Annotated in this window: 26 protein-coding genes; 15 read left to right on the top strand and 11 right to left on the bottom strand. The window is 63.2% G+C overall.

Annotation, left to right across the window (positions count from 1 at the left end; genetic code table 11):
- Positions 1 to 2,028 precede the first annotated feature (2,028 nt).
- The gene (locus K2R93_06535; GenBank protein ID MBY0489481.1) at positions 2,029 to 2,277 is read left to right on the top strand and encodes a hypothetical protein; all 249 of its coding nucleotides are present in this window, start codon (positions 2,029 to 2,031) and stop codon (positions 2,275 to 2,277) included.
- Positions 2,278 to 2,407: 130 nt separating this feature from the next.
- Here the strand turns inward: K2R93_06535 and K2R93_06530 are convergent, their stop codons facing one another.
- Complete coding sequence (locus tag K2R93_06530; protein ID MBY0489480.1) at positions 2,408 to 2,908, bottom strand: hypothetical protein; 501 nt, start codon at positions 2,906 to 2,908, stop codon at positions 2,408 to 2,410.
- A gap of 1,009 nt (positions 2,909 to 3,917) precedes the next feature.
- Between K2R93_06530 and K2R93_06525 the strand changes: the two genes are divergently transcribed.
- The 3 genes from K2R93_06525 to K2R93_06515 all read left to right on the top strand — a co-directional run bounded on the left by K2R93_06525 (position 3,918) and on the right by K2R93_06515 (position 8,333).
- Entirely contained in the window at positions 3,918 to 4,730 is an 813-nt protein-coding gene (locus tag K2R93_06525) for an AraC family transcriptional regulator (GenBank protein MBY0489479.1), read from the top strand.
- 451 nt (positions 4,731 to 5,181) lie between these two features.
- Positions 5,182 to 6,558, top strand: a complete 1,377-nt coding sequence (locus tag K2R93_06520) for a hypothetical protein (GenBank protein ID MBY0489478.1) — start codon at positions 5,182 to 5,184, stop codon at positions 6,556 to 6,558.
- Between the two features lie 551 nt (positions 6,559 to 7,109).
- Positions 7,110 to 8,333 (top strand): alpha/beta fold hydrolase, encoded by a 1,224-nt coding sequence (locus K2R93_06515; protein ID MBY0489477.1) that lies wholly within the window; start codon positions 7,110 to 7,112, stop codon positions 8,331 to 8,333.
- 136 nt (positions 8,334 to 8,469) lie between these two features.
- Here the strand turns inward: K2R93_06515 and K2R93_06510 are convergent, their stop codons facing one another.
- Together K2R93_06510 and K2R93_06505 are read right to left on the bottom strand one after the other, a co-directional pair.
- Positions 8,470 to 8,697 carry a hypothetical protein gene (locus K2R93_06510; GenBank protein MBY0489476.1) on the bottom strand — a complete coding sequence of 76 codons (228 nt, stop codon included), beginning with the start codon at positions 8,695 to 8,697 and terminating at the stop codon, positions 8,470 to 8,472.
- A 48-nt stretch (positions 8,698 to 8,745) separates the two neighbouring features.
- Positions 8,746 to 9,714, bottom strand: a complete 969-nt coding sequence (locus K2R93_06505) for a S8 family serine peptidase (GenBank protein MBY0489475.1) — start codon at positions 9,712 to 9,714, stop codon at positions 8,746 to 8,748.
- Positions 9,715 to 11,127: 1,413 nt separating this feature from the next.
- Between K2R93_06505 and K2R93_06500 the strand changes: the two genes are divergently transcribed.
- Positions 11,128 to 13,329 carry a hypothetical protein gene (locus K2R93_06500; GenBank protein ID MBY0489474.1) on the top strand — a complete coding sequence of 734 codons (2,202 nt, stop codon included), beginning with the start codon at positions 11,128 to 11,130 and terminating at the stop codon, positions 13,327 to 13,329.
- Positions 13,330 to 13,641: 312 nt separating this feature from the next.
- Here K2R93_06500 and K2R93_06495 read toward each other — a convergent pair whose 3' ends face one another.
- Entirely contained in the window at positions 13,642 to 14,295 is a 654-nt protein-coding gene (locus tag K2R93_06495) for a helix-turn-helix domain-containing protein (GenBank protein ID MBY0489473.1), read from the bottom strand.
- 228 nt (positions 14,296 to 14,523) lie between these two features.
- On the bottom strand, positions 14,524 to 15,762 hold the full coding sequence (locus K2R93_06490; GenBank protein MBY0489472.1) for a hypothetical protein: 1,239 nt from the start codon (positions 15,760 to 15,762) through the stop codon (positions 14,524 to 14,526).
- A gap of 338 nt (positions 15,763 to 16,100) precedes the next feature.
- Here K2R93_06490 and K2R93_06485 point away from each other — a divergent pair, with 338 nt between their 5' ends.
- From K2R93_06485 to K2R93_06465, 5 genes are all read left to right on the top strand, one after another.
- Entirely contained in the window at positions 16,101 to 16,352 is a 252-nt protein-coding gene (locus tag K2R93_06485; protein MBY0489471.1) for a hypothetical protein, read from the top strand.
- A 1,028-nt stretch (positions 16,353 to 17,380) separates the two neighbouring features.
- Complete coding sequence (locus tag K2R93_06480; GenBank protein MBY0489470.1) at positions 17,381 to 19,477, top strand: transposase family protein; 2,097 nt, start codon at positions 17,381 to 17,383, stop codon at positions 19,475 to 19,477.
- Between the two features lie 43 nt (positions 19,478 to 19,520).
- Positions 19,521 to 20,432: an AAA family ATPase gene (locus K2R93_06475; protein MBY0489469.1), complete on the top strand. Its 912-nt coding sequence runs from the start codon at positions 19,521 to 19,523 to the stop codon at positions 20,430 to 20,432.
- A gap of 646 nt (positions 20,433 to 21,078) precedes the next feature.
- The gene (locus K2R93_06470; GenBank protein MBY0489468.1) at positions 21,079 to 21,912 is read left to right on the top strand and encodes a hypothetical protein; all 834 of its coding nucleotides are present in this window, start codon (positions 21,079 to 21,081) and stop codon (positions 21,910 to 21,912) included.
- Between the two features lie 321 nt (positions 21,913 to 22,233).
- Complete coding sequence (locus K2R93_06465; GenBank protein ID MBY0489467.1) at positions 22,234 to 24,072, top strand: hypothetical protein; 1,839 nt, start codon at positions 22,234 to 22,236, stop codon at positions 24,070 to 24,072.
- A gap of 164 nt (positions 24,073 to 24,236) precedes the next feature.
- Here the strand turns inward: K2R93_06465 and K2R93_06460 are convergent, their stop codons facing one another.
- Both K2R93_06460 and K2R93_06455 read right to left on the bottom strand, forming a co-directional pair.
- Positions 24,237 to 25,292, bottom strand: coding sequence for a hypothetical protein (locus tag K2R93_06460; protein MBY0489466.1), 1,056 nt, complete (start codon positions 25,290 to 25,292; stop codon positions 24,237 to 24,239).
- A 245-nt stretch (positions 25,293 to 25,537) separates the two neighbouring features.
- Entirely contained in the window at positions 25,538 to 26,020 is a 483-nt protein-coding gene (locus tag K2R93_06455; GenBank protein ID MBY0489465.1) for a hypothetical protein, read from the bottom strand.
- A 340-nt stretch (positions 26,021 to 26,360) separates the two neighbouring features.
- On the opposite strand from K2R93_06455, the gene K2R93_06450 reads away from it, so the two are divergent.
- The 5 genes from K2R93_06450 (at position 26,361) to K2R93_06430 (ending at position 35,554) form a co-directional block, all read left to right on the top strand.
- The gene (locus K2R93_06450; GenBank protein MBY0489464.1) at positions 26,361 to 27,185 is read left to right on the top strand and encodes a hypothetical protein; all 825 of its coding nucleotides are present in this window, start codon (positions 26,361 to 26,363) and stop codon (positions 27,183 to 27,185) included.
- Between the two features lie 56 nt (positions 27,186 to 27,241).
- Complete coding sequence (locus tag K2R93_06445; GenBank protein ID MBY0489463.1) at positions 27,242 to 28,273, top strand: hypothetical protein; 1,032 nt, start codon at positions 27,242 to 27,244, stop codon at positions 28,271 to 28,273.
- A 152-nt stretch (positions 28,274 to 28,425) separates the two neighbouring features.
- The gene (locus tag K2R93_06440; GenBank protein ID MBY0489462.1) at positions 28,426 to 29,415 is read left to right on the top strand and encodes an efflux RND transporter periplasmic adaptor subunit; all 990 of its coding nucleotides are present in this window, start codon (positions 28,426 to 28,428) and stop codon (positions 29,413 to 29,415) included.
- Positions 29,412 to 32,525 (top strand): efflux RND transporter permease subunit, encoded by a 3,114-nt coding sequence (locus K2R93_06435; GenBank protein MBY0489461.1) that lies wholly within the window; start codon positions 29,412 to 29,414, stop codon positions 32,523 to 32,525. Before K2R93_06440 ends, K2R93_06435 begins: the two co-directional genes overlap by 4 nt.
- Entirely contained in the window at positions 32,522 to 35,554 is a 3,033-nt protein-coding gene (locus K2R93_06430; protein ID MBY0489460.1) for an efflux RND transporter permease subunit, read from the top strand. Before K2R93_06435 ends, K2R93_06430 begins: the two co-directional genes overlap by 4 nt.
- Positions 35,555 to 35,809: 255 nt before the next feature.
- Here the strand turns inward: K2R93_06430 and K2R93_06425 are convergent, their stop codons facing one another.
- The 4 genes from K2R93_06425 to K2R93_06410 form a co-directional block, all read right to left on the bottom strand.
- Positions 35,810 to 36,940, bottom strand: coding sequence for a hypothetical protein (locus K2R93_06425; protein ID MBY0489459.1), 1,131 nt, complete (start codon positions 36,938 to 36,940; stop codon positions 35,810 to 35,812).
- Positions 36,941 to 36,983: 43 nt separating this feature from the next.
- Entirely contained in the window at positions 36,984 to 37,673 is a 690-nt protein-coding gene (locus K2R93_06420; GenBank protein ID MBY0489458.1) for a DsbA family protein, read from the bottom strand.
- A 1,013-nt stretch (positions 37,674 to 38,686) separates the two neighbouring features.
- Positions 38,687 to 39,445 carry an AraC family transcriptional regulator gene (locus tag K2R93_06415; GenBank protein ID MBY0489457.1) on the bottom strand — a complete coding sequence of 253 codons (759 nt, stop codon included), beginning with the start codon at positions 39,443 to 39,445 and terminating at the stop codon, positions 38,687 to 38,689.
- Positions 39,446 to 40,364: 919 nt separating this feature from the next.
- A partial coding sequence (locus tag K2R93_06410; protein ID MBY0489456.1) for a septal ring lytic transglycosylase RlpA family protein occupies positions 40,365 to 40,852 on the bottom strand: 488 nt, incomplete at its 5' end.

Raw genomic sequence — 40,852 nt, 5'->3', positions numbered from 1 at the left:
CGACCAATCCCTTTGTCTCGTGCCATGCTCCCAATCTCTCAAAGCGGGGAGCCTCCATCAAACCCGGGGCGCTTCACGTTGTCGGATTTGGTCCCGCAGTGACAACAAGCGTGAGCGGGAGCAGGGTCGACTCTGTACTTGCCTGTTCTATGTACGGATTTGACCCAACGCGTGCTCGAACAGTCATCCGCCCTGGCCCTTGCGGCAGAATCTTGCAAACGCTCTGTGATGTGGCGCACGGTGGAGTACTCAGGTTTCCTACTGAGTCACGCCAGATCCACGAACGAACAGAGACGGCTCTTCCATCTGTGGATGTCGCCGTAAACGTCACAGAGTCCCCTTCGTAAGCCGGCGTTGGTGCGGAGCTAACCGCGAGCGTGACCGCCGCCGGTTTCACTGTGAGCACCTGCGACCCGTTCACGCGGTACTTGTTAATCGGCCCACACATGCGCGCCGCGCCGTTTGCGCAACCGGGCGGGTACGGCGCCAGCGGGCCATTGCACGAGACCGTATCGAGATTGCCAGAGCGCAACACTTTGAGCAGTGTCGAGCCTTTGCCAATGAAGAAACCGTCACCGTAGGCCACGGCTTCAGCGGATGATCCGAATGAGAGCGAGGAGCCAGTCGCAGTGTCGCGAGCAGGGATAGAAAAGGTCCCCGCCGTGCTGGAGAATCCCCTGACCGTCACTAACAGGCGCATCCAATCGTCGCTCCCACCACCGCCCATCGGTCCGTACGGGCCGACCGCAGGTGTTGGTGCAAACGGGACGCACCAAATTGCATCTGGATTCACGCTCGAAAGCAACTTGCCCCGCACACGTATGGCAACAAAGGCTGAATCGCTTACTGTGCAGTTTGTACTGGTTTCGGCTAGCGATCCATCACCGTCCGGTACGACCGGTACCGTAAAGCTGCACTCGCCTGGGGAACCATCGAGCGAGCCATTTACTAGTCGCCGTGCCGATCCCACCGATGATGTGCCGATCTCAGGTTGGGTGATCGCACGTTCCTCTGGCTGGCAGCTCGCGAGCAACCACATCGAAAATAGACTGGTTATCGAGAACCATCTTGAGCGACGCGTTGGATGCTTCCGCTTTTGAGTAGTCATTGGCTGAGTGAACTGGTTTGAGCGCACGTATTTAGGATTGCGATTCGACCGCACAACCGCCGAGCGACGCCTGGTTGATGTCGCGACACCGAAGGCACGTGCGGCATCTAGTTTGCGAGCAGTGTGATTCAGGTCGTGAATCGAATAGGTGTGCGTACCAGCACCCCAGATGTTCTTCGGGCGCGTAGCATCACAGCGGGACGGTCAGGAGTCGACGTGCCGGCATGCGCGGTTTTGAGGAAAACATATCGCATCGTTACCTGTCGATTCGGCTCCACGAGGTCAGGGATGTGCATGAATGTTCGCTCGTTCTCACTGCCCGTTGAGCTCTGAAGTATTGCTTTTCGCAAGGCTTGGGAAGTCGGTGAGCGTACCGACAGATCGCTAATGTGTCTCGTCGAAATTGCACCATGACGCGCGTGCCGCAAACGATTCCCTCACAATGTCCGCACAATGAATGAAGCGAGTGCGAGATGCGGTCAAGTACGATTCAGGCACGCCGGCGCGATGACGGCCGTGACAGGGTTTCATAATCGGACCGAAGCCCTGCTCGTGGCGCTGTCGCGTCGACTCTGCAGAGCGGATGCGCCGTATCGCGCGTGTCCGCAGCGGGATGATCCGCTCACATCAGTATCGCGAATTGACGCATTCGCACTTGCAAATCGTGACTTCAAGTATCTGTCAATGATTGCACACAGTCCGCGATCATTCGGTCGTGGATTGATACCTTCAACTACCCCGTAGTTGGCTCGGCACCCAGGCGTCGGGTGTCGGCGTCTCGGAGAAGGGATCGCGCTGTTCGCACTCGGCTCATGCGAACGACGCGGTGATATTCATTGTCATCGACGCTACCGGATACGCTGCTCGCCATTCAGGGAATTCGAGGTCTGCCACTGCTGGCCGTATTTGAACCGACTCGCGTGCGAAGTTACCGCCTCCCGGCGCACGATCCAGACCCCGTCAACGTCCGTGACCGGCGCGTCGATACGTTGACGATCACGATGTGGGTGCAGCGCGCCGGACAGCCCGACGGCCTGTTCCCCTGCGCGGGCAAGGTGACCCTGCGCAGCAGCGCTTTGGTGCGCAGCCCCCAGATGCGATGGCGCCCCGATCATCGCGGGGTCGCGTGGTACGCGACGGGATTGAACCCGCGCGAGGCGTGTCCCTGACGGCCGAGGTGCTGCGAGCGCAGCGCGCCGGGTTGGACTCGTTGGCCGCGACTTGTCGCCAACCGCACGGACCGACGTCCCCACGCGCGCGCTCGCCGCGCCCGCTCGCGTGGGGACATGCGCTGCGCGGCTACACCTGCGGAAGATAGGTCGCGAAAGTCGCCCCGACCTGCGCCGCTCCGGCGAGCCAGGCGTGCTGAAAGTGCTCGAGCGGCACGCCCTGCGCGGCGAGGACCTCCCCGACCGCGTCCTCGGTCCACGCGGCGGTCGGGTGTTCCGCGTCGAGCGTCACCGTGAAAATATCTGACGGCCATTCCTCGCCGCCGAGCAGGGTCTGCTCGCTCGTACTGTGGGCATGGACCCACGCCATCTCCGACACCACGGCCGCCAAGGTGCGGAGATACCCGTCGCGCGCCGGGTCGTCCGAGGACGGCATCCAGCCTGGGAGACGACGCGCGAGGTCGGCGAAGAGGACCGGGGCCCCGAAGGCGGTGGCTCGGGGACGGTCGCGGCGGGCACAGGCCACGCCGTGGTGCAGGGCGCAGCCAATCAGCTCCGCGAGCTGGGCCACATCCGTGGCGGAGAAAGCGGTCGGAACCGCGACCTGCGTATCCAAGAGCGTCATGCGCATATGACAGGGGTCTGAGGAGCAGCGACGGGGATGTCGCCGGGCCCCACCCGCCGGGTGCGGAGGGGGCTGACCCACCCTACTGGCCGCCCGGCGTCGCGCCCAAGCCCCGCCGGGGCGGCCCCCGGGACGGTCGTCCCTGCAGGCTGGCGCCATGCCCAAGTACGCAATTCTTCCCGGTGAAAGTGCGCAATTCTTGTTGGTGTTGACAGGGATCGGCCGGTTAGCTGCGGCCACTCGAGATAACGCACCGTGAGCTTCGCTGGACGTGCGCGTTTCTGGGAATCCTGGAGATCCGCGCAAGTCGCCAGCTGAGTGGGAAGTCGGTAGAACTCGCGCGCTCGTTGCGGAGTCTCGCTCGGAGAGGCGGGCGAGACCGATGGAGCGACGCTCGCTGCGACGGCGGGTTTGTCCTCGGTCCTGCGGCGCGGAAGGCGGGGTGAATGACGAGCGACCCGAGCGGAGTCTCGCGTCTCAGAGGACGCCACCCAAGCGCGGACACGCCCGAGACGCCGCTTTCGGCAGGGTGTACCATACAATTACACCTCCCGAACCTCGCCTCAGTGAACGCCGACGTGCCCGCACGTGGCTTCTGACTCTCTCGGGCAGACCGGACTGGTCTCCTAGCAGGGCCGAAATGAGAAAGGGAGGGCCGAGGCGCTGCTCACTATAGGAAGTGCGGCAGCAAAGATTCGCCTGCACTAGAGTACCGCAGGCGCACCCTGCGCAGACTCCGACCCGACGGATCCCATGACCCTGGATCAATAAGGTCGAAAGGGCGACGATCAAGGGACGATTGTCCGAAGGGATTCACCGAGAAGAGTGTCATGACGAACGAGCGGGGGGAGGCAGCGCACGCGGCTTCCACGAAGCGAGCCGCGCGTTAAGGTGCTTCGCCGCAGCAAATGTCATAGATCACCAACATGGGGCTGGTCGGACGGGCAGATCGCATCGCCGTGCGTGCGGTAGCTGGTGCAGGCGACACCCACTGCTGGCGACGCGATACGCCTCGATGCTAGCCGAGCTGCGCGCGGCGAGATCTCATGCCGTCGGGGTCTACGCGCTTCGTCGTGCCGACTGGATGATCATGGCGCGAGTCCTTAGCGACGAATGCCGTCTAGTTGAGCTTGCGACCCAGCAAGAGGTACGCGCTGCGGTCCGCGTAGGCGCAATCCTAACTCTGATGGTTGGAGCCGTAGACTCGAAAGGGTATTCCCTTGCACCGCTTGTAGTCGACATTCGCGCAGACGGCAGCCGTATACCCATCGCCGCGGTCTGTCGGCTCGACTCCAAGGACGCCAATAATCTGGTCGGCCTTATCCACGCCGGCGTGGATGGTATCCTCCTCAGCGGTAGCGACGACTTTGCCAGTAGTCTGCGCCGACGCGTCCGTGAGTGCGAGCGCAACTCAGTAGCGAAAGTCGTTTACCGCCGTGTGGAATCCGAGCTTCCCACGAACTTACGAGCGCTCGCGCGCTTCGCCGCCGACGCTGGCGGCGAGGACTTCAGCGTAGAGCGCGCCGCCCAAGTCATCGGCATCGACCGAAAGACACTGCTTAATCGCATGCGGACGATTGGTCGACTTGAGCCACGAGTGTTCATTAACCGTGTGAGATTGACGGTGGCTGTCGGACTGATTGAGCGAACCGCACGGCCCACGGAGACCATCGCCCACGAACTTGGCTTCGCCTCCGCAGCTGCGTTTCGCAATATGCTTGCTCGTTACAGCGGACGGAAAACTGGAGACATTCGGGGCGGACGGATGTTTGAGGAAATGCTCGATGAACTCGTTCTCGAGATACGCACATCACGCCATACGCAATAGAACTGCACGGCCGATGATCTTCCCGCGTCACCCGGGACGCGCCGGCGCGGGTATCCTGCCTACTAGTCGCCTATCTGAAGCCCATTAAGCCAACGTCAGGCAACGCCACTCCCCATCCTGTGCTGTCGCTCCCCGAAACGAATCGATTGGAGCGCCGCAGCGGTGCCATAGATCTCGGCACGAGAAGCCCGACAGGCGGTCTATCTCGCCAGACCACGTTTGCCACGGAGATCTCATGGCGCTGTACAGAGTAAACATTAGCCGGCCGAGCACCGCTGCTCCCCTGGTCGATTGGGCTCAGACGGTCGCAGCACAAACTCAAGATATCGCGATTGGTCGGGCGTACCAGTCTTGGGTTGAGAGCAAGCCTGGTTATTCGATTCCTCAGCTAAGCCAGTGTCGAGTCAGCGCTAAGATCGCTGGGCAAGTGATGCTTGCAACCGCGGGAGGTATGCTGCCCGCCCAGGCAGCGTATCTCGAGGCGCTCCAAGCACAGGTCGCAAAGCTGCTCGCGAGCCAGCTCGACGGCGCGTTTAGCGTGGTCACCTATCCCGCTGGCTTCAACTATGGGATTACGTACGGCCCGAACTCCTACTGGAATTCGGCGACGCTGCACGACCTGGATACGATGCTGTCCATAAACAGCAAAGGACAACTCGATTTGAGCGGCAATACTACGTTCTCGGCGTTCTACACGGCGCTGTTGCACGCCACTACGTTCACGTTCTCCCAGGCAGATGTGAAGAAGATGAACGATCAGGATGCTGCCGTCGATGGGCAAATTGCCAGCATTCTCACAGCATTCACGAACGCCGGAGGGACCTACTCTAATCCTCTACCGCTCGGTGGGAAGCTGCAGGACGTGTTCAATCAGCTTACCAAGCAATACGGCGGGGTTGATCACCTGCCCGATTCTCTTAGTGCGCTACGCAATGCGATCATGCAGTACAAAGTGATGGCGGCGGACAGCTACGCGTTGAAGAACCGTGCAAACATCGCAGCGGCAAGACTTCAAGCAGCGATTGCAAACGCATCTGCACCAAACGGGGCAAACGGTGGCATGCAGATCGATGACAACACGTTTCTGCCCGGCTATACACCCAGCAAGTTGCCGACGGCTGGTCAGCTCATGGGAGGGTTGAATACGGCCACAAACGCCATCACGATCAGTGTTCAGATGAACAACTTTAGCTCAACCGCCAGCAGCTTACATGTGGAAGGCGGAGCTTCCTTGACGATTCCAATCGCGGAGATTCTCGACTTCTCCATCGGCGCGTCAGCGTCATACGACATGTCAAAGTACGTCTCGTCGCAGACGGCAGTGAATATGAGCATCACGTATCCCGGCGTGACACTGGTCGCTGCCATTCCCTCCGCACTTTCTGGCGACAATAAGACCGGCTGGTATGCGAACGATATCCTTTCGGAGATCGCCGCCAAGACGGGGCAGGACGCCACGGGGTTCAAGATCCAAGGCTCTGAGTTTCAGGTGGCCGATCTCTTCGGTCCTGGCAAGGTCTTCTCGCGGCTAAAGACGTTCGTCATCAGTCAGCAGCCCACAATCAGTATCACGTTTACCAACGCCGAAATCAGCAAACTGAAAACGGATCTGACGGTGAACGCATCTGCGAGCCTGAACCTCCTCGGGTTGTTCTCCATCGGTGGCGCAAACGCTAACTACCAAGTGCATACCGTCGATGAGGATGAGAAGGCTGGCTCGGTCACCATCACCTTTGGGCCGCCCGAGGTGAGTGGCTCGGTACCGCTGCAAAATCAGATCGCGTATGTGCTTGGCGGTGTTGCCTCGTACCCACCGGATCACGCGTAACGTGTGACGGTTCATTAGCCGGAGCGGTACCGTGACGGTGCCGCTCCGGTGATGGTGCTGCGCTGCAAAGGCCGAATGCGAGCAGCGTTTGCCGTCGATATCGACAAAAGCACGCGCCGACTTGGGCCAGCTTCCGAGTGCTTAAAGGCTGACGTGCCATCGCGCTGCCACAAACTATGTCTGCCGCTGCTCGCGTATGGAGAGCTCAGCCGGCGATGCGGTCGACCTCGCGATTGCGCGTCCCCGAGCAGCGATGGCCGATTAGTGAAAAGACGGTCGCCGCGCTGCAGCCGACGCGAGATGTCCGCAGGACTGGGACTCGACAGTGGGATGATCTGTGCGCCATGTTAGAGCGTCATCGCCTCTCAGCCGAAGCTGAGATCACCCTTCTGCTTGAGTGAACAATGCGGAACGCGAACGTTGCGGTGCTCATACCAGGAACAATGGGATCGGAGCTCCACTTCGGGGACGCACGCGTATGGCCCGGCCCGGCTAGCGGACTCTTTCGACGGTATGCGCAGATCGAGCAGCTTCTGCGGGACGACCTAACCGTGGGCGATGTAATTCGTCGCTACGGGCCGTTTACGGAGCAGTACGCGGGACTCATCAATGATCTAGAGCGATGTGGCTTCTCCGAAGCGGGCGCGGATACTGACCCACTCGACGGGTCGATGATTAGTTTCCCATACGATTGGCGCCGCGATAACGCCGAGAGCGCAACGAATTTGGTCGACCTGCTGGATCGCATCGTCGGGCACCGAGGACAGAACGTTCGAATTGTTCTGGTAGCGCATAGCATGGGCGGACTGATCGCGCGATTCGCGCTTGAGTGTGGGCGCTTCACTGAGCGTCCGGGTATCGCCGCTGTCGTTGGGCTAATTACGCTGGGGACCCCGCATCGTGGGGCGCCAGAGGCGCTGTTGGTCGCACTCGGCCAGCGAAGAAAGCTGTTTCTGAGCCAAGATCAGGCGACGCTGCTCGCCCGAGATCCGCGTTTTCCCTCACTCTATCAGCTGTTTCCCCCGCGTGGTGAGCCGTTCGCATGGCAGCGAGAGCTGCAGCAGCGGCGCGAGGCCCTAGACGTGTATGATACGTCCACTGCTCGTGCGCTCAACCTTGTTCCGGAAAATCTGGCCGCTGCCGAGCAATTTCACGCTGGGCTCGACCACACGCGGCGGCCGTCGCACGTGCGTTATTTCTGCTTCGTGGGAACGCGACAGCCGACTACAACGGCGGTGGAGCTGCGTACGCAGCACACCGCCATGGTGGCAACTGCGCTCGAAGTCGCTGACGCCGGTGACGGGACTGTTCCGTCCTGGAGTGCGAGTTTATCCGGCGAGCAGGGGTTACCGGTAGGCGGTGAGCACGGGACACTCTATCGAGACTCGCGTGTGCGTGAGGGCTTGTTCTCACTCTTTGGCCGTGTGGGAGTGAGTCGCGCCTCGCACACTGTGAACGTCCAGCTGGCGCTCCGCGACCGCGTCGCTGACCCAGGCACGTCAGTGCCGCTCACTCTCAGCTTCCATGGCCGTGGCGTCCGGTTGATTACGGGCACGATAGAGGTTCACCAGCTTCCCGAGCCAGATGCTGCTGCCGAGAGTCTTCAGGTTGTCGGAGGGGAGCCTGTCTCCTACCAAGGTGCCGCTCTCGAGAGCTTGTCGCTGCGAATCCGCATGCCGGATCTCGCCGGGATGTATCGGCTGCACTTCCAATCAACGGGTCCCGAAGACGTTGCCAGCATCGACGATGAGTTCTTGGTCCAGTCGAGCAACTGAGGCGGAGCCGTCGGCATAAGGCGGAAGGCGAGCTCGCTTTGACAGCGCCGTTCAGCGCATTCCGTTTGGTCATTCCAGACGCCCAAACAAGCGCCGGCCACGACCGCGGGCGGCCGGCACGGCGTGCGTTCGCTGCCTAGGCGACGACGAACTGAAACGAGGAGAGAACCTTGCCCAGTGTCTCGTGCGCAGCGGTGCGAATCAGTGCGACCTCCTGTTCCGAAAGTCCTTGGAAGGTCACCACATGCCGCGGGCCCGACGAACAGATGAGACTATCTGTTCGTCGGGCAAGGTCACGAATTTCTGGACGTTTCATGAAGCGCTTGCGGTCCGCGCGTTCGGGAAACACGACAAATCCGTTCACTAGGCGATCCGGTTGGCCCTGGTTTAGACTGACCGTCTCTACAGCATACTACAGTGGCGACGCCGCACGCAAAGCCGCCGCACAATCGATACATCCTGCGCCGCACTGCGTCGGAGCAAGGTTCAGGCCCCGACAACTACCGCGGATTGCTCTGGCGACCTCTGCGGGCGACAGCGTAGGATACTGCGCGCGAATCAATGCCGCCAACCCTGCGGCCTGTGCGGCTGCCCCGCTGCTGCCCCACCAGAGGCGCGCTCGATAGCCATCACGCCAAATCACCTCGCCGTACGTCGGCGCGACGCAGTCCGGCTTGGGATAGGATTGGGCGAATTCGCCGGGGCCGTGACTACTACGGTGATGCCCCTCCGCGTCGTGTCCACCAGGCGGCGCCGCCATGTCCTCAGCTTCGGACACGGAACCCACGCACAGCACCTCGTCCAGAGAGCCGGGCCCCCAGATGGAGTTACCCGACATGTGGCCGACCGATCCCGTCCACCCCACCGGTGGATGGTTGTTGCCGGCCGCGAACACAACAACGGCGCCGCGTGCGATGATGTCTCGCACCACCTCAATCAACAGGTCAACGCGCTCGTCATCCGGCGAGGAGGCTTCCTGAAACGCAAAAGCGCAAAGCACCACCAGATTCTTCAGCTGTCCCCGCCGAAGGAGTGCCCGTAGGCGGTCGAACGCCAGAAAGATGTCGACCGCGTCCGTGCGCGTCTTACAAGAAATCACTTCGGCGTCCGGAGCGACACCATCGTATCGTCCCTGGTCAGCCCGGGTCGCGGCGGCAATGCCGGCAATCATCGAGCCGTGCCCGTCGGGATCGAACCACGGATCTCGAACAAGCGGATCTTGAGAACGTATAAAACAGCGAGACTCGGCCGACCGCTTCGCCACGGGAAACTCCCGCAGCTGCCCCGAGATCCCTGAGTCAATGACCGCGATTCGCGCGCCGGCTCCCCTCGACGACGCCCACGCCATTGGCGCGCGAATCTGCTGCAGCACGTCGTGCATGGTCCGAGGAACCGACGACGCACCGGAGGCGGGCGTCGCCGTCGCCGGTACCGAGGCGCGCACCACACTGCCCCCCGAGAACACATGGAACCCGCGCTTGGGATCCGATTGATGCTGTCGCTTTAGTCGACGCGCGGTCTCCACAGGGACGTCGACGACTAAGACATCGGGGTGCATTCGCGCGCGATATACATACTTGGCTCCACGCAGGCGCGGAAACACGAACCGGCCGGACGGCCGGCGACGCATGCGGAGGAACAGCCGAACGTATTCCCTCCGACCATCGGTCGGGAAGGCTGCTGCCTCTCGGCGCGCACGATTAATCGGGATAGACTGAAATGAAGGACTCATGCGAACAAGGGGGATGAAAGCATGTACCACAGCGACGGTCTGAGGTCGGACCCGCGCGTGCTACGATCTGCGACGACGCTAGAACCTGTACCGCGCGGCTGCCGCGCCCGCGCCCCCGGCGGCACTGCAAGACTGCCCGCAGCCACCGCTGAAGCGAACCCCGCCATGCGATGACGAGACGCACTGACCGAGCAACCGAAACGATTGGAGGAAGTGCGACCCGCCCGTCGTACCCAGGGCTCCACGCGGCCGACGACCGAACGTACGGCTGACTCATCATTTTGTCACTAGGCAAGCAGCGTATCGCGCCGCGCAGTGATCGGGGCCGAATAGGCAATATTGCTGAGCGCCACCATGTGCGCGACCGCGCCCTCTCCCACGGCATGAGTGTCGAACGTGCGTCGGCGGTGTGGCTGCCGCAGAAGTCGCGCAGGCGCAGATCCACCTGAGATGCAAGCGTCGTGCATGAATCCTGGTCAGAGCGGCGAGCTTCACATGTTCGCGGTGTTGAAACTGTTCTCATCGCGGAACGTCATGCGGCACGGGCGGGATTACGCCAGTGCCGTGACGAGTCGCGATGGGAACTGACGCCAGCGATACGCTCTAACACTAGCCGGAGATTCAACGCCAGTCAGTAGTCGGCAACTACCCAAGTGGAGACTGCGGAGGCCACAATCCCCCTCGCCGACACAGATGCGGCGTACGAGAATTCGACGGCTCAACAATGACGAAGTTCCGATTACGTAAAGTAGTGCACATGTCGAATGTTGACTTTCAGATACCGCGGCGGAATGATCGGCTCAAAGCGCGTGGCACTCGCTGCCGATCCGACGCGTGAACGCAAGCGTAGAGATGGGGCACCCTGGTCGCGATCTCGGGCACCCTCTACGGTACTCGATGCTCCCGTACGACATCACGAGCATGCACAAAGCGGCGCGTCCACTCATCGCCTGCGCGGTGTTGCCAGACGCCCACCGTACTCACCGATTGGTATTCCATATGATAGAGCCCATGGTTCGTGTGTTGTTGGATCGCCCGCGAGTAATGTGCACCCTCGGACTTATGGTGATTCTCGGCGTGCCGCTCGCCGCGCATGGGCAGTGCAGAACAAAGGCCGGTCTCGACTTGACGATCACCGCGCAACGCGCGGACGAGAGGAGCTATAACTCAAGGCAAGAGGGGTGCACCATCTATTTACCTGGAGCGTCTGAGGGACGACGCATTCCGATCAGAATTGAGGGTGCCGGACCCGCTCTGGACTCGCTCCAACTCTCGCCGCTTTCTCCCACCTATGCGCTCTCCGCGATAGGCCGTACGAAGGATTCAGCGATGGAGTTCGATCTGATTCCGGCCATCGCGGTACCGGGTATGAGTACTGCCCTAATCGCACTCGGACGAGCGCCCGTTGACACACTCCGTGTGGTCTTCTCGCCCATGCCAGAGCTGTCTATTCTGGCATCGGCGACCCCGAATTGTGCGGCTACCATCTGCGTCGATCAATCGAGCGGCACTATCGTCCTAGTCGGAGATGTGAACGTTCTGGACGCCGCGGGCGATGCGCTGCTTGATGCTGCCCCAGTCGTAGTGAGTGTGCGCGGGGGAGCCGCGACGATTCCCATACCGAAAGGACTTCCTGCCGGCGAGCATGTCCTGGAGCTGAGTCTCAATCGCAAGATCATCACGACAGAATTGACAAATCGCTTTCGCATGAAGTTTTCTCTTGCAACGCAAAAGGCGGCTGGCTCCCCGCGCATGCTTGAGTTCTTCGCGGATGAGCAGCGAGCAAGTCCAATCATTGGCTTGCGAGAAGGAACGGGGGCTGTTGCCGTGTTCACAAGCGAGGCTGTTCGCCTCCGAGAGGGTCGGCGTTACCTTGTTCGCGAAATGTCGGCGCAGGCGACTGGCGTCGGCGCCGTCATCGCGGCCTTTAAGGTGATAACGCAGGCCGCGGGCGGCGCGTTTGTCCTGTTGGAGCCGCTCCGACATCGCGGAGGCTATGCAAGCGTTCCGACCATGCCGCCACTTGAGGTTGTTGATGCCGATTCTCTCGCGCCACTTCAGCTCGCGCGGCTGGTTGTCACGCCGACGCCCAAAGTGACTGCGTGGACAGTCTCCGGTCGGACCGACGGATCGTCCAGTCGGAGCGATCTTGTCGTGTCGGCGGACGAGGCTATCACGCTGCGACTGCGCGGCGATGCGTTGCTCGATATCCGAGAGGTCGCCGCTGAAGACGTCCCGTGCCAATGGGTTGATCCGGAGCGGCATACTACGGCTCAGTGTCATATCCCGGGTTACGTTGACAAGAGCGTTCAGTTCGCCGCTGTCGATGCGGGAGGGCGAACGGTCGGGACGGCGGTGGCGAAGGTGGTTGAGAGTTCGTCGCCAGAGGTCACGTGGTCATTTATGCGACTGACGACGTTAGACACGGACAGTTCGCGCCGCGGAGTGGCGCGCATTGACGTGGCCCCCGACTCGCTCTTGCCGCTTGAACGCATAAACGATCTACAGCTTGAGTTTACCGGGGCGAAGATCGACCAGAACGGCGCGAATGGGGTGCAGTATGTACGCGTGCTCGTGACCGCGCGGGAGCCAGACGGTACGGTTGCAAAGGTCAAGTCCATTTGCCTGGCTATTGTCCCGCCCCCGAGAAATGGCCGACCGTACTCGGTCAACGAACAGTGCCCCGCGTTCTCAAATGTAGTCGTGCGCATCGACACGTTAGTCGATAAGGCGCTCACATACGGCACTAAGCGCTCTAGCGTGCAAATCGATGTCGCATTTGACCCCACCGGGTATCGGACGTCCACCCGAGGTCTCCCCGGGCGCACCTATCAGGTTTCTCGAAGAGGCTGGTTGTCCACCGTACCGCGGCTCGCGCTTCCGTCGGCGATGATCTCGGTACGCAAGGGCAAGGCAATCGCGGCGGCTCAGTATGCTGGCGCGCTATTCACGCTGTCTGCATACAGCACGCGCAAATGCACCATCAAAGACTACTTGCTTGGGTGTCTGGGACGCGGCGAGCTTCCGATCAGCTTGACAGTGGGCACCGTGCTCGCTGGACAGACGGACCCGAAGCGCGAGAACGCGTTTCGCTCAGACCTTAGTACGGTTGCTGGCCTTAACTACTTCACTCGCAGCATGAGTGGGGCGGTGGCATTTGAGTTCTTCGTTGGTGGGCTCTTCCCGATGGCGGAGGGCCGGGCCTTCTTTCCTGACGCGTCATGGCTCGTTCGACCAGGGTTCTCGGTACAGCTTGGCAAGTAAGGCGCCCGGGCCCGCAGCAATACCGCATCGTTAGTTCGTGAGCACTGAAGTAGAGGTCCGAGCTCAATCCAGCCAACAGCCTGCGGCGCGTCGGCTCTGTGTTCAGTGGTCGTTGGTCAGAATTTCTGGACCGGTGCTCCGGCCACATCAAATGAGCCGGTGGGATCCAGCGTTACGGCATCAGCAACTGTTGGCGCGACCGCAGTATCACCAGAAACTCGAGAGGAGGAGGAGGAGCCACCGGGCGCTCGGGGGCAGTGGCGCACCTCTGCATGTTTGGCGTCCACGCTCCGGATGATCTCGACAGCGATGCTAGCTCTCGCGATGTGGCGAGCCAGGCGGCGGCGCGAGCGCGGACTCGAGCAAGCGGCCGACGGTCCTGAGCGGGCTCTCCTCGCGGAGTACACTCGCAGTCTTTCCCGTGTAGCGCTTAAGATGATTGGCTAAGAGTGACGAAGACTTGTAGCCCAGCAGTGTTGCAATGCTCTGAATGCTGCGTCCACTCTCTTCTAGATAGTAGGCGACCAAGAGGGAGCGAGCCCAGCCAATGATCCACTGCGGTGAGGGTAGGGCATTCGCGTGGCAGTACTTCCGAACCGACCGCTCATGCATGCGCACTGCATTCGCCAAGACGGGCAGGGAAATTGGCGAATGCGCGAGGCGCAATGCCGGTCGAAGTAGCGACGCCGCAGAATCGGTAACGTTGACCGCAGCCAAGCGCCAAACGCGACTGCTCAAGGACTCGGCTTGGGCGCGCGACAGCGTGCTGCGAACATGATGCGCGATGCTCGGCTGTTCCACGGGAAGCACGTCGGCAACGCCCGCTGCCGCAAGACGGGCCAATGCAGCAAGGTCCGACTCCTTCGCGATAAAGAGGCCGATCATCGCGACCAACGGAAATTCTGCTCTGAGGTCGAGCAGTTCCTGGAAGTCAGGCGCACTTACCGAACGTGGGATGGAGACCACGAGAGCAGGCGAGCGTCGCTCTTGTAGCCATAGTCGACACTCCAATACATCCGCAGTGAAGCGAAGGGGTGCATATCCCGACAGCGCGTCAACAATGACGCGCTGCCCGCTCGTGGGGAGCCGAAATGCCACAACGCCGTCGGGAAACGGAATTGATGCCGCGCCTCCCAAAGGAGTTACGAATTTGCCCCGCGCGATTGATTTGACCATTAATTCGACGGGCGTGTACTAAGCGAATACTGCGCGCTCGTCGATTTGGCAAGTAAAGATGGCACCACGGAGTCGCTCAATGGCCAATGACTCGGTCATGCGTAGGCTACCGGAGTTGCGAGGATCTCTCCGTGCGACTTCGGAGAACCCAGCGCCATCTTGCGTTACCTCAGACTGCGCCGCCGTCATCTGCGCGTTGACGAGACGCTCATGAAGCGCCTCCACCTCGAATTGGCGCTCATGAAAGGCATGCACATTCGAAAGGGTTCGCGCTTTTTCGATATACGAGACCGTCCACGGCTCCGGGGCGAGCCCGATTCGAATCGCAAGCCTCACACTACCGATCAGCAAGAGCACCTGATCGTGTGGCGTGAGCCCGAGCGCCTGCGCGGCATCGATCCATCGCCGCGACTGATGTGCTAGACGCCGAAGGGTGTCGTCGGCACCGGTGTTCCACTCGCCAAAGAGATAGCGACCCCACGTGCTCTGATGGAAAAGCATGACGGCAGCCGAGCGCTCCTCCTCTGGCAAATCCGCCAAGAGCGAGAGTAATCCGCCCAGTGCCGCCGACGCAACGCGGGGGGTTCGCGCGACGGCAAGTGCAGCAAGGCGCGCCTTGACTGCCCCTGCGACAATACCGAGCTCACCTGCCAGCTCTGCCATGGTGACCAGCACCTCCGGCCACCGCGGGTCCTCGGGCGAGATCTGATCGAGCACATCCCACGAGAGCGTAAGCGCATCCCCGAAGCGCGCGCGCTTGCGGTGTACTAGGCAAAGAGCCATCTGCGCATGAACAAGGTACATCGGCGCCAGCAACGGCTTCTCGCGAAGTACGGCCGTGAACTGCCGCTCGGCGCGCGGATAGTTTCCGCGTCCGACGCTGACCATCCCGAGCCCCAATAGCGCGCTCGGTGCCGCGTCAAGCCAGCGCGACTCCTCAGGCAACTGCCATGCGCATCGCCGCGCCTCCTCATACCACTCCGACGCCTCAACGAGGTCGCCAGCAACGCGAGCGGCTCGACCGATGCGCGCACTGATGAGCGCGCGTGCGGCCACGGTTGCTGCGTCCGACGTATAGCCCGTCAGGCGGAGCAATGCAAACAGCAGTTGTTTAGTCGCGGTGAGTAAGCCGCGTGCCTCGAACACGGCAGCCGTGTCGAGCCATTGCCCAAGGCGCGATGCTCGTGACACTCCCGCAAACTGAGGCGCCAACAGTTGAAGATCTGATTCGATAGCCTCACGAACGGCGTCGGGCATCGGCGGAAGTGCGTCTGCGCTCTCAATGAATGAGGTCGCCAGCACTGCGGCACCGTAAATCGCGTCTCCCTCGTGTTGCAACAGCGGAGAGAGTTCAGGAGCGGACATAACGAGACCCAAGAATGCACACTGTTGATGCGCTGTTACAGCGGGCGAGCGCGTTGAAGCTCAGTTACAAGATGTCGAGTAGGAGAGGAAAAGACGAGCGCGCCAATATCAAAGTTGCATAATCGGCCCTCTTTCGGGCCGAATAAACCAAAAAGTGGCCGATTCTGTTCTCACGCGGCTGAGCGGTACTCACTCAGACTGTGGCTCCCTTCTTACGCGGAGTCACTCTCGTGTCTGCAATCAGTCAACAGCCCGTCCGTCGCATCAGTGTGAACGTCGTACGCAAGGTGCTCGCGCTCGCGAGCCTGGTTTCACTCGCCGCGTGCCACGACAGCACAACCGCTCCGGAGCTCACGCAGGTCCGCCCTCGCCGCGATATGGTGTGCGTGCAGTTCAATGCGGCTGGTGAAATCGTTTCTATCCAGTCCGTGAACGCCAGCGGCGGGTGCGCTGATGGCTTCGACCTACACATTTGGATCTGAGTAGCCTCAGGGCGTGCTGAGGAGGCACGTTGCCGTAGTCCTCGTCGCCTAGACCCTGCGACATCGCCGAGTGCCACTGCTCGTGAAACACGCTATGCGCTAAGGCGCGTACGATGAATGCGTTTATCGCGCGGTCACGGCGTTGGGGTCATGAGGTCTGCGGCATGAGCGTCGATTCTGAAGGACGGAAACCGGTCACCTCGGAACGTTGTACCTCCGAGGTGACCGACGCTCGCGGCTCGCCGGTGCGACGGCATATTGGCGCATCGGCGAGTCAACGTATATTGCTGGTGTCGCGAGGTGCGGCACATTCTGCACACCGCGCGTCTGCAATGCGATTCGTAGATCTCGTCGTTCCTCTTCTGTTGGAGCTGCTGCGCGCGTTGTGCTCCGTGGCATGCGCAGGCCGGCGGTCCTCACGCGGTCGCCCCTTCGGTCCTGGTGGTGCAGGCTTGTCGCGAGGGTCGGCATTTCTGGGCTTGTTCGATGATTGCAGAGCGCACGCTGAGAGTCGCGAGATCGAGACTATCGCGGACCATCAGAACTCGCGGTTTGAGTTCCTCAGCCTGAGCTGAAGCAGGCGCCACCACGGGAGACGAATTCTGCCGCGGCCGGCGGACGGGCGCGCGCCCGCTGCGGTAGCCCCACCACGACCGCCACGCATGCCGCTACGGCGCGGGCTGACACGGAAGCTCTGCCGCTCCCTGCGGCGCGGTTGTGAGCACGCCCGTGCCTCAGGAGGTGACTGGGGCTTGCTCACACTCACGTCTAGCGCAGTAAGAAGTGTTTATAGACACTATAATCGCGAGCAGGTGAACCAGGATGGGCGAGCCAGGGAAATGCGCTAGGCTGCGGAACGAGCCGAGCTTCCCTCGCTTCTACCGCATCGCGCTGAGAGTCTGACCGTGTCTTCTCCCGTATCGCTCGTTATCCAGTCGCCAACTCCACCAACTCCGATCTCGAGTGACACGCGTACGCGATCACGTGCGCCCGCCTCCGTCGACACGACGGTCGCTCGGCCGCGCGCCTTGTCGAAGGCGCATCGCCGTGATCTCAGTACGCAGCTCAAGGCCGTGGTTTCCGACATCTTTACCGCCGGCGCGCGACTGAACCAAGCGGGGGTGCTCACTGACGAGCAAACGCGCGAGCTCCGCCGAATCCAAAAGTGGCCTGGGCGCCTGCAACTCGATACCGCCGAGGACATCGCCCAGAAACTCGAAACGGCACGCTCGTTTCGTGACCAGATGCAAGCAGCGCTGACGTCGTTGTTTCCCGATGAAGTCAGCGCCGCGACGTCGCACGGCTGGCCCGCGCCGCCACGCAGAGATCCAGCGAAGCGCACGCCCAAACCGCTTCCCCTCAGTGTGAGCGACCTCCCGCCGGCCTCGTTTCTCGATGACCTGATTGCCGGGAAGATTACTTGGGAGGCGGCACTCCAGGCGCCGGCGCGCACGCAAGAGGTGAGTCTCGCGCGCCTGATCAATGATCCGGACATGCATGCGGAGTTCCTGTATCGTTCTGCGCTCCTAAAACTTCGGGGAACGCATAGCGCTGCGGCAGCTGCAGCCCAAGTACGGAATCGGGAGATCACCCCGGCGGAGAAGCGCTTTGCCGAACGGCTTTTCCAGCGGGCTGAGCGTGGCGAATCAGAAGACGAGCTGTTGGTCGACCGCCGGCATCGTCGGGTGTGCCGCCCCACCGTGATGGTTCCACTCGTCCAGCCGCTCGTGCTGCTGTTCTACAACGGACGCCGAAAGATCAAAGTTTGGCAGCTCGCGCAGCTGGTCAATGCAGAGCTGGTGGTTTTTCAAGGGCGAGCTGAGGCGGAGGGCGTCCGGCTCCCATTTCCGACCGCGTCCGAAGAAACGATCCAAAAGTTTCTGGCTCGACTGCCTGACGCCGTCAAGACCGTGCGCGCGAACGGGCTTACTGCTTATGCCAAGCAGCATCGCGTCGTCTTCGCAGTGCCAGAAGCCCTCTTTGCAAATCAGATCTGGGAGATCGACAATAGTCCGCTCGACATCGCCGCAATCGCTGATGCGGAAAGCGAGCTTGAAGTCGAGCGCCTGTGGATCACTGCTGTGATCGACGCCTATTCGGGTTACCCATTGGCGGTGTTCGTCGACTCCCGATGCCCGACTGCCTATACCACCTCCATCGTCCTCCGTGCGGCATTAACGCCAACGGAGCTTGCGGGCGTGCAAGTGGGCGGCCTGCCGGAGCAGTTGATTTGCGACCGGGGCGCTGACTTCGCATCGTGTCACGTCGAGACCGTTACGGCGGCGCTCGGCATCGAGCTACGTGAAGCGCCGCCCCGGAGCCCCGATGAGAAGCCGCACATCGAGCGGTTCTTTCGCACGCTGAACGAAAGTCTCGCGATGTTCCCGGGCTACAAACCGGCGGACGGCACGTCCAAGGGCGCGCAGCGCAAGAATACCGGACGGTTACTTACCGTGCAACGCATCAAGGCCGAAGTTGAACGATTCCGGGTGGCGTACTGCCAGCGTGAGTCCGAGAAGCGGAACGGCTCGCCACTCGCCCGGTTCGCCGAGACCGTGCAGTGGAAGCCGTTGCTTCACCCGGACGTGGTCGATCTGCTACTACTCAAATCGGACGAAGAGCGCGTGCTCACGCGAAACGGCGTACGGTTTGGCAACCATGTCTATTTCGGGGACATTCAATTGGACGGCGGACACTCGTTCACCGAGTTGCAAAAGCGAAAGGTCATTGTTCGCTATCACCCGGACATCAGCGACTACATCATCGTTTACGACGCCGAAACGAATGTGCTCCTCGGCGAGATGATTCGCAGCGATCTGTACGGCGAGCAATCTGCAGTGTCCCAGATCAATCAGCGCGAGCGACTTCGTCTCGTGGCCGTCACGCAACAGTACTCCAAGGCACTCGTGCGGCTCGACCATCAGCGCGCCGCTGAGGAGCGAGCGCGGGAACGCGACCGCGAACGACAGAAGCAGAGGAATGCGGGCGGCCCGATGGGCGGTGAGGCCGAGGGCGTCATAGCTGAGGATTCGGATCCCGCCACGCGCGACATGCACGTAGTAGACACCGGGCCGACCGCAAAGACGACGAACGTCGCGCGAGATTTTCTCGCGGGTCTCGTGTGACTACTGCGGCCTCGCGCGATACTAACCCTACCAGCCGCGATCTATGAGCACACTTCTCGCTGCCCCTCCAAAAATTCTGCGTCGCGATCCGATTCTCGGGAATATCATCGAACATGCACAGCTTCGGCCCTACATCACGCTGGCGCGCATGCAGCTGAAGACGCCTGGCCTGCAAGAGTGGACTGGTCCGCCCGGGCTCGGGAAGAGCATTGCTGCCCAGCAACTCGCGTTAGAATGCAATCAAGAGGCAGACGCAAACCTGCCAGGTGCGTTTCGTGCCGTCTACTTTGCGACCGCAGGCGACGCGGATCACGAGACTACGCGCGGGATGAAACGTGGCGTGTATACCGTCTTTCAAGGGGTCCTTGAGGAGTCGCTCAGCGCAGGTGAGTACAAGCATATGACCGAGAACGAGCTCGCCGAGATGGTGGTGGAGCATTGTCGGCTGATGAACATTCAGCTCATCGTGGTCGACGAGGCGGGTACGAAGACCGAAGCGGAAATGCGGGGGATGGCGCATATCACCAATCTTGCCTTGGAGGAGCATTGGCGGCTCAGTATACTCCTCGTGGGCATGGACGACCTCGCCAACAAGATGGACGAGCAGAAGTCGCTGAGCTCGCGGACCCGTCGCGTGCTGGTCTTTCAGCACTGGTCCACGGAGGATTTCCAGACCTTTCTCGAGACCCGCGACGGCATCATCGGGGAGATCTTCGCCAAGCCGACGAAGGACACGCGACGTGTGATTGAGATCCTTCACGGTGCCTGCCGGGGAGAGCCGCGCGAACTCGATACATTGGTCTGCGAGGTCGAGATCCGTATCAAGAACGGAGCGAGTTTGCGCCACGCGGTGGAGACCGCGATAGCGTTCCGCGCCACGCAGGTGGCCGCCTCTGTTGCGTTCGCCCGTGAGTACCAGACCCGAAAGCGCAATCGTCGTCGTCGAACCTCGTAAGCAGGGCGACCGGGTGCGGAGCCGACGAGCGCTCGAGAACGGCTGGATCTGGTCAGTCTTCCATGCCGAAGCCTGTCGCACCGGATATCCACAGCGCCTTGGAGACGTGCGCGCGGCGTGCGCCCGTGTCGACGCGGTTCGAGCGGCCGCACTAGGACCGCGCGACGTGGAGCGGGTACTCGATGAACGGGCGCGGACGGGGCAGGCTCGCATCGTCGGCCTCGTGGCGGGTATACGCTCTGGCGGTCGACGGCTGTACTGGCCGCACGATGCGGGTTCCCCCACGCTCGACCAGCGCGCGCCGACGATAATCGAAGGGGTGCAGCGCGCCATCTGCGCAGTTCCTCCGTACTCGACAGGCGCGGCGTTTAGCACCAGTGAGCTCCTCTGCACGCTACGCGAGCGGGCGGATCCGCGTTGGCAGGCGCGGCTGACGTGGCACGCCGTGTATGCGGCGTTGCGCAACCTCGCTCGGCGACGCACACCCTTGGTGGAGGCACGGCATCCACCGCGTGGTGGCATGCACTGGGTGTCCGTTGCGAGTCGTGGGGTCGGGGGCGTTCCGGAGGCGCCGATAGAAGCGGTCGCCGAGCGAGTCGGAACGGAGGTCCGCAGGACCGGTCGGCGCGCGGTCGTGTTTCGCGAGATGCTTCGGTCCCTCTCCGCGGAAGAGGCCGGCCTCGTGCGCCGCCAGTTGCACGAGTGTGGTCGGCGTGTGCGCGGCGTGTCCGAGACCGCGACCGATAATGACGGGGTGCGCTCTATTGGGTGGTTCGACGGCAGCGTCGTCCTCGCCCTCAAGAGTGACGCGGTTCGCGGTGTGCTGGATCTCGCCGCGCTCCAGGAAGCCCAATGGCTTCGAGGTTTGCGATTTCGTATGGTTCGGGATCGCGCGATAGCGCACATGTCCAATATCGGGCGAATCGCCACTGCCGAACGACTGCTGCGGACGGTGCAAATCACCGTGCCGGTACTTCGTGAGGCGGCGCTGGCGGCCGGTGCGCCGTGGCGAGAGGAGTTGCAACGAGCGGAACGTTACGCCACGGCGCTGCTTGAGACCCTCTCCACGTTCCTCTCAGTGGCCACGGAGCGCCCCCGGTGCTTGGATGAGTCCGCAGGATGCTGGCTGACGTCGCACGAGGCGATGGAGGTACTTCGACGGCAAGCCGGTGCGCCTCAAAGTCGCTGGGCATTGCGCGCACGGATTCGGGCTGCCGCTCCATTCTTCCGACCGATTGCCGTGGAGCACGTCGCCCGTGTGGCGCGGGACGAAAGGCGATGGGACGCGCTCGACCTCGAGTGGAGGGCGTTGCGCACGTTCGGGTCTGGAGCGGATCGCCGCCGCGCGCTGGAGTTGCTCTGGTGTGTGGGCCTCGGGCGGCCCGATCCCGCCGATACACGATGGCAGCAGCTGTTGGAGTCACCACGCGCAGCCTCAGCGTTCGAGGAATACGCCCGCCGTTTGGGTCAAGGCCCGTAACACGCAGCGTTCGCGGCGCGGCATACCTGCGGGAGGTGCCCACGCCGACTCCTTATGCTGCCGATGCTCCTCGCGATAGGTGGCACTCATCGCCGGCGGGCACGTGGTGCCAGCGAAGCGGTCGGCCAGCTGCGTGGTGTCGTTGGCATCGGACCATGGGGCCACGAAGGTCACGAGCCCGCCGACAGGACGTGACTCCGCTGTCCGGCCGACCTCGTGCCCGCCTGGGGCAGTCCGTAACGCGCGGGCTCTGACTCAGCTGAGCTAGCGAAGAGAACTGCGATTCGGGCGACTTGCCGCCGGCCGCTCTAGGCTGCGGCCATGACTCGCTCGCCCCGATCTCAAGACCCCGGTCTGCTGCGGCGGACCGCCATCGCCCAGCCGCTCACGATCCCCTTTGACCTCGATCCAACCGCCGGAGAAGCATGGATTGGCGGGTGTATTGCTGAGCGTGTTCGCCAAGCGTGGCTCGGACGGCCGTTGGAGCGAGACAGCTGGATCTCTCCCACCTGCGTCACGACTTGGCCGGAACTGGACGATCTCTTTGCGCACAGCGCGCGGACTAAAGTCCATCAAGTATTCACCAAGTTCTTCTCCCGACGTATCGTGGAGCGTCGCGTCGCGCGTCTGGACGGTCGAAAGCATGAATATCGTCTGCTCGCCCATGAAGACAGCGTGGTCGCGAGAACCAACTGCGCCACGTCACGCGGGCTGGTGCTCACGGCGATGCTGGAGGAAATGCGCGCCGCCGAACGTGAGGGGCGCGCCGTCCGACCAATCGGCACCGGCGCAATCATCGTGCGCGCGCGAAGCCTTGGCCACGAGGTCGATCACGCGGATCTCACGCGAGCGGTTCAGTACCTCGCGCTCGTCCATCCCATGCGGTGGCGGACAATTCGGGAGGGGCGGCCGGAGCAGGTCCTCTTCGCCCCGGCGTCGACGACCGGACGCTCTGTCCCCGTGGGCGCACCAACGCGTGTGCGACACACGAAGAGTCTCGGAGGCACACTCGCGGAGCTCTTCGTCGGCGCGATCAACGCGTCGCCCGTCGGTGCCGCGTGCCTCCGCGACATCGCCGAAAGCGTCCGGGCGACGTGGCACGAGCGAGACAATCCCATTGCGACCGCACGACAGGTAATGGGGAATCGCCCGCTAGAGATGACCGAACAGCTGATTGAGCTGGGGACCGTCGATGGGGCTCGATGGTTCACGACCGTTGAGCATCATGCCCGGGGGCGCATCTTTGTGCGAGCCCTACTGGTCACGCGCGATGCAAGGCGGGCGTTAGAACGGACTCGGCTGCTCGGTCGGGCGCGGGTGGCGGTCGCAGAGGTGTTGGACCGTCGACGCGACGAACTGAACGCGGTCCTGGCGGATGTTCGGGAGAGTCTCCAGTCGCTGCTAGCACTCGGAGCGACCGCCCGTACCACGAAAACACGTCGTGAGCTCGGTGCCATCGAGCGCGCGGTGCAGCGGCACGTTCGGGCGTTGGCACCGAAGTCGAACGCCACCGGCGAACTTTCCGAGCGTGAGGCCTCCGAGTGGACCGCCGGGGCGTATCTCGATGTTCCGACGATACGACATTGGGCGTCGCAACTCTTGCGTCTGGAACGCGTGCGGATCACCGTTCGCGCGGTGACCCAGTACACCACCCGTCGCGCCCGCTCCAAGCGCGTACCGGTCGACGCGCCAGCCGGCGAGCGTGAGTCGGGATGGGGCCGGGTGTACGACATGAGCGACGTGCGCCAGATTCTCTGCGAACGACTGGGACCGCGACGCCTGCGCCACCTGGCTGCGCGAGTCCGGCGAACGTTTGGGGCGACCCCGCGGCCGTCGTCTTTCCGTGCGCTCTTGCGGGAAACCTCAACACCGGCAGACGTGCGCTTGATGGCGCTGGCGGGACTCGGAATCCACGGAGTGCAATACGATTGTGAGTTACTCCGCGAACTCAGCCTTCGGGACGCGGAGTCGGGGTGCCGCGAGTTAGCATGTTGGGCGCTCGCCATGATTGAGCCGGCTGACGCGCTGCAGTTGCTTGAGCAGGTCGACCTCTACTCTCCCCCCGTGCGAATCGCGCTGGCGTCATGGGCGCAACTCCTCACGAAGCACCCACTCCCGTGGTCAGGGCCCTCCGCCGTTCGGCATGGGCTGAAGGACTAGCGGTCACCCTGCCGGAGGCATGTCATACGCTTCCTTGGGTATCGCTTGCGCAGTGCAACGGTCGGCGCGTGAATCTGCTCGGAGCGCCGGTCGTTCGGGGCGCTGCGATAGTAGGGCGTTCTCATTGCGGCGTCGCTTCGGAACGCACCCCTTGCTGCCACTCACTACCTCCGCTGGCGGGGGCCGGGCTTCCGTAGCAGTGGCAGCCCACATCCATTCGTTGCGGTGCCTACCCGAAGCTGTAGGAGCCCGTCTTCGTCTTCCTCGCCAACTATGGTGATGCGCTCGCCGACGCCGAGGACGCGCTGCTTTCGCGCGAGATGGAAGCAGGCGAGCGGTGCGAGCGTGTCGCTATACTTGGTCATGAGTTGCATCGATTGGGTCGATAGCGCCACCCTCGTTCGCAACCAGAACCCCCCACCTTCGACGGGATAGAGGCGCTCAGTCAAAGGGATCGCACGAGGAAAGTGGATCTGGGCCGGAAGGGCCCGCTCGACGTTCGCCGAGAGTCGCATTCCACGCGCCCGCTTCGCGAGCATCTCGCGAGCGGTGCCCGGCAGCAGTTCGGCGGTCGGCAACGTTACCTCGAATGTCGTACGTCGCGCATTCGATCCCAACGAGATGTTGAGCGAATCGCCATTGCCGGAGAAAAAGTATAGTGCGCGCTGCGTCGCCGCCCACGGTAGTGTTACATCGACAAGTGGATCGGTAACGAGGTAGCCGCTTTCCGTACGCACGCGGATCCCCGCTCCCACGCCGATCCGAGCCAGAGTGGTGCTGGTGCCGACCTCAGGTGCAAGCACGATTTCGGCAGTGTCTACGAAATACGCCGTGGGTCCGGCTCCGGGTTTCGTGATCGGTCGAAGTCCAATGTAGCCGCCATCTCCAAACGTCCGCGATAGGACGACGCCGGTCGCGCCGTCAAAATCCGCGGCGGTGACCACACGTCCCTTCAGCGTTTGTAGCGATACAATGGTCAGGCGACGGAGTGCGTAGTCTTGGACGACTGCGGAGTCCGCGCGGAGACCCTGAACCACGGAGGTAGGCGAGAACTCCATCGGACCGCGACCCTCTCGTCCGACTCGACGTACGCGGCCATCCTTCAATGTCAGCAGCTCGACTGAAGCCGTCCCGCGCGCAAACCAAACGGCAACAGAGTCACGATAGACGTGCACACTCGTCGGCACATCAAGTGACGGGTTGCCCGGAATCGTGGCCAAGTGTACGGGGGGGATAGCGGCGCCGGTACCCGACTCAGATCGCGGCACCTGCGCGGCGAGATGCGGTGCCCCGAAGGATAAGCCGAGGAGCGCAGCTTTCATCAACCGAAGGTGCACTGGGCATCTCCTGCGAAATGAAGGATCGGCGGAATTCATCAGTAGCCGGCGGTGGCCGGCGTTAGCTCGCACAGTAATACGGATCACCACAGTTCGGCGCGTTGGGGAGCGCCCGGAATACGACGTGGCTACATCACGATGCGAACAGGAGCAGCGTCGTTGGGCGCGCGCGACGGCGCGTTCACGAGAGTACACGCAATAGTGCCATTAGCGTTGACGAGTCGAGCCTCCCGTCGCATCGCTCCGGCTTCCGGACCACGGACCACGATTGCGCGCCCGTCGAGCGCGAGCGCATGTGCCTGCTGATCGAACGTTTCGTTGCACGGATCCCAATTCGTGCAGGTTGTGCCGGAGACCATGCAGTTCATCATACCCACATCCTGCGGCTCACTGCAGTTCCCGATGATGTTGTTGAGATCGGAGAAGTCGAACCAGCACTGCCGACAGTTTGGTCCCGGCAGTGTAGGCGCTGGCGCCGCCACCGGCAACGCAAGCGGCGGCGTCATTACTGCGGGCGCGCCGGGCGCGTGAGATGACGCCGCCGACGCCGGGGTGGACGCCGCCGCTAGAGTGAACGCACAAATCAAGAATGCCATCAATCGCTGACGCATACACGCTCCTTAGAAAGAGAAGTCGTTGGTAGTAGGAGAGCGCTCCCCAATGTATGGGAATTGCCCCGGCCTCTACGAGGCAAGAGGCGACTTTACGTATCCGGCCCGGAGGCGTTGGCGAGGGTTGACTTGCTGGTGACGGGCCCCAATTCTGGCCGTGTCTGTTCACCCACGCGCAACAGCCGCGCGCTGGAGAAATTCAATGCCGCTTGTTTGCGTCCCCAAGCCTGCTCAGCTCTCTGTGTCGCTCTGCGCGGCGCCGTTGTGGTTCGTACTCTTGCTAAGCGCGCTCACCGTCGCAGTTCGTCCCAGCTTTGCACAGCGTCTTGAGCTTCGCGAGGTGGCTCGCTACGACCTCCCGCCCGGCGCGCCAGTGGAACTGAGTGGCGTCTTTCCTAGCGGCGCCGTAGCGCTGCTGGGGCGCGGCGATACATCAGCGTTGCTGGTGACCGCACGAGGGGCGAGTCGGCTGCCGATTCATTGCCGCATTGCCTTGCACTTCCTGCGGTCTACCGGGTCGGACCCCATCGTGCTCGATTCTGCGGCGATGCGCTTCGCGACGCTGACGGAGCGTGGTACGTGCCGCCATGAGGCGTCAATCGCACACCTCGCCGGCGCCACGTTCCTCGATGTCAGCGTATTCGCGCAGCGCTTTTGGACGCTGGAGCGTCGCCAAAATCGCCTGACGCTTCGGTCGTATAACGTGATGGACACCGTCTCGGTCGCGTCGGCCACGGTGACGACCCTAGAGGTTCCGGCACCGGCGCAACCCCGCCTCGTGGTGTTTAACGGCGTCCTCGCGGTGGTAGATCATTACCTCCCGCTGCGGATCTACTGGCAGTCTCGCCGCTCCGCGGCGTGGAATGACGTGGTGACGACAGTAAACGCGAACCCGCCAGTTGGGCCGTCGTGGTCGTTGCTGAGCAGCCTACCTTTGGCATCGCTTGGGGATGTACTCGTGCTCGCAGACCCGCGAAGCGGCTCGCGCGTGCTCGCCTATAAGGGTTGTAGTGCTGCCGTCGCCGTGAGACAACGCAGAATCGATGGGCTCACGCCAGTCGCCTTCTCGTCCCCATCGGCGCACGCACTTTTCATCTCCCATGCCGAGCCAGCGCAAGTGCTCGTCCTAGAGGCTGGGACACTCCGGGAGGCCGACGAATGTTAGGTCTGCTGTGCGGAACCGTCCTGTTGCTACAGAGCGCGAGCGTGGGGGCTCAGGTCATGCCCGACACGGTGCGTGCCGTGGCCAACGATTCGGTGCTCACGCTCGCTTACTCATCCGCGAATCGCATTGTGTGGCACCGCGTATCGCTTGATGGCCGGCTGCTCGATACAGCGGCCCTCGTTCTGAGGAGCGCTTCGCCGACGCTCAGGGTTGTTCGATTGACCGAACTCGACGGGACGATTGTGGGAATGCTGTCCGATCAACAGACAGTCGTCACTTGGCGCCCTGGGCAGCGGCCGGACCAGTTCACGTTCCATGCAGCAGAATCGGAGTCGAATCGCGGGCGGTATGTACCGCTCGCCATTGTGGCGCTGCATCCGGATACGCTCGCCCTGTTGGTCCCACGGCTCATGCCCGCGCACGCGACCTTGGGAGAGCGGGACGTCGTGATGGTGGGACAAGGCGAGGCGTTGACACCGGTGGATTCGATGGTCTTGGGGAATCGCATTTTATTTCTTCAAACTGGGCAGTTTCAGAGCTACCTTTTCGGTTCGCCCTTGGGTCCGCTAATCGATAGGGCCACGCAACTGGCGCTCTCGTCCGACGGTACCTCAATCGCCGCCGCGAGCTTTATTCCCACTGACGAAAGTACCAGCCTGGACGTGCGCGTGACCGGATTACCGAAGCCACAGCTGGTGGCGAGAATGGCGTTGCCGCTGCAATCCGAGGTCGTCGAGATGACTGACGTTGACCGCCTGGTCGATCAGACCGTTCGCCAGCTTCCACCGCCTTTTCAGCGCGATAGCCTAATCCCCCGATACCTTCGTGCCCGCGTGCCCGAGCCCGCTCAGCGTCTACGGTTTCGCACAGCGATGGTGGCGGGCGCCGTGGTGGCGATCCTTGAAGCGGGCGACCCCACCCTCGGACGGCCGAGTCGCTTGTCTGTGGTTCGGCAAACGGGTACCTGCGTACAAGAACTCCCCGCGGGGGCGGCCCTACTCGGGATTGGTCGAGCGTATGCATGGTTGGCGACTTCGACAGATGCCGGTGCGATGCGCTTCGACCGCCGTCGACTGTGCTCGACATGAAGAGTGCTCGACATCGCTGCTTGGTACTCTTGGTGCTTGGGGTCGCCTGCTCCAGCGGAGCGTCGGTCGGCAACGACTCGACCCGCTCGGTCGCTGGCGACAGTCTCGCCGCCATGTCCAGTGACTCAGGCCGGACTCCGTTGAGCTTGCCGGTGGCTGCCGAAGCAGCACGTGAGGGCGACTTGGTCCTGCATGTGCGGACGACGGGCCAAGTGCGCTCGGACGCGGTGGTGAAGCTGCGCAGCGAGGTCGGCGGAACGGTGGCAAAGCTCCTCGTTAGGCCGGGACAAGTGGTCACGCCGGGGCAGGAGCTGGTACGCTTCGACAACTATCCGTTCGAGCTCGCCGTCCGCGAGGCGCAAGCGCAGGCCGACGAGGCGGAGCAGCGGTTTCTCGAAAGCTTTGTGCCGGAGTCGCTGGTCACCGGGCGTGCGCCGACAGCGGAGCAGCGCAAGGCTCTGATGAACAAGGCGGGGCTGACGGGAGCGCGGCTCCGGCTCGAGCGGGCCAAGTATGAGCAGGATCGCGCGGTGATTCGCGCGCCGATGGCGGGGATGGTGGACGGTATCGATGTCGCGGTCGGTGAGAAGATTGGTGCGGGGCAGCCGCTGCTCACCGTGGTCGATACGCGTAACCTGCGCATCGAGGCGCAGGTGTTGGAGCATGACCTGCCCCTGGTGAAGGTGGGCGGCGAGGCCGAAGTGACGAGTGCGGGCGCACCGGGGCGGGTGCTGCGCGGGCGTGTTGATGCGCTGCTGCCGCTGGTGGATTCGACGAGTCGCGCGGGGCGCGCCGTCGTGCGTGTGTCAGGAGACGGCATTCTGCGCCCGGGAATGTACGCCGACGTGGAGCTCGAAGCGACGCGGCTGCGCCGGCGGCGCCTGGTGCCAAGTCGCGCGGTGATCGAACGCGACGGGCGGCCGCTGGTATTTGTCGTGCGAGACGGGCGCGCGCAGTGGACGTACATCGTACCTGGCCGATCAAACGGGCGCGAAACGGAGGTGCTGCCCGATTCAGCGACCGGGGAGATCCCCGTGAAAGCGGGTGATCCGGTCATCGTGGAGGGTCATCTTACGCTTACGCATGATGCGCCGGTGAAAGTGGCGCCAGCCAAGGTCTCCGACGCGAAGCCCCGCGGGTGAGTATCGCCGCGTATGCGGTGCGCCGCCCAGTGGCCACGGTCGCGGCCATTCTGGCGGTGCTATTGCTGGGATCGGTCTCGCTCACGCGGCTGCCGGTGTCGCTGCTGCCCGACGTGTCGTTACCGGTGCTCACGATTCGCACGGCGTATGTGGGAGCGGCGGCCACGGAAGTGTCGCGTTTCGTGGCAGAGCCTATCGAGGAGGCCATTGCGGCCACGCCGGGGCTGGTGGAGTTGCGGAGTGTAAGTCGCAACGGCGAGGCGACCACCACCGCGCGCTTCGCCTGGGGCACCGATATGCGCGGCACGGTGCTCGCGGTGCGCGAGCGGCTCGATGCGGCGCGCGGGCGATTGCCGGAGCGCGCCGAGCGGCCGACGCTGCTGACGAGCGATCCGGGGGAGCGGCCAATTGCGGTGCTGGCGGTGAAGCCGGCGGCGAACGCGATTCCGAATGCCACGGCGAATCGGCAGGCGGCGGATCTGCGGGCGCTGGCGCGCACGGCCACCGAGGTGCACGCGCGGCGGCTCGAACAGATCGAAGGGGTGGCGAGTGTCGCGGTGGTGGGCGCGCCCACCGATGAAGTGCGCGTGTCGCTCGATGCTGACAAGCTGCGGGCGCTCGATCTCACCCCGGAGGACGTCGCCGCCAGTATTCGTGCGCAGAACGTGGCGGGGGCCGGCGGTACGATTCGGCGCGGACAATTCCGCTTCTCCGTGCGCGCGCTCACCGAGTTCCGCGGGCCGGCGGAGATTCTCGACGCCCCCATCGGGTTGCCGGGTCGCGGGCTCACGCTGCGCGACGTGGGCACCGTACAGTTGGGGCTCGCCGAGCCCACCACGCTGACGCGACTCGACGGCGCAGAGGCGGTGGGTCTCGTGGTCTACAAGGACGCCGGCGCGAACACAGTGGCAGTGACACAGCGGCTGCGCGAGACACTGGGGCTGCTCGAGAACGAGTTTCCCGGCCTCGCCGTGACGGTCGTGGCGGCGCAGGCGGACTTCGTGGTGGATGCGCTGTCGAATCTGGGGCAGGAGATCGTGGCGGGTGGCGTGCTGTCGCTGCTGGTGATTCTGCTCTTTCTGCGCGATTGGCGGTTGTCGCTGGCGATTGGGCTGACGGTGCCGCTATCGGTACTGATGGCACTCGTGGCGCTGCAGGCGCTCGGCGTCACCATCAATGTGCTGTCGCTCGGCGGGCTCGCGCTGGGAACGGGGTTGCTGGTGGATACGGCGATTGTCGTGGCCGAAGCGGTGTCGAGACGCCGAGACGAGGGGATGCCGCTGCGGGAGGCGGCGGTGGTGGGGACGGACGACGTAGCGGCGCCGCTGTTAGCGGGGACGCTGACGACAGTCTTGGTGTTTGGGCCGATTGTGTTTGTGCGCGGATTGGCGGCGGCGCTGTTTCGCGACCTGTCGCTGTCGGTGGTCACCACGGTGGCGGCGTCCTTGGTGCTGGCGTTGACGTTGATGCCGGTGCTGCTCGTTGGGCGGCGGCGAGCGGAGAATGAGGCTAATCGCGAGAACCCAGACGTCGACTCAATAGTAAGATCGACCGTGCCGACGGTGGGTGGATTAACGCTGGTCGGTCGACGGATGACGAACTGGTATGAGCGCGGTGTGATTTGGTCGCTGGCGCATCCGCGCACGGTGTTTGGCGGGGCGCTTGCTTCGCTCGCGCTGACTGTCGTGCTGATCGTCATGTTGCCAAAGGAGATTCTGCCGCGCGTGGATGAAGGGGTGCTGGTCGCGCAGCTGGGGCTGCCGCAGGGGACGGCGCTCGAGGCGACGACGGCCCAAGTCGCGAGACTTGAGAGCGCGGCAAAGCAGCTTGGTGCGCGGGACATCTATGCGCGCGTGGGAAAGGCCACCGATGAAGAGATTCTCGCGGGGGCAGATCCAGGGACCTCGGCGTCGGCGCAGCTCATCGTCCCAGTGCCAACGGGTGCGGACGCGGCGCTGTTCGCGCAGCAGCTGCGCGCGAAGGTGCCGGACCTGGCGAACGGGGCGCTGGCGATTGATCTCGCGGGGCAGAGTGAATTCGGCTCGCTCATCGGCCGTGAAGGGCGACTAGTACGCGTCGAGCTATCGGCGCCGACACCGGTGCTTGCGCAGCAGTGGGCGGACAGTGTACGCCGCCAGCTAGCGCAGGTGAAGGAGCTGGCCGACGTGCGCGATGCGTATGCGGCCACGCAGCCGCTCATCGAGATCAGGCTCGAACGCGAGCGCCTCGCGCAGCGCGGCATCATGCCGCAGCAGGTGGCGAGTGCGCTGGCGGGCGCGCTGGGCGGTGTGGCGGCGAGCGATTTGCGCGAGACGGATCGGCGCACGCCCATTGCGGTGCGCTATGCGGGGGCGGGCAACGAAGACCTGGCCACGGCACTGCGCACCACCATTCGTGGTGTGCCGGTGGAGCAGCTGGTCACCGTGACGGAGGTGCGTGCACCGGTGGAAGTGGTACGCGTGGGGCAGCGGCCGGTCACCATGGTGGAAGGGCTCGTGGAGGAAGGCGGTACCGCGCGAGCCACCGAGGCGGTGCAGGCGACGCTCGCGCGCATGGCGCTGCCGCCGAGTGTGACGTGGCAGGTGGCCGGCGCCGACAGCGAACGGCAGCGCACCAGCAACGAGCTCACGCTGGTGGTGGTGCTCGCGGCGGCGCTCATGTTCCTCGTGCTCGCGGGTGAATTCGCCAGCTTTACGATTCCGCTGGTGGTGATGCTCACGGTGCCGCTCGCCGGCGCGGGGGCGGTGATCTTTTTGTGGCTCACGGGGCAGAGCCTCAATGCTGTGAGCCTCATCGGCATCGTGGTGATGATCGGCATGGCCGACAACGAAGCGGTGGTGAAGCTCGATGCCATTCGCCAGTTCCGTGAGCAGGGGCTGCCGTTGCAGGAAGCCATTCTGCGTGGCGGCGAGCAGCGGCTACGAGCGATTGCGATGACGAGCATCACCACCGTTACCGGAGTGCTCCCGCTCGTGTTCGGCTGGGGCAGTGGTGGCGCGCTGTATCAGCCGCTCGCGGCGGGGATCATTGGCGGGTCAATCAGCGCGTTGCTGGTGACGTTCTTCCTGCTGCCGGTGGGGTATGCGGCACTGGAGGCGCGTACGCGGTGATCCACGCCGCCGTGCACCGTCCGGCCGTTGTCTTGGCCAGTTGCCTTGCGATGCTATTTGCCGGTGCCATCGCGTTCACGCGCCTGCCGCTTGCCACCAAGACGACGGTCGAGCTGCCGCGGCTCAGCATCGCCGCCGCGTGGCCGGGTTCTTCGCCGGAGGTGATCGAGACCTATCTCACCTCGCCTATCGAAAGCGCAGTGCTGGGCGTGCGTGGTGTGCGCCAAGTGAACAGCACGAGCTACGACGACTTCGCGACGCTCACAGTGGAGCTTGAGGAGCGCGCCGATGTGCCGATGGCGCGGCTGGCCATCCTCGAGCGGCTCGAGCTGCTGCGGAGTGAGCTGCCCGCTGGCGTGAACCCGCCGAGCGTGTCGAACTATGTGCCGGAGGACTTGCAGGAGTCGCCGCTGCTATCGCTCACGGTGTCGGGGCCGTATACCACCGGTGCCCTGCAGCGGCTGCTCGACGAGCGCGTCACGCCGCGCCTGGCCACGGTCGCCGGCGTGGCCGGTGTGCAGCTACGCGGCGGGGCGGACCTCGGCGTGTCGGTGAGCTACGACGCGACGCGGCTCCGGCAGATGGGGCTTCCACCGGAACGACTCACGCAGGCCATCCAGGGGGCGCGCATTGTCGAGGCGCTCGGTGACCTCACGACCGAGGCGCAGGTACGGAGTGTGGTACTCCGTGATCAACCCGCCGCGCTCGATAGCTTGGCTGCGCTACCGGTGATGGGGGCTGGCGGACGGGTGTTCCGGCTGGGGGAGCTGGCCAGCATTCGCGCCGAGGAAGACGAGCGCGGACGGTTCTATCGTATCGATGGCACTTCGGCGGTGAGTGTGGACGTCTCTCGGCATCCGGGCGCGGATGCGATTCAGACGGCGGCGGCGCTCCGGAGGGTGATCGCGGAGCTCACGCGCGTGATGCCGCCGGGCATTCGGTTGCGCGTCGTGAACGACGAGAGTGTGGCGCTGGCGAAAGAGCTGCGCGATCTCACGACGCGCGCCGCGATTGCCTGTGGCGCGGTGCTGCTCGTGCTGGCGCTTCTGCTGCGCCGCTGGCGCGCGGTGGCGGTGGTGATGGGGGCGGCGGCGGTGGCGCTCGCGGCCACCGCACTGACGCTGTATGTGTTGGACATTCCGGCCAATCTGCTGACGCTGGCCGGGCTCGGGATGGGCGTGGGTATTCTGGTGCAGAATGCCATCGTCGTGGTGGATCGCCTAGCGCGCGCGCCGGACACGCCGGATGGGCGTGCGGCCGCCACGCGTCGCATTGCGCCAGCGGTGGTGGGGAGCAGCCTCACCACCGCAGTGGTCTTCTTTCCGTTCCTCTATCTGCAGGGGAATGCGCGGGCGGCCTTTGTGCCTTTCGCCCTGGCGTTCGTCATTGCGCTCGTATGGAGCGTGATCACGGCGCTGCTCGTGGTGCCGGCGCTTGGTGCCGGTATTGCCGTTCGTGTGGCGGCGCGCGAGGCGCCGTGGCCGCGCGTGAGGCATCTCTACACGGCGGTCGTGGCGCGCACGCTCCGTTGGCGATGGGCTACGCTGTTGCTCACGGTGAGCACCTTGGCGGGGCTTACGTGGGTGTTTGTGGTGAAGGTGCCACGCGCGAGCTGGGGCGGGTGGGGCGAACGTCGCACCACGCTCACCGCGTCGCTGAGCTTCCCGCGCGGGTCGGATCCGGCCGGGCTGGACCGCGCGATGCGCGAGTTCGAGCGCATCGTCGTGGGGCGCCCGGAGGTGGAGCAGGTGCGCACGCAGTCGAGCGGACGCACAAGCGCGCAGATGAGTGTGGTGTTCACGCGCGATGGGGCATTCACCGTGGCGCCGATGGAATTGCAGGAATTGCTGACGCAGCGCGCGGTGCTCATTGGTGGCGCACAGGTTGGCGTCTACGGCGACGGGCCAGGGTTCTCGAGCGGTGGGGGCGGCGGCAGCTTCGCGACCTTCCGCCTGCAGGTGAAGGGGTTCTCGTACGACGGGGTGTCAAGGGTGGCCGAAGATTTCAAGCGGCGGCTCGAGCGCATCACGCGCGTGCAGGAGGTGCGCATCACGAGCGGGAACGCGTGGGGCGCCGGCGAGCGGGGGTATCAGGTGGTGCTCGACCCCGACCGCGCGGCGCTTACGCGCTACAGACTCAATGCGGCTATGTTCGCGCAGGCGGTCGCGCGTGAGGTGCGCGGGCCGGTGGGAGGGACTCGGCTCGAGATCGGTGGCGAGGAACTTCCGGTCACGGTCAAAGCAAGCGGCGCGCGCGAGCGGAGCATCGAGGAGCTGCAGGATGCGCTGGTGCCCAACGTGATCGGCGCGCCCGTGCGGGTGCGCGATGTCGCGGCGGTGGATGCACGCGAAGCGCTGAGCACCGTAGTGCGCGAAGATCAGCAGTATGTGCGGCAGGTGAGCTACGACTTCCGCGGGCCGGCCAAGCTGGCGCGGCGCACGCACAATGCGTTCGTCAAGTCGCTGAGCGTGCCAGCGGGGTACAGCATTAAAGATCTCTCCGACGGGCGCTTTGACCAGGACGACGAGAGTGCGCGAGGACTCTGGCTCGTGTTTACGATTGGCCTTTGCCTGGTCATTCTCAGCGTGGCCATCGTCTTCGACAGCGTCTGGGGGGCCGCGATGGTGTTGCTCTCGGTGCCGCTCGCGTTGGCCGGTGTGGTCGTCGCGTTCTGGGCGGCCGATGCGGCGTTCACGCGCGAGGCGGCAGTGGGTGTCATTCTCGTGGTGGGGCTCGCGGTGCATCAGGGCATTCTTTTCGTCGATGCGGTGCTGGAGAAATGGCGCACGTTCGGCAGGCTCCGTGCCGGCCACGTCGTGTTTGCGGCACTCGACCGGGCGCCGATGATCGTGGTCATCACGCTCGCATCGCTCGCAAGCCTCGTCCCACTGAGTGTAGGCACGAGTACCCAGACGATGTTCGGGGCGATTGCGCTGGCGACAGCCGGTGGCACCATGTCCGCGACGCTAGGGGTGTTGTTCGTCTTACCGGCCATGATTAAGCCGCTCCGAATCGCCCTCAAGGGATAGGCGAGAACTGCTGTATAGCTGGGGCGCGCCCGCGTGAGCGACGACTGGAGCATGGCAGGGACACGATGGATGTAGATCCTTGATAGCAATGTGCGACAGCTGTTCGACGCCGTCGACGGCAAGCTCCGCAGAGACTCACGCATGGACACCGCAAGGGCGTCCTGACCCGGGCAGGGAAGGGGATCGGATGCGCTCGTCGCTTTGAGGACTCACCCAATTCCAAAAGCCGCCGCTGTAGCGGCGAGGTGCCACGGGTCAGCGCGACTGTCCGAGAATTCGATAGAGGGAGAAGGTCGCGATGCCTTCTGCGTTTCGGCGAAGTAGCCAAACCGAGTCTCCTTGGAAACGCACGACGACCGGCGGAACGATGTCACCGTCAAACCGAAGCGATAGCTTACCGACCAGCCTCCCGTCGTCTCCCACCGCATACCAGACTGAGGGGGCGAATCCTCCATCGCGCACCGTTTCCTCGAACCAGATGCGATCACCGCCATCCTTCGCGCTCTCAAAGAGCGGCCAGTACGTCGGTTTGGCCGATATAACGTCGCCGGATTTCGGGCGCGAACCCGCTCGCGCTCCCTCGGGCGAGTTCGCGAGCGCCTCGGCGTCTGTCATCCGCTTGAGCGCGTCTCGCAGCGTTAAGATCCGGACAACGTGGCCGCCCTGATCGAGTCCGATAACCTCCTGCTGTAAAGGGTCGGCTCTCCACACTTCTCGACCGCGCGCAAACACGGTAATCCGTCGATTGGGATCCGTGTCATAGTCCGCATTGATACGTGCAACGACTTCCCCTTGCAGTGTCAGGAGATGAATCGTCGCATCGGCTGACCCCGCAAACGGTTTTAGGATGATTCGTCCGTCTGCCAGGCATCCGTCGGCTGGCAGCTGCCCGATCTTTTCAACGGGAATCTGGCGCACCCATCGACCGTCTGACGTGGCAATGGTCAGCCGGCGTAGTCCGTAGTCATATGCTACAACCGTGTCGCCTCGTGATCGGCAGGCATGAGAGAGTCCACGGAATTCGTTCGGGCCGCTTCCCTGGCGTCCCAAGCTAATCCGATGAACGCCATCGGCTCCAAAGAAGCGAAGGCGATCTAGCTCAATGATGGCGAGCTCACCGTTCGTCGACGGTGCGGCGTTGAGAAACCCATTCGAATGCCTCAGCTCAATGGACGTGTCCTTGGCGAGGCCTCCTACGGTCAGTAAGGGCGAATCCGCGAGTCGGAGCTGCCGCGCACTCTGGAGCTCATCTTGAACGAGCACGCGGGTGGCACGATCTCGATTCAATGAAACCGAGTGAGGCGTCGCGGTCTGCTCTCTACAAGCACCAAGCGCGAGCCAGAGCGACATCATCGCTATCAGACCTCGTTGATTCACAGCGTGCATGCTGTCGCTTCTCCTCGAATCGCTGAAAGTGCCGACCGCGCCACTACCGTTGCGCGCGGACATCCGCTGCTAGGTCGCTGACCAAGGAGTCTAGCCGTGACAGCGCAAGGCCGCCGCGGAACTGCCAACCGTTGACCCAGATTGTTGGCGTCGCCGCAATTTCATGGGCAAGGGCAAACGCTGTGGATCTTTCGATCCGTTGAAAGCTCCGCCCGCTTGTAGCACACTCTGCCAGTCGATCTGACGCCGAGGGGGAAACGCGCTGCGCGAGGGTCTTCCAGTCAAGCAGTCCTAGGGAATCCTGTGCTTCGTACACGGCGTCCACCCACTTGGACGCAAGCCCCAAAGAGTCGGCGCATTCCATGCCCCTCGCGGCTGGCAGCGCAAAGCGATGCATCGGCAGCGGAAAGGGTACGTAGATGATCTTTAGATCTGAAGAGTGCCTTTGAGCTAGCGCGTGGAGCGTCGGGTGAAATCCGCGACACGCCGGACACTCGAGATCACCAAACTCAGCAAGCACCACGGGTGCAGACGGCGGTCCGTACAAGTGAATTCCCACGTGCTCCGCGTCCCTCCACGCGTCGACAAACTTAGCGGCCTGCTCGCCGCCGTCACTCGGCCTTGCCCCCGCCGCTGGCGACACGAAGAGTCGCCAAACGACGGAGACAGCAACCACGACTGAGGACGCCGCGAGTAACCAGCTTGCGAGCTTGTCAGATTTGCTTTCAGTCATTCGCAGCGTCCCCAGCAGGTCTTTGGGACATTGCCTTTACCTACTGCGCGGCTGCGCAGTAGAGTGTGAAACGATAGTGCAGGCCGCTGGCGCCGGTGCACGTCTGAAGCGTGCACTGCGTTCCCTGGCCGCAATGGTGCAGGGCTATCGAGTAGTCGCAATCGCTCGTACACCAGTAGCTGCCGCCGGACTCATCAGCCCTGATCGCGCTGGGCTGAACGAGTGCCACACTTGCGAGAGTCAGTACGGATGCTAGGCGACGCTTGCTTTTCGATTGCATTCGAACTCCGAGCAAATGGTGATGAGTCTGGGAGAACGAGGAGTACCGGCAGATAGGGGAGCTGAAGCCCTGAACTCCTGCGTGCCCTCACGCGCCTCTGCGCGCAGGTCGATCAGGTCGCGTACCCGCAGTCGTACGTGTAGTTCTTGTGGATGCCGAGAACCGTAATGCACGGCTTGATCGTGCATGTGGCACCTGGATGATTCTGGCATCGCGACTGGAGGTACTCACAGCTGTCGTAGCACCAGCTATCGCCCGAATCATCGGCGCGGGCAACGGGCGCGCCCGTCAACAGCCCGACGCCAGCGAACAGCATGAGTACGCCTATCGACCGGCGTTTGGTGCGTTTGTCCATTGTACGCCTCAAATAGGATAGTGGTGGCTCCTGCGCCGTCGTTCTGCAGTTTCGCAGAACGATTGCAGGAGTGATTCCCTGCGTCGGGAAGGCCATGCCCTCCTTCCGCTCCAGGCAAGCGCGTCGTGCAATCCGCCCCAAGGTGGCACTCCTGAGGATGCGGGGGGTGTGTGAGGCCTACGATCTGCACTCCGCACCGCCGACGCGGATTATGCCTGCCCGTACGCAATGCGTTAAAGGCTTGGCGCAATCGTTCAGACATGCTGCGACCGCCCTGCGGCACTCGCAAAGTACGACGGGTCTCGTGGTATGCCACTTCGCATTCGTGCACCGATGCACAAGAGTGATACGCCACCAAACGTAGTGGCGTCGCGATACCTATCGCGCGCGGCTCGCGCGTCCATACATCGCTGCCTCGAGCTGTTGCGCGAACCGGCGCCGTCCAAGCGGTGTCTTGACTTCCCCGATGCTGAATCCGCATAGCGTACGAAATGTGCGCTGGACATTTGAGGTCGCGGAAAAGCCCAACGCATGCGTCGCCGCCTCGACCGTCTGTTGATGCACGGTCAACCGATCCACCACGGCAGTCATTCGAAGCCACAGCGAGAGTCGCCCAAATGTCAGCGGGCCGACCGACTTGAACCAGCGCCCCAACGTCGACGGGTTTACACCGAGGCGAGTGGCGAATTGCGCTTCAGTCGCGCGTAAGTCGTAGCCAATCAGGACGTCCGCAACATCCCGGTGCAACTCGTGCACGGCAGGGTTTCGCGTGCCAGAATGCTTTGGATTCTGAAACGACCGCGCCAATCCTGCCAGAAGCGCGAGGCGATCCTTCGGGCGACTGATGACTAGTCGCGGTGCGCCGCCGTGAGCGGTTGTCGAGATCCACTCGCCATGAGCGTAAAGCGCAAATGATGCAGCCGCAGGTAGTGGCGAACCACTGGAGGTACTCACGTCAAATGGCGCTGCGCTGTCCCCGCAGCGCTCAGCATATATGTAGGCAGGCGCTTCCGCCGCGTGGTCATGTGAGGTCAGAAGTCTCACGTGAGCCCATCCGTGCAGCAGTCTCGCAAGCTCACGGGCAATGACTCCGTTCGCGTTTTCGAGCACGACGGCGTTGTGCAAGGCAATACTCATGAGAAGCCCTCGGTGCGCTCTCAACTAATCTCGCAATGGCGGCGCAGAAATACACGATACGGACTACATACTCACACGGTACATCTGGCGCGGAGCAGGTCTGTTGTTCAGAGAGCGTCAGCCGCACCTCGGTGATGCGCCAGCGCTCGTGCGAGTTGCGAGCACGTACCGCAGCATCGAGTGAAGAGCAGACTCGACAGCGGTACGCGCCGGAGGTTCCTGGCTGCAAGCCGGAAATTGCGTCTCACCTCTAGGACAGAATTTCGCTGATGAGTCAGCGGCTGGTGAGTGGACATCGGAAGGGGCGCGTGGTGAAGAGTTCATGCGAAAATGGCGCATCCATTCTCAGAACTGCAGCATCGTAAACATGTAGAGTTGTGATTGATTCCGCTGTTCGCTTCGTCATGACGCTTTTCATATTCGGCCCTTCAATGAGGTGCCCGTCGTCATCTCGTGTACTGCCTCATCGAGAGCGGTCACGGCGGAGCGCGAGGGGTTGAACGTCGTGCACTGATCGCGTGTGCAGCGCCCAATGCCGCTCAAGCCGTTCCAGTAGTTGATCCGGTTGCCTGGTGGACGATGGGCGAAGGCTAGCGAGAAGAAAGTCAGTTCAGATATCACATTGATCGGTCCGAGGGGCGTGGTCCGCGAGAGATTCCTTCAGCCTCGCGTGGACCCAACCCCGCGTCGGACTCGTCGCAACCGGTTACCGCCTCCACCTTCGGAGGAGGCGGCTAACCGCGAGCTGACTTGGTAGTCCTTCGGAGGCTCGTTGCTCCGGCGGCACCGGGAGAGCGCGAGCCATCACGATGCGGGCAGGGTTTGAGCCAGCTATTGGAGTGGCTTCCGAGCCTCGGACATCCGGCGCCGAGAGTCCCTGCCATCGTCAAGAGGTCAGCACCTGGGCATGTCCCGATAACTACTCGGGAAGTCCAAGAATCGTGTACGAAATCTCACCCTTTCCCACCAAGCCGAGCGACCGCATGGCCGCTGGCGAGAGCGCCATTTTTATGGCGCTCCAATCCTCAGCGGAGCCGGACCGGTCAAGAACGTCCAACACTACGCTGGACGACATCGTCGTGACCCGAATTTTGGTGCGGCACGGAAGGTTGTATGCGGCCGCGTAGACATCGGTATCCCGTGAGCGAGAACCGTCGCACATGCGAGGCTGGTTTCCCGCCGCCTCGACGGCCATCCCCGTCTCTTCAAAGCCGACGAGAGACTGTCTACGGCCGTATGAATTGGCCGCGGCGCGGAACTGCGGGCTGCGAAGAAAGGCATCCATGTAGCGCTGCGCCGTATCTGAAATGCCGAACTCGCGAAGGATAATCTGAAGCGCCCCGGGTTTGATGGAGGCTCCCCGCTTTGAGAGATTGGGAGCATGGCACGAGACAAAGGGATTGGTCG

This window comes from Gemmatimonadaceae bacterium, from assembly GCA_019752115.1.
Lineage (GTDB): Bacteria > Gemmatimonadota > Gemmatimonadetes > Gemmatimonadales > Gemmatimonadaceae > Gemmatimonas.
The sequence above is the reverse complement of the archived record's forward strand: the minus strand, read 5'-3'. Positions and strand labels throughout refer to the sequence as shown.

What these genes read in the sequence shown, in the direction of transcription:
- K2R93_06530 (MBY0489480.1), bottom strand. Translation starts at nt 2,908, where the DNA reads ATGCGCATGACGCTCTTGGATACGCAGGTCGCGGTTCCGACCGCTTTC.
- K2R93_06525 (MBY0489479.1), top strand. Translation starts at nt 3,918, where the DNA reads ATGCTAGCCGAGCTGCGCGCGGCGAGATCTCATGCCGTCGGGGTCTAC.
- K2R93_06520 (MBY0489478.1), top strand. Translation starts at nt 5,182, where the DNA reads ATGCTGCCCGCCCAGGCAGCGTATCTCGAGGCGCTCCAAGCACAGGTC.
- K2R93_06505 (MBY0489475.1), bottom strand. Translation starts at nt 9,714, where the DNA reads ATGCACGACGTGCTGCAGCAGATTCGCGCGCCAATGGCGTGGGCGTCG.
- K2R93_06500 (MBY0489474.1), top strand. Translation starts at nt 11,128, where the DNA reads ATGGTGATTCTCGGCGTGCCGCTCGCCGCGCATGGGCAGTGCAGAACA.
- K2R93_06490 (MBY0489472.1), bottom strand. Translation starts at nt 15,762, where the DNA reads ATGCCCGACGCCGTTCGTGAGGCTATCGAATCAGATCTTCAACTGTTG.
- K2R93_06475 (MBY0489469.1), top strand. Translation starts at nt 19,521, where the DNA reads ATGAGCACACTTCTCGCTGCCCCTCCAAAAATTCTGCGTCGCGATCCG.
- K2R93_06470 (MBY0489468.1), top strand. Translation starts at nt 21,079, where the DNA reads ATGCTTCGGTCCCTCTCCGCGGAAGAGGCCGGCCTCGTGCGCCGCCAG.
- K2R93_06465 (MBY0489467.1), top strand. Translation starts at nt 22,234, where the DNA reads ATGACTCGCTCGCCCCGATCTCAAGACCCCGGTCTGCTGCGGCGGACC.
- K2R93_06455 (MBY0489465.1), bottom strand. Translation starts at nt 26,020, where the DNA reads ATGCGTCAGCGATTGATGGCATTCTTGATTTGTGCGTTCACTCTAGCG.
- K2R93_06445 (MBY0489463.1), top strand. Translation starts at nt 27,242, where the DNA reads ATGCCCGACACGGTGCGTGCCGTGGCCAACGATTCGGTGCTCACGCTC.
- K2R93_06425 (MBY0489459.1), bottom strand. Translation starts at nt 36,940, where the DNA reads ATGCACGCTGTGAATCAACGAGGTCTGATAGCGATGATGTCGCTCTGG.
- K2R93_06420 (MBY0489458.1), bottom strand. Translation starts at nt 37,673, where the DNA reads ATGACTGAAAGCAAATCTGACAAGCTCGCAAGCTGGTTACTCGCGGCG.
- K2R93_06415 (MBY0489457.1), bottom strand. Translation starts at nt 39,445, where the DNA reads ATGAGTATTGCCTTGCACAACGCCGTCGTGCTCGAAAACGCGAACGGA.